Below are 57,671 nucleotides of genomic sequence, written 5' to 3' on the forward strand. Positions count from 1 at the left end.
ATTTGGTTGGAAAAAAGCCCATGATAGGTGCACTCGAAGCTTTGAAATCCTCTCTACAGCAGCCTCATCTGCCTGACCAAATGGCGGCTTTTGGTATCTCCGGGACTAAAAAGCAGGGGTTCAAAGCGCTCTTTGCAACCCATCCGAACCTCGATGACCGGATTAATACCCTTATGGAATCGAGGTATCCTGATTACAAGCCCTGATTGGACAGGGCAGATACTTTTTTGCCAACCGGGCGATATCAGATATATTGTCATTTAAGGACAGCCATAATGAGAATTTCCTGTTCAAAGCAACTCGTTGTGAAAAATATCCTAACTTTTGATTGATGAAGAACAGTGCTATGATTATTTCCCTTCGAAGGTAGCAGCAAACATCAGAACGCACATGCAGTTCCAAATTGATATTTCGCACCATGTATGTCAAGGAATATCTTTTTCCATGGATATTCTGGCTTCATGGCATCTTCCTTTTGAATGACAAGAGGATGTTATATTATAAACAATGATGCTTTCAGATGACCATATCCGGAATAAAATTCTCAATGACAAGTATAACTCTATCGTTTTTGATAGAGGAAGAGGCAGAGAATTGTATCTCGTCGGTGGATTTCTCAGGGATACCATATCAGGTGCATATTCAACAGACAGGGATTATGTTCTTTCAGGTGATGTATTTTCTTTTGCATATGATATACAGCAAATGACAGGAGGTACGATTGTAAAATTCAAAAAAGAAAAAATCGTAAGGCTTGTGGTTGAAAAAAACTTCACGCTTGATTTTTCTTCACTTAAAAATACGTTAAAAAAGGATCTTTTAAAAAGGGATTTTTCCATTAACGCCATTGCATGGTCACCTGTTCACGGACTTATTGATCTATGCGGGGGTATATCTGATATCAATACAAGAACTGTCAGATCCATATCCAGAGAGAACTTCATTGCAGATCCTCTGAGAATGCTGCGGGCATACAGATTTGCAGCAGAATTGCAGGGAACTATAGAATCCTCTACAAGAAAACAGATAAAAACTCTGAATAATAAAATAAATAAAGTATCAAATGAAAGAATTACTTTAGAATTGTTTTATTTATTAAACTCAGCGGCTGCAGGAAACTATGTAAAACATTGCCTTAAAGACGGCTTGTTGAATCGCATATTATCATTTTCTTACGATATGTTACAATTTAATGTAAAAGCTATCATTGAACTTGAAAAGCGTTTACTTCAGGTATTGCCGTATACCATTAAAGTTATACTTAATAAAATATTTTCGCAAAATATTACATATAAGGGATTGTTGTGCCTCGAAATGCTTTTTCTTGGTTGTTCAGGGAGAGAAATCAAAAAAGCGTTAAAGAAAATAGCTGTAAGTTCTGTAATATCTAAAAGATTGTATTTATTATCCAAAGAAGAAGCTGAAACACTTCATGATGTTCTTGCAGGAAGCAATGCGCTTTTTGATATTTTCATGTCGCATAAGGATGCATCTGTCGATCTTCTTATTATCATGGACCGTCTTGATTTGTTAAACGAATACTGGAGATTCCAGCGTATCTGGAAAAGAAAACTTATTGATCCGCATGAAATCATGCAGCGTATTCCATCGATTCATAAAGAAAGGTTAGGAAAAGCCATTAGTGAGTTAAAAAAGGCATGCTTTACCGGAAGAGTGAAGACAAAAAAGCAGGCGATTCTTTATCTTGAAAAAGCACAGCTTCATTAAGCATAAGATAAATAATATGAATATTGAACTATTCATAATTTAACATAATATATCTTATCAGTCGTATTAAATTAACAGACATTGTTGATAAGCTGTTATTAACCATGTTCAGAAACCCCTTCCTTCCCTTGTTGTTTATGGGATTAAACGCATTTGATTAGGTTTTAGGCAGTAATAATATATTGAAATAATAATAACTTATGTATTCCTGATGGGAATTCCAACGAGTGCATTTTCTTCGATACCGGCAACCCTTACATATATAAGGGATTGCCTTGAAAGGTTATTGCCGGATATCCTTATCTTTAGATAATTGCCGGTTGTCCCCGTGAAGCAGTCATCGTAGACCTTATCTTCGATAATCACATCAAGGGTTTTATGTAATTGCGTCCGCATGTATTCATTTTTTTTCCGGGTGTGTATGAGTTTCAGCGCATACGCCCTTTTTTTCTTTACCTTGAAAGGTATCTGTAAGGGCATTTTCGAAGCTTTTGTACCTGGACGGGATGAGAAGGGAAATATATGAAGATAGGAAAAAGGCATTTCCTCAAGAAAATTATTGGTATTTTCGAATTCCTTCTCCCCTTCACCAGGAAAACCCACAATCACATCAGTACCTATCGCAATATCTGGTGATCTTTTTTTAATCTTTTCAATAATATCACGGTATTCCTTTAGAGTATAATGCCTGTTCATTTTTTGTAAAATTGAATCATCCCCGCTCTGTAAAGGTATGTGAAGATGTTTGCATATCCTTGGGTCCTGGATTTGCTCAAGTATTGCATCGGTGAATTCATTTATTTCGAGAGAACTGAGCCTGATTCGTGCGATTTTAGTATTTTTCCGAATAGCATCAAGAAGATGGGAAAGATTTGTCTTAGGAGATATATCCAGACCGTATAACCCTAGATGTACCCCTGTCAGGACAATCTCATGATATCCCGCATCTTCACATTCAAGAATCTGCCTTATGACTTCATGCATCTGTATGCTTTTGGACCTTCCCCTTGCACGAGGCACGATACAATAGGTACAAGCATTGTTACATCCATCCTGCACTTTTATAAATGGTCTGGATCTGCCTGAAGAAACGAAACCTGTGCTTGCATAATATTTAGATAAGATATTGATAATATTGCTTTTCTCCGAATTATTCACAATTCTTGCAGAGCGATCGATCTTGAGAATTTCTTCAGGCCTTATATGTGCATAACATCCGGTAACGATTATCTTAGCACCAGCTTTAATAGCCCTTCTCGTGAGCTGTCTCGATTGATAATCGCTTTTCGCAGTGACGGTGCAGGTATTGATAATGCAGAAATCGGGATGTTCTGATAGACTAACAACCTCTATCCCCTGCTTCCTGAGATCTCCTTCTAAAATTGCGCTTTCCGCCTGATTGACTTTGCAGCCGAGGGTAAGTACTGAAATTTTCACTTTTACAAAGGTTTCCCTTCGAGAGAATGCTTTCTTCCCCTGATTATCCTGACGGAAACCATGGAGCCCTTGGTATAACCATTCCCTGCAACGTTTACTATTTTATTCGTCCTCGTCCTTCCGGACATTTTATTCCTGTCGGTTTCACTCCGTCCCTCTATCAGTATTTCCTGAATAGTGCCTTCAAGTAACTTATTTTTTCCGGATGTTATTTTGTCCTGTATCAGGAGAATTTCGTTAAGACGATTTGCCTTAATGCCTTCAGCAACCTGATCATCCATTTCCGCAGCTTTTGTCCATGGTCTTTCAGAATATTTGAAGGCAAAAATACCATCGAATTCGATTTCCCTGAGGGCGCTCATTGTTGCTTTATGGTCTCCCTCGGTCTCTCCGGGGAACCCCGCGATTATATCTGTAGTGATTGCGATCCCAGGAACTTTTCTGCGCAATTTCTCAATTCCTTCAAGATACTGATCATATGAATATCCCCTGTTCATACGATGTAAAATCCTGCTTGAACCGGATTGTATCGGGAGATGAATGTGTTCACATACCGAATGAAGGGAGGATATCGCTGAGATGAGTTCATCAGAAAGATCCCTCGGGTGGGAGGTAACGAACCGTATTCTCTCAATCCCCTGTATTGCATCAAGCATTTCGAGAAGCGCAGAAAAGCCGATATCACTTCTGTATGAATTCACATTCTGTCCGAGAAGAGTAACCTCTTTATACTCCATCCGTGCCAGTTCCTCTACCTCCGCACGAATATTTGCACTCGGTCTTGACCTTTCACGGCCTCTTGTGAAGGGCACAATACAATAGCTGCAGTAATTATTGCACCCGTACATGATAGTCACCCATGCCCTCGCACCGTCACCCCTTTTCACCGGAAGATCGTGCAGGGCAATCGCCGGATTGCCATGCACTGCAACTATAGGTGTTTTTTGTGCTGCCATTGTACCCAGGGCATGAATATTTTCTGGTCCGAAAACCATGTCAACATGGGGAGCATGTTTGAAAATCTTTTCCCCTTCCTGCTGAGCTATACAGCCTGCCACAATGATTCTGGTACCGGGCCTCTTCTTCTTGAGAGATTTAATCCGGCCAAGCTCGCTGTAGAACTTCTGTTCGGCCTTCTGCCGTATGCTGCATGTATTGAATATGACAATATCAGCGTTTCCTACATTGTCGGTTGCTGTATAACCCTGCTTCTCCATAATCCCGAGTATTTTCTCCGAATCATGGACATTCATCTGACATCCGAAAGTCTTGATATAGACGGTTCTTTCCATAAAAAAATGTAACATGTATTATCCTTCCGATACAAGGCCAATCATCAGATAAATACTTTTATCCTTGACAGAGGCAGCAGGATTTGATACCGTGGATTTCAAAATATATTTGCATTATCGGGAAAGGTGTTAGACTAAGAAATTCGTTTCCCGCACATCCCTAGATCCCTACGTAAACCGCACAGGGATTGTTGAAATATTGAACGTCATAATTCTATTATAGAACATGATTGGCACATTACTGAGTAAAGTATTCGGAACCAAGAATGAGCGCGAACTGAAACGATTGTGGCCGCTCGTCGAACGCGTTAATTCGTTAGAATCACCAATATCCGCCCTTTCTGAAGAGGAGTTAAGAAAAAAGTCAGGAGAATTCAGGGGGAGGCTTGGGAACGGAGAATCCCTGAGCGACCTTCTTCCCGAGGCCTTTGCCGTTGTTCGTGAAGTATCGAGAAGAAAACTGAATATGAGGCATTTTGATGTACAGATCCTCGGCGGCGTGGTTCTTCACGAAGGGAAAATAGCCGAAATGAAGACCGGTGAAGGAAAAACGCTTGTAGCCACCCTCCCCGTCTACCTCAATGCGCTTGAAGGAAAAGGGGTCCATGTGATCACTGTCAATGACTATCTTGCAAAAAGGGATACACAGTGGATGGGCCCAATCTATAACTTTCTTGGTCTTTCCGTGGGTGTTATTCAGCATGATGTCTCTTTCATTTTTGATCCTTCCTATCTCTCCACGGACAAGAGGCTTGATTATCTCAAACCCTGCTCCCGCCAAGAGGCATACTCTGCTGACATCACCTACGGAACAAACAATGAATTCGGGTTTGACTATCTTAGGGACAACATGAAATATGATATCTCTGACTACTGTCAGCGTGAGCTGTATTATGCCATTGTTGATGAGGTTGACAGTATCCTCATTGATGAAGCGAGAACCCCGCTCATTATTTCGGGACCTTCGGAGGAATCTACTGACAAATATTACAGGATCGACAAAATTATACCAGGCCTCAGGAAGGATACCGACTTTACGATTGATGAAAAGGCAAGAACAGCTGTTCTTACTGAAGAAGGAAATATTAAGGTTGAACGCTCCCTCGGTGCCGGAAATCTGTATGATCCCTCGAATATAGAACTCGTCCATCATGTCCTGCAGGCATTAAAGGCGCATGCCCTGTTCAAAAGGGATGTCGATTACGTTGTGAAGGACGGGGAGGTCATTATCGTGGATGAATTTACCGGCAGGCTTATGCCCGGTAGGCGCTGGTCCGACGGACTCCACCAGGCAGTTGAAGCAAAAGAAGGTGTCAGAATCGAAAGTGAAAATCAGACTTTGGCAACCATTACATTTCAGAACTATTTCAGGATGTACAAGAAGCTGGCGGGAATGACCGGTACGGCAGATACAGAAGCCGAGGAATTTGCAAAAATCTACAATCTTGAAGTTATGGTTATACCCACCAACAAGCCTATGATCAGGGAAGACCATCCTGATATGATCTATAAAACCGAGAAGGCAAAATACAATGCCGTGATACATGAAATTGAGGAGCTCCATGCAAAGGGCCAGCCTGTCCTTGTCGGAACAATTTCCATAGAAAAATCTGAGTACCTGAGTTACCTCCTGAAGAAGAAGGGCATTGCTCATGCGGTTCTGAATGCGAAATATCATGAGCGAGAGGCTGAAATTATTGCACAGGCAGGGAGATCCGCCGCAGTAACCATAGCCACAAATATGGCAGGAAGAGGAACTGATATCGTACTGGGGGGAAACCCTGAAGGACTTGCACGTGAAATGCTGAGAGATTCACAGGAATACTCTGAAGATGACTGGAAACACACTCTCTCAAAGGCCGATGCAATATGCAAACAGAACAGGGAAAACGTAGTATCTTCAGGGGGCCTTCATATCCTCGGAACTGAACGACATGAAGCGAGAAGGATTGACAACCAGTTGCGTGGCCGTTCAGGAAGGCAGGGAGACGCCGGTTCCTCCAGATTCTATCTCTCTCTTGAAGATGATCTGATGAGGATATTCGGGTCAGACAGAATCTCCGGACTCATGGGCAAACTCGGCATGGAAGAAGACATCCCGATTGAAAACAAGATGATCACTAAAGCGATAGAAAACGCCCAAAAACGTGTCGAAGCACACAATTTTGACATCAGAAAGCACCTTCTCGAATATGACGACGTAATGAACAAGCAGAGGTCAGAAATTTATTCTTTCAGAAAAGAGATACTCCAGGGTGAAAATCTCAAAGACCGCATAATGAGCATGACCGATGAGGTACTGGACGAATTGCTCTTTATTTACTGCCCTTCCGAAAAATATATTGAAGAATGGGACATGAAAGGTCTTAAGGATGCACTCTTCGGGGTGTTTTCTCTTTCGCCTGAGCTCTCACCCTCAAATCAGGAATCCCTCCGTGAAACCCTTCTTTCTGAAGTAAGACGTGCATACGAGAAAAAGGAGACTGAGGTTGACAGTGATGTCATGAGATATCTGGAAAGGGTAGTTCTTCTCCAGATAATCGATACTCAGTGGAAGGATCATCTTCTTGCCATGGATCATCTTAAGGAAGGAATAGGCCTAAGGGGATACGGACAAAAGGACCCTTTGGTTGAGTACAAAAAAGAGGCATTCGATATCTTTGCCGAAATGTCGTCAAGGATAAATACTGAAGTTGTCAGGAGGATCTTCAAAATACAGATTGAAAAAAAGGAGAGCATTCAGAGGGAACCTGCAAAACAGTCAAGGTTCAGTTATAACAGAGGTGAAGGGTCCGGGCCGGCTCAGGCGGTAAGACGCGGGAAAAAAGTAGGAAGAAACGACCCATGTCCATGCGGAAGCGGAAAAAAGTACAAAAAATGCTGCGGTGTGAATGCATAAAATAGCCCTGATAGGAAAAAGTGCGCAAAAGACCGAATATGAGGAAGCTCTTATTGCACTTGGACACCACGTCAGCAAGTATGATTCGATAGAAAAAGTCCTCCCTTTCTTGGTAGAAAAGGCAGATGTTATTATCATTGACAAAACAATGAACAGTTCACCCTCTTTCAGGGATTTCCTGAAGGCATCGAAAAACATCCCGAAAATAATCATCTCAGACAGCTACTCTTTCAGAGGTTTTACTCCATGGATCAGGGAACCCCTTTCTTATCCGCTGTATGTCCCCTCTCCCAGCGTGCTTCTGAATTATATCAAGAAATCATTGAAAGAAAGCTCACTTTTTCACGAGAACAACAGAATAAAGACTGACTTGCTGCTGGCAAAACGCGAGCTCAATTTTTATCAGGAAGTGAGCAAAGCCCTCACGTCATCTCTGGATCTGAACGATGTGCTCACGAGAATTATGAGGAAAATAAAGGCGATGACAAAAGCAGAAGCCTGGTCTGTCCTTCTTGTTGACCAGGAAACAGGGGAACTTGTTTTCGAAAAGACCGATGTGCCCAAGACAAAAGGAATGCAGAAATTCCGGATGAAAATGGGTGAGGGCATCGCCGGCTGGGTTGCCAAGGAAGGCATCCCTGTTGTCGTTCCTGACGTTTCAAAAGATGAGCGTTTTCTCGGTAAGATCGACAGGGCGATACATTTCAAGACCAAATCCCTTATCTGCGTGCCGATCAAGACAAATGAACAGGTACTCGGCGTCATCGAACTTGTCAACAAAACAACAGGAGGGCATTTTGTCAAAGAAGACCTTGACCTCTTAATGAGACTGGTCGATCAGACAGCGATTGTTATTGAAAAGACATCCCTATACCAAAAGATGACCGAACTTGCCATAACTGATGACCTTACAAAGCTTTTCAATACAAGGTATCTTAACAGGACCATAGAGATTGAGATACAGCGGTCCAGCAGATACGGCACATCACTCTCCCTGATATTCATGGACGTCGACCATTTCAAGCGTATCAATGACAGCTACGGTCATCTCATTGGCAGCAAGGTGCTTGTTGAGGTAGGCCAGCTTCTCCTGAAAAGCCTCCGTACGGTTGATATTGTTGCACGGTACGGGGGCGATGAATTTGTCATCGTACTTCCGCAGACTCCGCCTGAGGCAGCAACGCAGATTGCGGAAAGGATGAGAAAGGCCATCGAACAGAATTCATTTCTGAAAAAAGAAGGGTATGCCCTTAAAATGACCGCAAGTTTTGGAGTGGCTTCCTATCCCGAAAGTGCAAAATCCAAGGAAGAACTCGTAAAAATTGCTGATGATGCAATGTACCGGGTGAAGCACCATACAAGAAATGCGGTGTATGCTATAGTATAAGCCATGGCACTGTTTAATTACGCAACCAAGGAAATCACCATAAAAATTGTATACTATGGCCCCGGGCTAAGTGGCAAAACCACCAATCTTCAGTATTTGCATTCCATCTTTGACCCCTCCAAGAGGGGAAAATTGCTTTCACTGGCTACAGAGGCTGACAGGACATTGTTTTTTGACTTCCTGCCGGTTGAACTTGGAAAGATCCATGATTTTTCCATCAGGTTTCAGCTTTATACAGTTCCCGGTCAGGTCAGGTACAATGCAACAAGGAAACTCGTACTCAAAGGTGCAGATGCCATTGTATTTGTGGCAGACTCGCAGCGCGAGATGAGAGAACAGAATATCGAAAGTCTACAGAACATGAATGATAATCTTCTCGCAAACAACATTAATCCAGAGGACATCCCTGTGGTGCTTCAATACAACAAAAGGGATCTCTCGAACATTCTTTCAGTACAGGAAATGAACGGGTATCTTAATGAGAACAATAAATATGACTTCAGGGAAGCGATCGCTATCAGCGGTGACGGAGTCGAGGATACCTTTCAGCATATAACCCGTCTGGTTATCGAGGGCATATCAAGAAAACACAAGATCGTGGTGCAATCAGCAAAAGATGTATCGGAACCTGAACGGAAAGAAAAGAAACCCGAAGAACAGGTCACTGCAAAAGAGCCACGCAAAAAACCCGATGCTGCATCCCCGATTTTTCAGACAACACGATATGAAGACAGGGAAATAGAGGTTCAGGAGCGCCAATATGATTTATCGGAATCTGCACCTGAGACCATTCAACAGTTTGTCTATGAAGAAACTTCCCGCCCTGAAGAAGCATTGGCAAAAGAAGTCAAGGAAGACAAGGAGATACCTGCAATATCTGAAGCAAAACTTGATGCTTTGGTCAATGGGGTTGCCGAAATATCGCTCATGATAAAGGAGCTAAGCAGTGCCCTTTCGCAGATTCAGAATGAAATGAAGGATTTCAAAAAAGAACAGAGAGAGACCAATGGTCTGCTCAGGGAGCTTTTAGGAAGTCTCGAAAACATCAAAGTAAAAAAAAGATGGTTCCGTTTTTCCTGATCAGATCAGATCTTCTCCAGTGACTTGATCAGCGCTTCTGCCTTTTTCAGTGTCTCGTAATACTCTTTCTCAGGATCCGAATCTGCAACAATTCCCGCGCCTGCCTGCACATAGGCAATATCGTCTTTTATCACGAACGTTCTGATCACGATATTCAGATCCATGTCTCCTGAAAAACTGAAATATCCGATGGATCCTGTATAGAATCCGCGCCTGACCGGCTCCAGTTCATCAATAATCTGCATGCATCGGACTTTCGGCACACCTGTTATGGTACCACCAGGAAAGGCTGCCTTAACTGCATCATAACAGTCCTTTGATGTTGACAGGGTTCCGAGCACGTTTGAAACAATGTGAATTACATGAGAATAATCCTCTGTAATCATCAATTCGTCAACTGTCACGGAACCGTATGCAGAGACCCTTCCGAGATCATTCCTCTCAAGGTCTATCAGCATGATATGTTCTGCCCTCTCCTTCTCGTTCAGCAGCAGTTCTGTACGCATTCTTTCGTCCTCACTCCGGTTTCTGCCCCTTGGTCGTGTACCTGCAATAGGTCTTGTATCGACAGATCTTCCTCTGACTCTCAGCAGCCTTTCCGGTGATGAACTGACTATTGTGTATTCACCGAAATCACAATAAGCGGCAAATGGAGACGGATTGATCGACCTCAATATCCTGTAGAGTTCCCAGGAGTCTCTTCCGTTGAGATACGCCGAAACCCTCTGTGAAAGATTTGCCTGAAATATGTCGCCTGCGGCTATGTATTCCTTCGCCCTCCGTACAATGTCCATATATACGCGTTTTTTCATCTCATGGACGACATCGATCTTGCGTCCCCGCATAACATGTCTTTCGTAAGATTCATTAGGGTAAATATCCGGCTTATGTCTTTTGATCCTTTTGCGCGTGTGATCGATTTCCGCTTCAGCCTCAGCATATTTCTGATTCCAGTCTATTTCTCGATATGATACCGCCGGATCAATAGCCTCCGGCAGCCCAGGGCATATTATTATCCAGCTCTGCTGCCTGATGTGATCAATAACGATCAATTTGTTAATCATCAGGAAATGCGCATCGGGAAAACCGAGATCATCTACGGCCTTTCTCGGAAGATTTTCGAAATAATGTGCAAAATCATACCCCAGGATTCCAACGAATCCTCCCTGAAATGGCCCGAGATGTGCGTGGGGTATCTGACGATATTTCTTCATCAGCGTTTTTAATATATCCAATGGCTGACGGGATACTATTTCTATATCATGATTCGATTTGATCTCTATCAGCCCTTTTTTTATCATGATTTCCATGCATGGATCAAAACCGATGAAAGAATATCGTGCGATTTTTTCAGGACCTTTAATACTTTCCAGGAGAAAACTCTTTTTGTCTTTGAGCGGTTCATATAATAAATACGGCGGAGAATATGTTATTTCACCGCAAACAGGCACAATGCCCTCATTTCTTGCTTTATCTATGAAATCTTTTTGAGAGGGAATTATCATCTCTTACAGGATCTCCCGTAAAAAAATATTATATACCAAACAGCTTTGTCAGATATTACCCTAAAAAACAATTCTTTTGCAGAGATGTTATACTCGGAACCTTAATATGTAGTAATTGTACTACATGTAGTTTTCTTGATTATGACACGATACTGTCGTTTTTGACGATATTATTTCATAATGGTTTGTGATAATGTGATAGAGACGAGGATAATCATGATGCCGGAGAGAGGATATGATCAGGCTTGAATGTCCTGCATGCAGAAAAGATTCTTACAGTGCATCAGTAAGGGACTTCAGACAATGTCCTTACTGCAGAACATTTTTCAGCGGAAAATACGGCATAGAAAAACGACGTGATGCAAGAGTTAGCAAGGATATCCCGGTTGTGCTCTCCTACCATGAAAAAAACCTCAGCGCGAACCTAGTCGACATTTCTGTCAATGGTGTCAGCATCAGGATTCCAGGCAATGAATATCTTCCTGTAGGTGAAATAATACATCTCAATATACGTGATTCATCTGCAGAAGCCCAGGTCAAGTGGATAATAAACAACGACACCCCTTCTGTTACCATGGCAGGGTTCAGAATTGTGAACGGTCAATTGAATCCCTGAAAAACACACAAAAACAATGCGCGGTGTGTCCTTACAACAAGTGCTGCACAAAACGTGTAAACGCCTTATCTTTTTCAGTAAGTTCGATGCCGGTTCCAAATAGCCAGTTCGCTTCTGTTATCTTTGCATTTCTTTTCACAATTCCCTTGAGAGAGGCAATCCCTTCACCGGGAAGATAAAGGTCTATTGAAAGCACCTTTTCATTCGGCAGTAGCACACCCCGCACAAACAAGCCGTTGTAGGAAATATCCCCGGTTATACCCCCACAATAGAAATTTTCTGAATAGATTTTCACCAGCAGCTTCTTCGCAAACCTTCTGTTTTTTCTCAAATCCATGAATTATCTTCAATACCTTATAACATGCCGGATTGTGTTTCCTGGCCATGATCCTGTCCCGTACGAAATAGTCTTCTCATGTATTCAGGCATAAACACGTTAAATGTTGCGCAGAATATTGTCTCTGTTTTCAGGCTGTCAGCATTTCAAGCTCAATCAGTTCTATGGCTTTCCGGGGATCAGGTTGCTGAAAGACCGCACGGCCTAATACGAGGTAATCAGCCCCTTGCCTTATCGCATCTTTTGGGGTCACTGTTCTCATTTGGTCATCAGGAGGTGACCATGAGGGTCGTATGCCCGGTGTTATAATGAGAAAATCTTTCCCGCAACAGTCTCTTATCATCTCAGCCTCTCTGGCGGATGCCACCACCCCGTCAAGCCCGGCATTTAAGGCGAGTGTGGCCAAATGACGCACATGAGTTCTCAGGCCATGCTGAATTCCGAATTCCTCTCTTAGTGTTTCACGTGAAAGACTTGTTAACACTGTAACACCGAGCATGATTGGCCTCTGGATATTCTCCTTAAGGCAGAACTCAACAACCTTTCCCCTGCATCGTTGCATCATCTCAAATCCCCCGGATGCATGCACATTAAACATATGTATTCCAAGTGCTGTCACGGAAACCGATGCCTTAGAGACGGTATTCGGTATATCATGGAATTTTAGGTCGAGAAAAACTTTTTTCCCTTTGTTATTAATCTCTTCGACAATTTTTGGGCCGCAGGATGTAAATAATTCAAGTCCTACTTTAAATATATCTATGTAATCCATGAATTTATCTACTATTTCCAAAGCATATCCATGATCTGACAGATCAAGTGCAAGAATAAGCTTTTTTGTTTTTGACATACCGCATCCTTTCAGTGATATCACGCGTGAATCACATTTTCGCGAGAGTTATCCCCTTCTGTGACTGGTATTTCCCCGCCTTATCAGCATATGATTTTTCGCATACATCCGAAGCCTCCAGAAAGACAAGCTGCGCTATTCCCTCATTCGCATATAATTTTGCGGGAAGTGGTGAGGTATTGGATATTTCAATTGTCACATACCCTTCCCATTCCGGCTCAAGAGGTGTCACATTTACTATAATGCCACATCTGGCATAGGTAGATTTCCCAAGACATATTACAAGGACATTCCTTGGGATCCTGAAATATTCTGCAGAACGCCCGAGAACAAATGAATTCGGAGGAATAATGCAGGTCTCTCCCTTGAAATCAATAAAACTCTCTGTACCAAAATTCTTCGGATCAATGAGAGTTGCAGTAATACAGGAAAGCACCTTGAATTCATCGGAAATCCTCATATCGTAGCCGTATGAACTTACCCCGTAAGATATGACACCTTTTCTGATCTGTTCTTTGTCAAAAGGGGTAATCATACCCTTTTCTGCCATTTCCTTTATCCATCGGTCATTTTTTACCATTGAACGGAAACTCCTTCAGGAAATTATTATTTGCTCGGAGATTACCATAAAGACATACTGCATGACAAGCACCCCTGAAGATATGGCCGATATCCTGGGCTGAAGACTGAAAAAGACAGGGAATGAATAAAAACGCTACTGTTTCTTCTTTGTTGTTCTTTTTTTTGCTTTCTTAGGCAGCTTCTCTCGTTTTTCTTCTGCTGACAACGCTTCAAGATACTGATTGAAATATCCGAGAGTTTCCTTTGCGACATCCTCCTGCAGCTTCTGAATCGCAAAGCCGGCATGCACTATTACATAATCCCCAACATTTACCTCATTCTCAAGCAGCATAAGGCTTATATCGCGCCGAGCGCCATATACATCAATAACAGCCCTCGAATCCTCAATGCTGATAATTTTTGATGGTATTGCAAGGCACATTTCTTTACTCCTCCAGATAAATGGCTTTATTTAATTAAGTATATCATATTTATTAATAAATACGTTTTAGAAAATACAGCGCACTAATCTTTGTATATATCAGCAGGTTTAACTGCTATTCGTTGAGATAGCCTTTTATTTCCTCCTCTGCAGTCTGCAAAGCAAATTCATCAAAGTATTTTGCTATTGCATCTTCATGTAAAACAATACTTCCGTCATGTTCCCTGTAGTTTTGACTTAAAACGCATTCAAGCTGGTCTTCTCCTTCTTCCCAATTCCATCCGATGATCTCCTCGATCTCGTCGCCTCTCTGCACATGCCTGAGAGGGAGGAATAACTCCAGATCAAATTTTTTGAAAAGTTTGATAAATGCTTCAAGGGAGATGCCTATTTGGTTCACCTTTATCTTGCCGTCGTGGGATTCTCTTTCTCCGCCAATCACGAGTCTGCACCCCAATTTTCTTGCAAGAGGGATCCTCAGGGCGTGAAAATAGAGATGACAACCGACACAGCTTGAAAAAAAACCATATTTTTTGAACAGATGTGTTGCAGGTCTTCCGCAGAGCTTCCACCAGAATCCGGGCGAACCCAAAAGAACGGGATCATAGAATCTGACACTTCTCTTTTCCATAACCCTTTTGAGTTCCTCTGTTTTCAAAAAAGGGATTTCCCAGTTGCCGTGCTCTGTTCCGGAATATGCGATGGTTGGAAGAATTGCCTTGATAGGCCGCAAATCGCAGGCACGTATGATAGCCGCAATGCTGTCCCTGCCTGCTATTTCTGCTATGGCGCACTCTGCAGTTTCTTTTATTTCCTCTATTACAGATATCGGAAGCATCCATTCCGGAAGGTCTGTAACCAATTCCGGTTTGTTCGCCAGCAACTCCAGTATCTTTCTATCCATAAATTCTATAATGTCAGCGGTTTGTATTGTCCGGGATAATAAGGCTGGTCAACAGGCGTATCCATTAACCCGTGCATTTTCCCCCTGTCCAGAAAATTGAGGATAAGATACATCATTTCCTTCCCCTTCACAATGCCCAGGCCACCTCTCGGACAACTTATTTCATTAAATTCACCGACTTTGTCCTTTCTGACATATTTGCCTACCATCGTCAATGGCACAGTCTCCCCTGTATGTATCATAGTACCGGAGCTTGCGGTTGAATGATCGGCTGTTATTACGAGAAGGACCTCACTGTCCTTGATTATATCATCGACTGCTATTGACATTGCACGGTCTATAGCCTCTATCACGTCTTTCTTGTACCAGGGATTCTTCGTATGGCCAGCTTCATCCGGCATCTTTGTGTGAACGTGGATAAAGTCATATTCTAAAGCGTCTCTGGCCAATGAGAGACGGTACTTAAGGTCTTCTTCGACGTTTCCTGTATCATTGACCCTGACCGTATCGATCCCCAGTGCACTGCATATCCCCCAGTAAATTGCGCCAGAGGATATCGATAGCCCACGAAGTCCCCAGGCATCCCTCAATGACATCAATTTCTTCTTTTTCCCCGGTCTCTGCGTTACCAGCGCATTTACCGGAAGGAGATTGGCTTCCATACGTTCTTTGTTGATCGCATGCCCGGAAAGTGTCCTAAAAGACCAGATAAGGTATTCATTCAAAGACTCGGCTGTCTTTTTTGCAGCCAGAGATACTTTCCTTGTATTCAAAGGCAATACCTCCATGATATCTTTTCCCTCATATACGGGATCTGAATCCGTGATATTTTTCGATACATTGCCGCTCATGACGAGAAACCCGTGTATGCCTTTTGAATGCACGAGTTTAAACCTGACTCCCTGATCACTGAATGAATGAATCGATTCCATCAGGACCTTTGCTTCTTCATTGGGCATTTCAGGGCATCCGTACCGTAACATAAGTCTTTTTTCCTTTTCTTCGACAGAACACAGATGGCATAATGCCACGACATCGTTGGCAGACACATTTACTCCCTCCCCTATTGCCTCAATGATCCCCCTGCCAGGGAAGTCACTTATGTCATACCCAAAAATAACAAAGTGGGCGGTCTCGCTCGACATGGGAATTCCCTGTAAGGTGCTGTGGTATAGTCCGTTCATACCAAGGGAGGAAAGGTGGTCCAGATTGGGGGTATATGCAGCATGCAATGGTGTCTTTCCTTCAAAGCAATCCTGTCCGCGATCCCCTAACCCGTCCAATATAATCAAGATGCATCGCATTGATATATATACCTTATTATGTCACTTTTCTACTAATAGATATTTAAGATATATTATCTTATTTGTATTGATAATCTCTATTGGACAATTCCCTGCAGCAGGGAATAATATTGTATATATGTTAATCGATATGCATGTCCATACCAGCTTTTCTCCCTGCAGCCTGATGCGGATTCCTCAGGTGATAGCAAAGGCGCGCGAGTCGGGAATCGACGGCATTTGCATTACTGACCATGACACGACAGCCTCAGAATACGAAATGAGGAAAATAGCCTCCAATGAATCCCTCTGTATCATAATAGGCATTGAGTATACGACCTTTCAAGGAGACTTTCTTGTCTTCGGCCCGACAGGCAATATGCCATCAGACATGGATGCAGAAACCCTTTTAGGCTGGGCCAAGAGGTCGGGAGGTATCTGCATCCCGGCTCATCCTTTCCGCAGAAGCAGGCCGGCTGATATCAGCATACTCAAGTCCTGCCATGTTATTGAGAGCCTCAATGGCAGAAATCGCAGATCAGAAAACGACACATGCAGAAACTGGCTTAAGGAATATGGCAATGGCACCATGGAAATCGGAGGCAGTGATGCACATACGCCTAACGAAATAGGACATGTAGTCACGGTATTCAAGAAAAATATTTATAGCGTTGATGACCTGGTCAGAGAACTCGCTTCAGGCAGTTTTTCTCCTATGGAAAGGTTTTCCGGGTAAAATAATTTCCCCGTCTTCTTGGAGTTCAACATGGATAAGTTTACAAAAGAACCGTTATCCCGTCCGGCAGCGTATATCTGCAATTCATTTTTTTCATATAAGAATCCACCTGCCTATTCTGATGCAATGATATGAATTTGCATATTGCACTTTCCATACCTGATGGTATTAAATATTCTGTATGTCTGAACTGACCCCTTTGATGAAACAATACCTGAGTATCAAAGAAAAACATAAGGATGCCATTATATTCTTCCGTCTCGGTGATTTTTATGAAATGTTTGGAGAAGATGCAGAAAAGGCTTCTAAAATTCTCCAAATTGCCCTGACAACAAGGGACAGATCAAAAGAAAATCCCGTCCCCATGTGCGGTATACCTTATTTCGCTTCAGATTCCTATATATCCAAACTTGTGAAGGCGGGGCACAAGGTTGCGATTTGTGAGCAAATAGAAGACCCCAAGGAAGCGAAGGGCATCGTAGAGAGAGACATCGTCAGGGTAATTACACCCGGCACCCATCTGCCCGAAAACCCTAAAGAAAACTCGTATATTGTCAGCGTTTATCCCTTGGGCAATATGCACGGAGTTGCCGCTGCCGATGTGTCTACTGGAGAATTTGTCATCTTTGAAACTGATGAAAACATTCAGGATGAACTGTACCGTTTTGAGCCGAAAGAGATACTGATGCCACAGAGTATCAGCGATAACATTCATTACAGGGAGTCTCTTAATAATTTTTTTCTCTCATTCTATGAAGACTGGTATTTCGATTATTCAGAGGCTTACAAGACGCTGCTGAAACACCTCAGGGTTGCTTCCCTTGAAGGATTCGGATGCGACGGGATGAATTCCGGAATCTCCGCTGCAGGCGCACTCGTCAGTTACCTTGCAGAAACGCAAAAAGAATCCTTCATCCTGAAAAAAATATCTCCTGTAAGAAATGACTCCTATATGTTCATGGATGCAACAACCCAGCGAAACCTTGAACTCACCCATAATCTGAAAGACGGTTCATCCGATGCCACTCTCCTGAAGGTGCTTGATGAAACGCTGACACCCATGGGAGGAAGATTTTTAAGATCAGCTCTCCTTAAGCCCCTTGTTGATATTCTTGAAATACAAAAGAGACTTGATGCTGTCGAATATCTCACTGAAGATTTTGAACTTCTTGAGGAACTCAGAACCCTGCTACGGAATATTCAGGACATGGAAAGACTTTCGGCAAAGATCGATTCGAGGACTGCAAATGGCAGGGACCTGATAGCGATCAGGACATCTGTGACACATCTACCAAAGATCAGGAAATCACTGGTCTCATCGAAGAATTCATACTTGCAGTCACTGGCTTCCGACATTTCTGATTTTACGGAACTCAAGGCATTGATCTCACGCAGCATTGTTGACGCGCCACCGGCAAGCCTGAGAGACGGAGGGATAATCCGCGATGGGTACAACAAGGATATTGATGAACTGAGAAAAATCTCAAGAAGTGGCAAGGACTTTATTGCCGAAATGGAACACAAAGAAAAACAGAGGACAGGTATTTCAAGTCTCAAGGTCGGTTTCAATAAAATCTACGGTTACTATATTGAAGTCACGAAACCGAATCTTCACATGGTTCCCGACAACTACATCAGGAAACAGACCCTCGTGGGAGGTGAAAGATTTGCTACCCCTGAACTGAAAGACTTTGAGTCTAAAATTCTCGGTTCCGAGGAGCGGCTGAAAAATCTTGAATACCAGGTCTATCAGGACATACTCGAAAACATCCAGAACGAATCCTCTGCAATGACAAAAACTGCTTCTGTCATTGCAATTACCGATTTTCTTGCCTCCCTCGCTGTTGTTGCAAAGAGATACAACTATTGTAAGCCGAGTGTAAATGATTCCGGTATCATTGAAATAACCGACTGCCGTCATCCCGTACTCGAGAAGGTTCTTTCAGATGAAAGATTCATTCCCAATAGCGTTTCGATGGACACCGGGGATAACCGGCTTCTTATTATCACAGGACCGAACATGGCCGGAAAATCAACTTACATGAGGCAGGTGGCACAGATAATGATCATGGCTCAGATAGGATGTTTTGTTCCTGCATCCGGTGCAGTGATCGGAGCCGCAGACAGGATATTTACAAGAATCGGGGCTTCTGATTTCATCTCAAAAGGACAGAGCACATTCATGGTCGAAATGATCGAGGTTTCCAATATCACACATAATGCAACGGATAAGAGCCTGATTCTCCTCGATGAAGTGGGAAGAGGCACGAGCACGTTTGACGGCATCAGTATTGCGTGGGCAGTTGCGGAGCATATCCTCAACAGGATAAAAGCCCGTACACTCTTTGCCACACATTACAACGAACTGACTGAACTGGCGCTTACGAACGACGGAGTGAGAAATTACAATGTGTCCGTGAAAGAATGGGGTGACGAGATCATCTTTCTCAGAAAAATTGAAAAAGGTCCTGCTGACAAAAGCTATGGCATACAGGTTGCAAGGCTTGCCGGAATTCCCCCATCAATAATAACGCGTGCAAAAGAGGTTCTGGCAAATCTTGAAAACCAGGAACTCAATGAAGCAGGAAAGCCCCGTTTTGCGGAGAAAAAAGCCAAAAAAGGTACGGTCCAGCTCGATCTTTTTTCTTCAGTAAATGATTCCGTTATCACCATGCTCAGGAATCTTGAGATAGCACGCATTACACCGGAAGAAGCCTTAGCGAAGCTTATCGAGATCAGAAAAAAGATCGACCACTAATACAATTCTTACCAATCCCCGGCATTACTCCCTGCCTGCCAGGATTCTCAGAATATCCTTATAACGTTCAGCTGTTTTGTGTATGACCTCCTCGGGCAGAGAAGGTCCCGGATATGTCCTGTCCCAGTCGAGCGTAAGCAGATAGTCCCTGACGATCTGCTTGTCATAGCTTTCCTGACTTTTTCCTGGCTGATAGTCAATTGCAGACCAGAAACGTGAAGAATCAGGCGTCAGAATCTCATCTATCAGTATCATAGTATTTTGAAAAAGGCCGAACTCGAATTTTGTATCTGCGATGATTATTCCCTTTTTTTCAGCAATATCGCGAGCCTTCGAATATATCCCGAGGCTCGCATTCATGAGTTTTTCCGCCATCTCACTTCCGACAATCCTCCGGACATCATCATAGGTGATATTGATGTCGTGTCCCTCCTCTTCCTTCGTGCTCGGGGTAAATATGGGGACAGGGAGTCTTGAAGATTCGATCAGCCCGTCCGGCAGTCTGATCCCGCAGACGGCTCCATTCTTTTTATATTCCTTCCAGCCACTGCCTGAAAGATATCCTCTTACCACACATTCAACCGGCAATGGGTTTGTCTTCTTGACTATCATGCTTCTTCCCTCAAGTTCCCCGGCATACTTATGCAAAGATAAAGGAAAGTCCCTTACATCAACCGCTTCAACGTGATGCTGAATGATGGTTTCCATGTGCTGGAACCAGAAGACGGATATCTGCGTCAGAACCCTGCCCTTTCCCGGAATCCCGCTCGGCAGCACAACATCGAATGCCGATATCCTGTCGGTTGCGACAAGGAGAAGATGCTCACCAAGATCGTAGATATCCCTCACTTTTCCTCTTTTTAAAAGCTGAATATCCTGAAAGTCTGTAGTTAAGAGTATTTTTTCCATGCAATCCCCTCGTTGTAGATTCAATAAGTCGGAAATTGTATCTCCATTGTCAAGTAACTGTCAAGGGAATATTATCATAATTATATAAAAAGCTGAAAGGATGCATACATGTGGACAAAAATGATATTTTGGCATATTTATTGCTTAGAATTACTTCATGTGATTTCGTATAAATATGCATTAAATTTTATAAAATTGTATAAAATAAAAAAATATATTCATATTTTGGAGGTTAAACATGCCCGTCGTATTACTTGATGCGCAGGGGTTAAAGTGCCCCCAACCGACAATTCAGATGACAATAAAGGCGTTGAAACTAAAGAAGGGCGAGGTGCTTGAGGTTGTCGCAGACTGCTCGACATTCGAAAATGATGTCAAGAACTGGTGCCGACGCAATAACAAGACTCTCTTATGGATTAAAGACGAGGGAGAAGGTGTGAAAAGGTGCCAAGTACAGTTCTAAAAAGCGACGCTTCTATTCCAGAAAACCATGTGAACAGAAATACCCTCGCCGTATTGTTTTCCAAAGTGTTCCTTATCGTGCGCAGTCCCCTGAATATCCTGATTTTCCTCTGTTCGCTCATGTCGCTTTTCCCGGAGAATATTCGTGCAGAATCCATCCATGTCGGCATGTCTGCTGCATTCAAGGGCGCAACAGGCGGGCTTGGGAATGAATTATACAGAGGATCAATGGCTTATATTGAGCACATCAACAGATCAGGTGGCGTCAATGGGAAAAAAATAATAATAACTGCATATGATGACGGATATAATCCCATCCCGTGTATAGAAAATACAATTCGTCTGATAGAAAATGATAACGTCTTTCTCCTTTTTGATTATGTCGGCACACCTACAGTAACAAGAATACTGCCTATCCTGAAAAGCTATAGTGACAGACATATCTACCTCTTTTTTCCGTTTACAGGAGCGCAACCTCACAGACAATACCCTTATGATGCCTTTGTTTTTAATCTGCGCGCGTCGTACCATCAGGAAACTGAAGGCCTTGTCAACAATCTGGTAAAAGTAGGAATAAAAAAAATCGCTGTATTCTATCAGGCAGATGCATACGGAAGGAGCGGATGGAACGGTGTCCGAATGACCCTGGCAAAATATGGTCTAAAAATTGTCGGTGAAGCGACATATAAGCGCGGGACAAAGTACTCCGAAAGCCTCAAGCAACAGGTGGATATACTCAAAAAGTCAGGAGCTGATGTAGTGATATCGATCGGCGCTTACGCTGCCTGTGCTGCGTTCATTCGAGATTCAAGGAATGCCGGATGGGATGTGCCCATTGCCAATGTATCTTTCGTCGGCAGCGAGTTCATGATCAATCTCCTTCTCAGGGAAGGGAAAGCAAAAGGAAAGGATTACACCTTCAATCTTCTGAACTCACAGGTTGTGCCGAGTTACGAAGACCTGTCTCTCCCTGCAGCGAGAGAGTACAGGGAGTTAATGGATAAATACAATCCCCGTCTTCCTCTTGACATATCTGGAGAAGATTACGTGCCGCTGAAATACAGTTTTGTGGGTTTTGAAGGTTTTCTCAATGCGAAAGTCCTTGTTGAAATACTGAAGAGAATGGAAGACAAAATAGAGCAGTCGAGAATAAAAGAAGTTGTTGAGGGAATAAAAAACCTGGATATCGGAATTGATGAGAGAGTTTCTTTCGGTCCTGAAAAACATCAGGGACTCAACAAGGTCTTTTACACAATATATGAAAACGGGCGTTTTATCCCCATCAGGGACTGGAACAGGTGGCGCAAATGATAATGTCGAAGCTTTTCAAAAAGACCCTCATCATCATCATAGTCCTTTTTGCCATTATCAGCATTACCATCGCCTTATCATCGGGATGGAATCTTTATAATGACCTGATACAGGAATACAAAAGCAAGGGCACAGCGATAGCAAAAAGCATAGCAAATTCAAGCGTCGATACACTCCTGAACAGGGATGCCTCAACAGTGCAGGCAATGATTGACCAGTTTCTTGAGATAATGGGCGTGTCGTACGTCTTTGTTGTGGATTCGCAGGGAGAGATCATTTCTCATACCTTTGTTCCCAACATACCCGAAGAAATATTGGATATCAAAAATGAAAAAACTAAATCGGTGTCAAAGATCCAGGACTTGTATGTTGAAGGAAGAGGAAATTTTATCGACATTTCTTCTCCGATACTTGAGGGTGCCTTCGGATTCGTACATGTGGGCATGGACAAAGGCATCATTATGTCACAGATGAAATCTGCAATGATCAGGCAGCTGTACCTTCTTGCCATCATATTTGTCATAAGCATCTTCATCGCGTATATTCTTGTAAACAGAGTTTCGCAACCATTGAACAAACTGACTGAATACTCCAAGAAACTCGCGTCTCACGACTTTTCGTCCGCGGTTGATATCAAATCCGATGATGAGATAGGACTTTTGGCAGATACCATGAAATCAATGGCTACTGACCTCCATGAGGTATTTGACAGATATGAACAGGCCATTAACGACGCAATAGTTGAACTCCAGAATACCCTCGCATATCTTACCGCTGTCATTGACAATATGGCAGACGGGCTCCTTGTGACTGATACAGACGGCGTGATTACCCATGTCAATCCAGCCCTCTCTTACATGTTTGCACTCAAAGAGACCGACCTCATAGGAAAAAACTGCAGAGATATTTTCGGTTCAAATGTCAGTGACCTTGTGAAAAAAACAAGGGGGTTTTCAAACGATATTTATACCTCGGAACTTGTACTTGCCCGTAATAAGATAGGCAAGGCGGTTGCCACCGGCATACATAAAGATGCATTTGAAGGAGACGATAAGGGAATCGGGTCGGTAATTCTGATACGGGACATCACCTCTGAAAAAGAAGTCGACCGTATGAAAACGGATTTCATTTCAACGGTATCACATGAATTAAGAACACCTCTGACCTCTGTCCGTGGCTTTACCGAAATTATCAGAAAAAAACTCGATGAAGATATTTTCCCCCTGCTTATAGAGGTAAAGAATAAAAAAACGAAGAATTCGATATATCGGGTCAGAGAAAATCTTGAGATTATCCTCTCTGAAGGAGAAAGACTGACCGCACTGATCAATGATGTGCTTGACATATCAAAACTGGAAGCAGGGAAAGTCGAATGGAAAATAGACAGATTCAGGGTATCCGATGTCATTGACCGTGCACTGGTGGCCACTTCAGCCCTTTTTGAACAGAAACATCTCGAGTTCACAAAAGTCATCGAGCAGGATTTGCCAGAGGTTTACGGTGACAAGGACAAGCTTATACAGGTTATCATCAATCTCCTCTCCAATGCGGTCAAGTTCACCGACAAGGGATTTGTTCATTGCATTACGAAGAAAGTCGGGAATGAACTTATTGTAAGCATTATTGATACGGGTATCGGCATATCGGAGGCGGACAAGGATAAGGTCTTCGAAAAGTTCAGGCAGGCCGGGGATACTTTGACCGAAAAACCGACTGGGACCGGTCTTGGCCTCTCCATCTGCAAACAAATCATTGAATACCATAGCGGGCGCATATGGGTTGAAAGCGAGCTCGGAAAGGGAAGCAATTTTTCGTTTACTCTCCCTTTGAATTTGAAAGAAGGTGTGAAGATATATGACCACTCTTTGGTTGTCAAAGAATAATTTATATTGAGGTTTATGAAATGCCTAAAGTTCTGATAGTTGACGATGATCCCATAATAAGGAATCTTCTTACCCAGATTCTTGAACCATTTGAAGACAGAGGAGTCCGTTTGCTAACAGCAGAGAACGGTCTTTCCGCAATTGATATCGCGAGAAAGGAAAATCCCGAGATCATTTTTCTCGATGTCATGATGCCCAAGATGAACGGCTTTGAAGTCTGCAACTTAGTGAAAAACGACGCGGTAATGAGAAAATGCTGTGTCATTATGGTTACTGCAAAAGGACAGGAACTGGACAGACAGAAGGCAACGGGGGTCGGCGCAGATTTCTACATAACAAAGCCCTTCAATATCTATGAAATAATTACAAAAGTCGGGGAGATTCTGGGCATCGATTCTTTCTGACAGGAATTGGTTATCCCACTATACCCGAGAGGGTATCTTTAGAAACCGGTCCATACACAGTAAGGGAAAATAAATCCTTTTGCACTATTTCTTCTGCCAGATCCCTGATCTGCGCCAATGTAATCAAGTCAATCATATTCATGATCTCTTTCGGAGAACAGTGCTTTTCATAATAGATCTCCTGGCGCGCGATATTATTCATCCTGCTGCTGGAAGACTCAAGACCGAGTATTATATTTCCCTTCAGCTGGTTTTTTGCACGCTGCAGTTCCGCCTCAGTGACAGTCTCCCGCAGTGTATAGATTTCTTTCAGGACGAGTTCAATTACCTCCGTAACCTTTTTTCTGCTGACACCTGCGTAAACTCCCCATAATCCTGTATCAACATAGGATGCGACAAAGGAGTATATCGCGTAAGCCAGTCCTCTCTTTTCTCTTATCTCCTGGAACAGCCGGGAACTCACTCCTGCACCCAAAATAGTGTTCAGCGTGAAGAGGCAATATCGTTCCTTACTCGCATGGGGCACCCCTTTCATTCCCAGGCACAGGTGGGCTTCTGAGAGGTCCTTGTGGATTACTTCCACCTTGCTCCGGAAAACAGGAGGCTCTCCGGCTTCAGGCTGTGAACCGCGTTTGAGACTGCCAAGATTCTTTTTCAGCAGAGTGAGAAGATGTTCAGCCTCGAAATTGCCAGCACATGATATGACTGTGTCCTTCGTCCCGTAATATTTTCTGATGTGAGATATCAGGTCATTACGTGTAAAGCCTTTTATTGTCTCTCTTCTGCCAAGAACAGACTGTCCAAGACTGTTCTGTCCCCATATGTTCTGATTGGCAAGATCATGGATATAGTCATCCGGAGTGTCCTCGACCATTTTTATCTCTTCTTTGATAATCTTTTTTTCCTTTTCTATGTCTTCATCAGGGAAAGTCGAATTGAGGAAGATATCTGTCAGGAGATCGAGACCCTGGTCAAGGTATTCGTCGAGAACCTTCACATAAAAAGTCGTTGTCTCCCTGGATGTGAAGGCATTGAGTTCCCCGCCGAGTGAATCTATCTCAAAAGCGATGTCCTTTGCTGAACGCTTCTTTGTTCCCTTAAAAAACATATGTTCAAGGAAGTGAGATATGCCGTTCATTGCATGGGTTTCGTGCCTTGAACCGACCTTAACCCATATCCCCAGCACAACAGACCTCATATTCTTGAGAGGCTCCATAACTACCGGAAGGTTGTTGGAAAGAATTTCTTTTTTAAACATATCTATTTCCCTAATCTCGTTTTTTTACTCTGTGAACATACCCAGATCCATTGAATGCCGGAATCCTTTCCAACCTGAAAAAAGAAAGAGGGGATATACCGCATCTATCCCCCTCTCATTCTGCATCGTATGGTCCGGCTGCTATTTTCTGGACGTTTCCTGTTCTCTCAGTGCTTCTTTTCTTGACAGGCGTATTCTGCCCATCTTGTCTATCTCGATAACCTTCACGAGCACTTCGTCTCCTTCGTGAATCTCATCGGTAACCTTTGCTATCCTCTTATCAGATATCTGAGATATATGAAGGAGCCCTTCTGTCCCCGGCATGATTTCTACAAATGCACCGAAATCCATAATTCTTTTCGCCTTGCCGAGATAGATTTTGCCCAGTTCGGCCTCTGCGGTAATGCTGTTAATTATGTCGATCGCTTTTTGCGCAGATTCTCCGTCAGGTGAGGCAATATTGATAATGCCGCTGTCTTCTATATCTATCTTGACACCAGTCTGCTCCACTATTCCGCGGATAACTTTTCCTCCGGTACCGATGACATCCCTTATCTTTTCCTGCTTGATCTGTAAGGTATAAATACGCGGAGCGTACTGTGCAAGATTCTCTCTCGGAACACTCACCGTTTCCTTCATCTTTTCAAGGATGAAAAGCCTTCCCTGCCTTGCCTGTTCGATCGCTTTTTCCATTATTTCCTTTGAAATACCGCCTATTTTCGTATCAAGCTGAAAGGCGGTGATTCCCTTTTCCGTTCCTGTAACTTTGAAATCCATATCTCCGAGGTGGTCCTCGAGTCCAAGGATATCATTAAGAATCACAACAGTATCGTCTTCTTTAATAAGTCCCATTGCGATTCCTGCGACATGGGTTCTGATTGGTACCCCCGCGTCCATCAATGCAAGTGAACCTCCGCATACTGATGCCATGGAAGAGGAACCGTTCGACTCCAGAATGTCCGAGACTATCCTTATCGTATAAGGAAATTCTGCCTTGGGCGGTATGACTGCCTTTATTGCCCGTTCGGCGAGGTTCCCGTGCCCTATTTCCCTTCTCCCGGGAGACCTCAGGGGCTTTACTTCCCCAACACTGAACGGGGGAAAATTATAATGCAGCATGAAAGTCTTGTAAGACTCTCCGTCAAGAGAATCTATCTTCTGTTCGTCATCCGATGTTCCAAGGGTCACGACCGCAAGGCATTGGGTCTCACCCCTTATAAAGAGCGCAGATCCGTGTGTTCTTGGCAAAACACTTATTTCAGAACTGATATTCCTGATTTCTTCAGGGCGCCTGCCGTCCGCTCTCTTATTTTCATTGATTATCATACCCCTCACGAGGTTTTTCTCAATATCATTGAATACAGAGATTATGTTCATGGTAATGTCTTTCTCCTCTGTATTCAGCTTTTCTACCGCATTTTTCAGAACGGCATCAAGTGCATTCTGACGTCTCATTTTATCAGGGATTGTGATAGCAGATTTTATCTTTTCAAGACAAAAATCCCTGACAGCACTGATTAGCAAATCATCAGGAACAGGCTCAATCACCGTTCTTTTTTCCTTGCCCGCAATTGAACGCAGTTCGTTCTGCACTGAGCAGATACGCTTTATTTCCTGGTGAGCTACATTTAGCGCATCAAGAAGGTCGCGCTCTGATATCTCCTGAGCCTCACCTTCCACCATCACTACAGCCTCTGCTGTACCTGCCACAACCAGGTTCATGTCACATTCCTCAACCTCCCTGAGGTCGGGGTTTATCACAAATGACCCGGCAATCCTTCCGATCCTTACTGCGCTGACGGGTGCGTTAAAGGGAATATCTGAAATATTCAGTGCAGCAGACATACAGATGATTCCGAGTATATCCGCGATGTTTTCGCTTCCATACGACAAGACATTGATAATGCCCTGTGTTTCATAGTAAAACCCCTTCGGGAAAAGAGGCCTGATTGGCCTGTCTATGAGGCGGGAAGTGAGTATCTCTTTTTCTGAGGGTCTGCCTTCTCTCTTGAAAAATCCCCCCGGGATTTTTCCAGCAGCGTATGCCTTTTCCTGATAGTCTATCGTAAGGGGGAAAAAGTCAAGACCTTCCTTCGGTGTCTTGTCTGCAACCGCGGTTGCCAGAACTACTGTATCGCCGTACTGAACGACAACCGCTCCGTCAGCCTGTCTTGCCATTTTTCCTGTCTGAAAAGAAAGTGTTCTTCCTCTAAGTTCAATATCAACTGTTTTCATTATTTTCTGATTTCCAGACGCTGGATAACCTTTTCGTACCTGTCCTTGTCGGACGTCTTCAGGTAATCAAGTAATTTGCGTCTCTGGCTTACGAGCTTCAAAAGACCCCTTCTTGAGTGATGGTCTTTCTTATGTGTTTTGAAATGCTCGGTAAGATAATTTATACGTGAACTTAACAGCGCTATCTGGACTTCAGGCGAGCCTGTATCGCCATCGTGAAGTTTGTAGTCGTTGATGATAGTCTGTTTTTGTGATTTATCAATGGACATCTATTCACCACCTTTCAAAAATTTGTAACATTTACATTACCATATATTCTTTTCTTCTGTAAAGATAACCTCCCCTCCGGGAATAAAAAAACAACGGCTGGGAATTCATAATTCCTCAACCGTTGCCTGAGATGTCTGATCAGATGCTCGTCAACAGGATATCATACAGTACTCTTGCTTAAATCAATCTTTGTTTTTTCCTTCAGCGTTGCCTGCGCTGCCGCGAGCTTTGCGATAGGCACCCTGTATGGCGAACAGCTCACATAATCAAGTCCTATTTTATGGCAGAATTCAACAGATTTCGGATCTCCTCCGTGCTCCCCGCATATGCCCATCTTCAGGTTTTTCTTCACCTTTCTGCCTTTTTGGACAGCTATTTCCATCAGAAGACCGATTCCGTTCATATCTATGGTGATAAAGGGATCATTTTCAAGAATGCCTTTTTCCACATAGTAGGGAAGAAATCTTCCCGCATCATCCCTTGAAAGGCCGAATGTTGTTTGAGTAAGGTCATTTGTGCCAAATGAATAAAAATCTGCCTGCGCTGCGATCTCATCAGCGGTAATGCAGGCTCTCGGAAGTTCTATCATTGTGCCCACAGTATAGGCAACCTTAGCCTTGTATTCCTTTTTCACTTCCTCCGCGACGCTCACTGTAAGTTCCCTCATCATGGAAAGTTCCTTAACATGTCCGACCAGCGGTATCATAATTTCTGGGATAACCTTTACTCTCTGTTTTGCGAGTTCGCATGCAGCCTCCATGATAGCCCTCACCTGCATTTCATAGATTTCGGGATAGGTGATTCCAAGACGACATCCCCTGTGTCCGAGCATCGGATTGAACTCCTGAAGAACCCTGTTTCTCGCCCTCAGCTTTTCCGCAGGCACATCCATTGAGACAGAAAGCGCGCGTATTTCTTCATCGGTATGAGGCAGGAACTCGTGAAGCGGAGGATCTAGAAGACGAATTGTAACAGGAAGTCCCTTCATGACTTTGAATATGCCGATAAAATCGCTCTTTTGCATGGGAAGAATCTTTGCAAGGGCCTTCTTCCTTCCCTCAGTATCGTCCGAAAGGATCATCTCCCTTACCGCGCTGATTCTTTCAGGGTCGAAAAACATATGTTCCGTTCTGCACAGACCGATCCCCTGCGCTCCAAATTTCCTTGCAACTACCGAATCATGAGGGGTATCGGCGTTTGTTCTCACACCTATTTTTCTGTATTCGTCAATCCATTTCATGAATATGCCGAAATCACCCGTCAGCTCGGGTGTTACAAGCGGTGCCTTTCCCATCATCACTTCACCGGTCGTTCCGTTAAGTGTAATGTAGTCGCCCTCTTTTATCGTAAGATCATTTACGGTAAAATATTTCTGTACTTCATTGACATTTATTGTGCCGCATCCGGCGACACAGCATTTTCCCATGCCCCTTGCAACAACAGCAGCATGAGATGTCATGCCACCCCGTGCAGTAAGAATACCCTGTGCGGCATTCATACCGCCGATATCTTCAGGTGAGGTTTCAGTTCTGACTAAAATAACCTTTTCACCCTTGTCTGCTGCACGCTCGGCATCCTCTGCAGTAAAAACTGCCTTTCCTACGGCAGCACCAGGTGAAGCTGGGAGTCCTTTTGCTATCACCTTGACCTCGGCCTTCGGATCGATCATGGGATGCAGCAACTGATCCAGCTGCTGGGGATCAATCCTCAATATCGCAGTCTTTTTGTCAATAAGTCTTTCCCTGACCATGTCGATGGCAATCTTGAGCGCAGCTGCAGCAGTCCTCTTCCCTACCCTTGTCTGCAGCATGTAAAGTTTCCCTTCCTGCACAGTGAACTCGATATCCAGCATGTCCCTGTAATGTTTTTCCAGTTTTTTATATATCGCGTTTAGTTCCTTGTACGCTTTCGGAAGACGTTTTTTCAGCTCTTCTATTTTCAGTGGAGTCCTGATACCGGCAACCACATCTTCGCCCTGGGCGTTGATAAGACATTCCGCAAAAAATTTATTCTTTCCTGTTGACGGGTCTCTTGTGAAACCAACCCCTGTACCAGAATTTTTACCAAGATTGCCGAATACCATAGACTGAATATTGCATGCTGTTCCGAGATCATCAGGAATCTCATTAAGTTTTCTGTATTTCATCGCCCGTTCTCCAAACCAGGAACCGAAGACTGCATTGATCGCCTTTCTGAGCTGCTCAAGGGGGTCATTTGGAAAATCTTCTCCAGTGCTTCTTTTGTAGATAATCTTGAATTCCTCGACAATTTCCCTAAGGTCATCCGCCGAAAGTTCGGTATCCAGGCGCACTCCCCTTTTTTCTTTCATCTCTTCCAGAGCTTTTTCGAACCGCTGCCTGTCGATACCCATTACTATGCTCCCGAACATTGTGATAAGCCGTCTGAATGCATCGTATACAAAACGTTCATTTCCGGTCTTCTGTATCATTGCAGTTATCGTTTTTTCGTTAAGGCCGAGATTGAGAACCGTGTCCATCATTCCCGGCATAGAAAATTTTGCTCCGGATCTTACAGAAAGCAGCAGGGGATTTCCAGGATCTCCGAATTTCAGGCCCATAGCCTTTTCAACCTTTTTCAGATTCTCGAGAACCTGCTGCCACATCCCTGAAGGGTGTTTTTTTCCGTTCCTGAAATATTCATTGCAGGCCGCTGTTGTAATAGTAAAGCCAGCAGGAACAGGGATCTTCAGATTCGTCATCTCTGCAAGTCCGGCGCCTTTTCCGCCGAGGAGGTCTTTCATATCTCCCCTTCCGTCAGCCTTGCCACCGCCGAAAAAGTAAACATATCTTTTCACAGCCTTTTTAGCCATTAATGTAGCCTCCCGATAGCGATTTTAGCTAATAGAATACCTCATAGCAACAATAAATTCAATCAGATGATCCGCCCTGTAAAGGCAGAATAGTCGCAGGAAGAAGGGTGAGATTGAAGCGTGAAAAACTTGCATTTTCATTTTGCCCTGTCACCATTGATCTGGCAGCTTGACAAATGTTTTTCCCTGTTAGAGAATGGTGATATAGGGAAATCCGCACTCTCATATCATGCATCTAAAGGGGGATTCATGAAAAGAAAACTGATTGCTTTTCTTGCCGTTACAGCCTGTGTGTTTTTTTCTGTTCAGATGTTATTTGCCGCAGGAAATGTGCCTGAAAAAGGTGAGATATTTCCTGAAATAACACTTCCTGTTCCGGAAAGAACTCATGAAACAGAATATCTTGGAATCAAAGAAAAAACCCATTTCATGATATCCCAGATCAATGCCGACTTGATTATAGTCGAGATATTCAGCATGTACTGCCCCTATTGCCAGAAAGAGGCTCCCAATGTCAATGAGCTTTTTGCACTCATCGAACAAAGTGAAAAATATAGTTGCAGGGTTAAAATCATAGGTATCGGCGCGGGAAATACACCGTTTGAAGTAGATGTCTTCAGAAGCCAGTACAATATCCGGTTCCCTCTTTTTTCCGATGAGACGTTTTCTATTCACAAAAAAATCGGAGAGGTCAGGACCCCGCACTTCTTCGTTATCCGAAATACTCCCGACGGGAAAGGAAAAATGGTATATTCAGAGGTGGGAAGCATACAGGACCCCGCAAAATTCCTTGAGCGTATAATAAGAGAATCAGCAATAAGGCAGGAGGAATAACCATGTTACGTACACGCAAGATTTCCCTTCTTTTCGTAATCGTATTTTTCGTTCTGCTTTTGTCTTCAGGCGCTTCTTATGGCATATCGGAACAGTTCAAGGGAAAGATATATGCTCCCGGATCGCTCAAGCCTGTAGACAGCAGCACGGAACTTAAACCGGGCATGAAGGCCCCTGTTTTTACTCTTCCATCCACAGGGGGAGAAAAGATATCGCTCGCCAAGTTTCGTGACAAGAAAAATGTCGTTATTTCCTTTGTCCCTGCAGCATGGACACCAGTCTGTTCGGACCAGTGGCCGGGATACAATATCGCAAAGCATATTTTTGAAAAAAATAATGCAATTCTGATTGGTATCACCGTCGACAATATCCCTACCCTGTTTGCCTGGACACGGGAAATGGGCGAACTCTGGTTTCCTGTTCTCTCGGATTTCTGGCCTCATGGTGCTGTCTCGAAGGAATACGGAGTTCTCCGTTCCGATGGTACTGCTGAACGAGCGTTGTTTATCGTAGACAAAAAGGGTATTATCCGCTATATCGATGTTCACGATATCAACACGAGACCATCACTCGATGTTCTGGTCAAAGAACTTGAAAAACTTGAGAAATAGAAAAAAATATCCTGTCCTGATTATGATACTTTTTGTAATGCTTTTTTCTTCTGCATTCCTGTCTGCTGATGTCATGAAAATATCAAAAAAACCCCGATTCCCGGAGCTTTCATTCACAAATACTCTTACAGCCGATGAACAGAAATATCTTGGGATATCTCGGAAGAGGACTTTTCCGTTCCATGACGTGAAAGGATCACTGATCATCATCGAGATATTCAATACCTACTGTACCAGTTGTCCGCGCAATGTTCCTGTCCTGAACAATGCATTATTTTCTGTCGAACGTGATCAAGGACTGAGAGACAGGGTAAAAATCGTTGCAATAGCCGTCGGTAATACTGCAAATGAAGTAAGAGAATACAAAAAAATCCACAAAACGCGCTATCCAATTGTTACAGACTACAGTTTCTCAGCCCATAAGGCGCTTGGAAACCCCCGGGTACCTTTTACCCTCTTTGTAAAAAGGGATTCTTCTGGCAGATTATTCATCCACCAGACACATAGCGGATTATTCGAACCGCCTGATTCACTCTTCAGGACTATTCGCAGTCTTGCCGTGTAGCTATGAAATCCCGTGACTCCATACCCTCCGGCAAGGTAGAATAGTAAAGATAAAGACTATGTATGGTCTTGCTCTTTATTTCTATACAGATGATACTTGCAGACACATGATACGGAGGGACATATGAAAAAGTACATTGTAATAGTCCTTTTTTTATGCGTGAGTTGCGCGACAGTCAATATAACTTATGACTTCGATCAGGAGGCGAATTTTGCCGTCATTAGAACATATGACTGGCTCCCATTACCGGAAAAACCATACGATAATGAGCTGACGATAAAACGCATAAAATACGCGGTGAACAGAGAACTGCAGGCAAAAGGACTTAGTGCAACCCAGGAAAAGCCCGACATTCTGTTAGCAATACGCGGTGGAAAAGAGAAGAGAGTGGAAACCCAGGAATGGGGTTATGGGTTTGATGACCGTGACTCTTACTATTACAACTGGGGCCCCCATCATCCATGGGGGTACAGGGAACCCGCCGGTCGCGACCGCTTCGAATACCGACGTGGAACAGACACATATGAATATGAAGTCGGGACACTGATTCTCGATTTCATTGATTCCGAAAAGAAGGAACTGATATGGAGAGGAACAGCTTCCGGAGTGATTGATCCCGGAAACACCGCCGAACAGATTAATGAAGTGGTAAGAAAAATCCTTGTCAATTTCCCCCCTCCGCAGAAGAAATAGCCACTCAACGCTCAATGATCCGGAGAGTGTTCTTGCTGTCTGCATTTCCGCTTTTTCTCCGATACTTTTTGCTCTGCAAGGCTCAGCATATGCATGATGAGTGTGTGCGAAGATTATCTCTTCGGTTGTTAGAACAACAAAAAAATCTTGATACGATTTTTTATCTTTATTTATACTTGTACTGTGAAGATCATGGAACTTAGTATCATAGAGAATCTTATCAACGAACTCTCAAAGCTTCCCGGCATCGGAAGAAAGACTGCGCAGAGACTTGCCTTTTTCATCCTTTCAATGCCTGATGAAGAAGCAAAGGGTATTGCAAAGGCAATCAGCGAGGTAAAAGAAAAGGCGCGCTTTTGCAGGGAATGCTTCAGCATTACTGATAAAGACCTCTGTGGTATCTGCAGCGATGCCGCAAGGGACAGAGCCAAGATATGTGTCGTAGAAGAACCGAGCAATATTCTCGTCATCGAACGTACAAAGAGTTTCAACGGAATTTACCATGTGCTCCTTGGCGCCCTTTCCCCTATAGATGGCATGACTCCTGACAGGCTCAAAATCGAAGAGCTTATTGAACGTATCAGGAAGAATTCTGCAGAAGAAATTATCATTGCTACGAATCCCAATACCAGGGGCGAAATCACTGCACAGTATATCAGGGAGTTGCTGAAACCTTTTCATGTGAAGGTAACAAGAATCGCATACGGACTTCCGATAGGTGGTGATATCGAATTTGCAGATGAGGTAACCCTCGGAAAGTCACTCGAGGGAAGAAGAGAGATATAGCGTCTTTAACGGGCTGCATTTTCCCCCTGTCATGCATGCAAATTCCCTATTGCGCTCTTACACGAAAATAATTACAATATCGCCATGGAAAAAAGGCGTGCCAAAAGATACAGGGTAAATTTAAATGCAGAACGCATTTCAGGAGACAGCAGACACGGCATATTTATCGAAAATATTTCTGAAAACGGCATTCATATTGTCACTTCCCATTCAGGGGAGCATCGCAAATATACCGCAGGAACCGGAATAGATGTCCATTTCAGGCTAAATTCCGGAGAAACCCTGAAACTCCACTGCAAAGTGAAATGGTCATATGCAAAGGTGCCTCCGAATGGTATGACAGACTGCATAGGTCTGGAGATCATAGATCCTCCAATGCAATATATCAGGTTTGTCAAAGCCCTTCACTAAACAGATTAACTGATTATGTTCATATCTTTTAAGAAAATACCTGTTATTCAGGCAATCATAACGCCCAGACGAACTTCTGAAGCAACACTTTCCCTTATGGGAACTTCACTAAGAAATATGTTGATGGACAAACCGATTTCTGAAATATTAGACTAAAACACTATTCGGGAGAACAAAATGATAAGGAAAATTGTGATGATACTGTTTCTGTCTGTCCTTGTTTCTTCTGCAGGTGCCGCACCTGATTCACCATATGATATTATCGAAAAGCATTGCACGGGATGTCATACCGCATCTTTTGTCCTCGGTCATCAGAAAAACAGAGGCGAATGGGAAAAAACCATAGATCGCATGATCAGTTATGGTACACATTTGGGCAAGGAAGAAAGAAAAATCATAACCGATTATCTGCAACAAAGCAAACGCTAAAACCATTTCCGCCTATCATAAGAAATGCAATACCTATAATTATGATTATAATATAAAATTATATTGATAATTTTATATGATTGAGGTATCTTACTCTGTAAATAAATCGGGCATTGTGCAGCACACTGTTTCCTGCGGGAGGACCATTCTATCGAAACCGTTATTGTCCATTGAGTATATTAGCCTTATTTCACATTACAGGAGGTATGATGTATGGCAGAGGAGCTTGAAAAGAGAGATCTGAACAGGATTGAAGATTTCATATCCATCGCAAAGGAAGGGAAGGAAGTGCAGTTGTCTGTTTCGCTAAGAAAACAGACAGTCACACAGAAACTCCGGCCGGAAGAAAAAAACGTACTGAAAAATGAAGCTGATATTTACCTTCTTGTTGCGGACTTTTCTTTCACGGTAGGAACATTGACGGGGAAAATATCCAAGATTTATGTATCCGGAACTGTCGATGAGCCTCTGAACGCTACACGTCAGCAGACAAGCATCGCAAATTCCCGTCTGAAAATGGATTACCTCCGTTTGCGGAGCGCCAATATAATCTTTGAGGAGGTGTTTTTCTGATTATCTCTATCAGGAAGCAACATCCGTCATAATGTATTTTTTACGAAATCAATGAAAGGATCATATCCCGTCTTTCTCAGGCAAAGAAATACCATATTTCTTCGCCACATGAATTCCCAGCCGGAATTCTCCCCTCTTCATCGCAGCTTCCATGAGAATGCCGGCGCATTCCTTCCTGAACTTCATGCAAATATCCTTGCTCACAGTATACTTTTCCGTCATTGCTTCAATTATTTCCCCATACTTTTCCAGCATCTTCTCAAGATTGTCCATAGAGCACACATAGTTAAATTCGCATGATATAAAATCGTAATCCATCGACAAAGCCCTGCTCCGGATTTTTTTCTTGTAGAAATCCATTTTGCGGAGGATATCATTCGGAACCTGGAACTCCATATCTTCCATATATTATTCCGTATATTATTCCGTCATTATAATTTTTTGTGTCTTCTTCATCACAATGCATAGAACGCATGAAAGATTATCAACCTGCTTTTTTTATTGCTTCACCCCATTGTCTTGCCTTATTGAGAATTGCGGATTCATCGGTGGACAGAAGAACCCTCTCATCTATAATGATTTTTCCGTTTATCATAACGCTTTCTACATCTGATGACATTGCTGCATAAACGATATGCGAATACACATCATACAGCGGCGTCAGATGTGGCTTGTTAAAATTCACCACAATAATGTCTGCCTTCCTGCCTTCCTCTATGCTGCCCACCTTTTCTCCGAGACCGAGGACTTCAGCACCCCAGCGAGTTGCCATGAGGAGTGCGGTCCTCGCATTGATCACTGTAGGGTCACTGGCAAGCGCCTTATGTACTTTGGCAGTAGTGGACATTTCACTAAAAACATTCAGGTCGTTGTTACTCGCAGCTCCGTCGGTGCCAAATGACACCTTTATTCCCTCCATCAGCATTGTAGCAACAGGAGCAAATCCCGAAGCAAGCTTCAGATTGCTCTCCATACAATGAGAGACTCCGACCTTTCTTTCGGCAAGCAGCTCTATTTCTTTGTCATCAAGCCAAATGCAATGTGCCGCAACTACCCTTTGGTCAAGAATGCCGAGGTTCTCAAGATATTCCACCGGTCTTTTTTTGTAACGCTTCATGACCTCCCCAACTTCCCATTCTGTCTCTGACAGATGCAGGTGAAGGGGTACGTTATATTTCTCTGCCAAGGTTTTGGCCTTTTTCAGGGTATCCGTTCCGCAGGTATACAGGGCATGCGGTGCAACACAGGGGGTAATCAGTTCATCGCCTTTCCATTCCCTTATAAATTCCTCAGCATTGGTGAGGTATTCTGCCGGTGTGTTCGCAGACATTGTCGGAAAATCCAGAATACCAGCGCCCAGCACTGCCCTCATGCCTATTTTTTTTACTGTTTTGCCGGCCGCATCCTCATAGAAATACATATCATTGTACGTTGTCACACCTCCCTTGAGCATCTCGAGACAGGCGAGCTCTATCGCATCTGAAACAAACTGGGGACTCAACCACTTGTTCTCCGCCGGCCATATATGATTTTCTAGCCATCGGTTCAATGGCATATCGTCTGCCAAGCCCCTGAAATATACCATTGCCGCATGGGTATGGGTATTGATGAGCCCCGGCAATATGATACTGTTCTCTTTTCTGATAAAGCGGTGTGGCACATATTTTCTGCATATTTCGGATGTGTGTCCTACATCGAGAATTCTCTCTCCCTGAACAGCTACACCCCCGTCATGGATAACTGTAAGCGCCTGATCCATTGTAAGGACAAAATCTGCACTCAGAATATAATCAACTCTAATCACTTGATGACAGGTTTCCTTTGCATGGTCGAGTTTCTCTTCTCCGGGTATATCTGGAACCGCACGGCCAAAACAGGACTTCAGGGTATGATTACGCCATCTCTGTGAGTTTTTCGGCTATCTGCACCGCGTTCAATGCTGCGCCTTTTCTCAGGTTATCGGCGACAATCCACATATTGATACCGTTTTCGATGGTTTCATCAACCCTTATGCGGCCGACATATGTCTCGTCTTTTCCTGCAACATGAATAGGGATTGGGTAGATATTTTTTTCAGGCGCATCGTACACGATAACGCCTGATGCCTCTGCAAGAATCGCGCGCACCTCGTTTGGCAGGAGTTTCCTCTCGGTTTCGATATTGAGGCTTTCAGAGTGCCCCCTGAAAACCGGTACCCGCACGGTTGTTGCGGTAAGCCGGATAGAATCATCTCCAAGAATCTTTTTCGTCTCGTTTACCATTTTCATTTCTTCTTTTGTATATCCGTTTTCGAGAAATTTGTCGATGTGAGGCAGAACATTGAACGCTATTTGATGCGGGTATACCGTGCATGTCACACCCCTGAAATTCATAAGGTCAATCGTCTGCTGCATAAGTTCATCGATTGCTTTTTGTCCTGTTCCTGAAACTGATTGAAATGTTGTAACCACAACCCTTTTAATACGTGCGGCATCATGTATCGGTTTCAGCACAACTACCATCTGGATGGTAGAGCAGTTTGGATTTGCGATAATACCCTTATGCCATTTCAGATCATTCGGGTTTACCTCAGGCACTACCAGAGGCACCGCGGAGTCCATGCGCCACTGACTTGAATTATCCACAACAACACATCCCGATTCGGCAGCTATCGGTGCCCATTCCCTTGACCTTTCAGCACCTGCCGAAAACAAAGCAATATCGACTCCCTTAAATGATTCTTTTTTCAGTATTTCCACAGGGATATCCTGCCCCTTGTACTCCAGTTTCCTGCCTTCAGACCTCTCAGAAGCAAACAGTCTGATCTTTTCAACAGGAAAGTCCCTGGTTTGAAGCGTATCGATCATTTCGTTTCCTACCGCACCTGTCGCTCCTACGACTGCTACAATATATCTGTCTTTCTTCCTGAGCATTGAAATACACCCTCCGTTTGAGTAATTTTCGCTTTTTTATATCTAATCTATTATAATGACAGATTTGAAAAAAACAATACTCAGAAGAATGTTCCCGAGATTGATAATTCTTCACAAAAAAAATTAATATTACGTAGCATCTCAGTAAAGGAGGAGCAATGGGGTTTTTTGATCGCATGAAAGAAAGCTTTTCGAAAAAAGGGTTCGAACGCCTGAAAGACAGCATCTCAAAGACACGGGAAAGTTTTATTGAAAAAGTCGAGACCATATTTACCGGCCGCAAGATAGATGAAGAATCTCTTGAAGAACTTGAAGAGATACTGATTATGTCTGATGTGGGTGCTCACGCATCTTCTCAGATAATGCTGACTCTCAGAGAAAGTGCAAAAAAAGGAGAGGCAAAGGATCTGGAGTCAGTAAAAGCACTCCTGAAGCGTGAAATGACCGCTGTCCTCGGCGACCCCCAGCCGCTTGTCATTCATGACAGCAAACCTTATGTCATCCTTACAATCGGGGTAAATGGAGTAGGAAAAACTACAACAATTGGGAAACTTGCAAGCAGGTTCAGATCCCAGGGGCTTTCGGTATTGCTCGCTGCCGGGGATACTTTCAGGGCTGCCGGGATAGAACAGCTCGAAATCTGGGCGAAAAGGGCTGATACACAGTTCGTGAAGCACCAGAAGGGTTCAGACCCCGCGGCAGTAGCCTATGATGCAGTAGTTGCAGCGCAGAGCAGAGGAATTGATGTCGTCATTATTGATACCGCAGGGAGACTCCATACAAAAAGCAATCTCATGGAAGAACTGAAGAAAGTCAAAAGAACGATAGAAAAAGCCCTTCCGGGAACTCCGCAGGAAATACTGCTGGTAGTTGATGCAACAACCGGACAGAACGCACTAAGACAGGCAGAATTATTCAACGAAGCAATCGGCGTTACCGGTATAGTACTGACAAAGCTTGATGGAACGGCAAAAGGCGGAATCATATTTGCAATAAAAAAGGGATTGGGTATCCCGGTCAGGCTCATAGGGGTCGGTGAAGGGATAGAAGATCTCAGGGACTTTGCGCCAGAAGAGTTTGTAGAGGCACTCTTTTCATGAATTCAATCCATATCGGAAGCGCTGCCTTACCGCCCGTCTCCCTCGGCCCTATCGGGGTGTGGTTGTCCCTTCCCACCCATACTCCTACGACGAGTCTTTCATCAAATCCGATGAACCATGCATCCGTATAGTTATTTGTCGTTCCGGTTTTTCCGTACAAAGGCCTCTTCAGCTCTTTTGCTTTCACCGCAGTTCCTTCCTCAACAACTGCATGCAGAAGTGTTCTGATCTGCTCAACTTCCTCGTCTGTCAACGCTTCTTCCAGAACAGAGCCTGTTTCCTCAACAATAATCCAGTCCCTGTTGTATATTTTTTCATACAGAATGGGTTTTGGTTTATATCCTGTCGCAAAAACCGAGTAAGCAATAACCATATCGTAAAGGGTAACGTCAGACGCCCCTATTGCCAGGGGAAGATACGGCTGAAGTGTGCTGGTAATTCCGAGTCTTCTTGCGGTTTCCATGACAGTATCAACCCCAAGATATGCTGCAAGCCGAATCGCTGCACAATTGAGAGACTTGGCAAGCGCTGTTTTCAGTGTTACGTTTCCGTAATATTTTCCATCGTAGTTACGCGGGACCCATCTCTGTCCCGGCCTCGCACCCCCAAAAGAAACCGGCGAGTCATTGATTATTGATACAGATGTCATCCCGCTCTCTATGGCAGCAACATACACGAACGGCTTGAATGCGGAACCCGGCTGCCTTAAGGCCTGCGTAGAGCGATTATACTGGTTTTTCCAAAAATTAGAGCCTCCGACCATCGCCTTAATGTGCCCAGTTCTCATATCCACTGCCAGCAGCGCTGCCTCAACTCCCGGTCTTACCCTCCTCTCAATCGCTGATATACCGTTCCTTACCGCATCCTCCGCTATGCTCTGCATTCTCGAATCGAGTGTTGAGTATATCTTGTAACCCGAGGTATATAATGCATTTCCATAGCTTGGCTCAAGGTTCTGTCTTAGTAATTCTATGAAATACGGGGCATCATATTTCCTGAAGTTGGGTTTTTCGGGCAAAGACGCCTTGTTTGCCGCCTGATACTCATTCTCGGTAATGAATTTGTTCTCCCTCATCTGCTTGAGTACTATTGCCCTTCTTTCCCTTGATTTTTCAGGATTCTTAAAAGGTGAATAGACAGACGGTGCCTTTGGCATAGACGCAAGAAGAGCCGCTTCAGGGATATTGATATCTTTCACAGATTTGCCGAAATATGTCTGAGCCGCTGCCTCTATACCGTACGCCCTTGTCCCGAAATATGCCTGATTCAGGTACATTCCGAGGATTTCGTCTTTTGTATATGTTCTCTCAATCTTAAAAGACAAAACTGCTTCCTTGATTTTTCTGGAAATGGCCCGCTCCGGTTTCAAAAAAAGCATTCTTGCAAGCTGCTGTGTGATTGTGCTTCCGCCTTCTACGATTCCACCTGCCTTTATATCATGCCAGAGCGCTCTCATGATTCCGATAAAATCTACCCCCGGATGTGCATAAAACCTAATATCTTCCACGGAGATAAAAGCCTTTTTTACATGCTCAGGGATATGGTAATGCGGAACGAATGTCCTTCTCTCAAGATAGAGCTCTGCGATGACCTTCCCGTCGGTTGAATATACGTTTGATGATTCCAGGGGCGCATATTCTTCAAGGAGTTTGATATTCGGCAAGTCGGACAATGTCCTGTATAACACTCCCCCGATTATGCCCGTCAGGAGAGAAAGAATAAGGAACCCTGTAATAACTTTCATCATTCTGGTCATTGTTCAATTATAATCGATATTCTTTTGAAAATTATGCGGGTTCTGATTAACGCAGCATGGCGGAGGGAAAAGGCTGTATTATTTCATGTTTTTTTGTTGTTCAGGGTCTTCTCAGACAGGACGGTGTATTTCTTCAATAACCAGTTCGATAATTTTGGGAACTTTATCTCTGATCTCCGGAGACAATTCCATGCTCATCTCAAGAGATTTGGGTTCAATTCCAATTACCGTCGTACTGGGTCTTTTCCCGATCAATACGGATAAATCGATAACTTCCAGAATACCGATCTGGTGGACAGATGTCTTGAACCCTGACGGAACATTTCTCACTTCATCTATGTCAAAACGGTAGATTGACCCCGGTGAGGCATGTCCCCTGACTGCGTCAATGACAATCAGACGGTCTGCCTCTGTAATTATGTTCAAAAGCCTGAAACCGTCCGTACCACCCTCTACAACAGTCACTTCGGGGGGAAATTTCATTTGTATGAGCTCGTTTGCGACGTGAACACCGATGCCTTCATCGGACAGAAGGATATTTCCTACACCAAGTACAACGATTTTCTTGGGGGAGACATTGTCTCCCCCCTCTGTTGTTGTGTAAACCTTTTCAGTTTTTTTCATTCGATAATGAACTTCCGTATCTGATTGTCTTGCGGGTCAATGACGTGTATTGCGCACGCCAGACATGGATCAAATGACCGTATGATTCGGACGACATTGACAGGATTTTTGGGATCCGGAACAGGAGCTCCTATCAATGATTCCTCATACTGTCCGCGAACTCCGTTGTCACATCGTGGTGATGCGTTCCAGGTTGAAGGGACAACAGCCTGATAATTCTCGATCTTTTTGTCCCTGATTCTGATCCAGTGACCAAGGGCTCCCCTCGGCGGCTCGGAAAAACCGGCTCCCATGCCGCTTGACGGAGGATCCCAGTGTTCAGTGTCATGAATTTTGAATCCGGGTTTTGTCATCTCCGTCTGAAGCTGGTCCAGCCAATGATAGCAGGCGTCGACAACCATTTTGGTTTCTATGGCCCGTGCTGCATGTCGTGCTACAGCGCCGGGTTTTGCGCCTTTTTCTACCAGTGCAAGTATGTCGCTGTTTTTTGCTATGATCATTCTTGCAAGCGGACCGACTTCCATCGCGGTGCCTTCATAACGCGGTGCCTTCACAAAAGAGTATGCATTCTTTTTATCAAGGTTGAATATCTGTTCACCGTTATATGGATGAACGGGTTTGTTCTCCTTGTACCACGCATATTTCACGGATTCGGTGATCCTTTCCGGAATGACCGTGTCAATCTTTATGTCTGCCGGATTCAGTCCTTTCATGACACCAGCAGGGAAGAGGAGCTTCTTGCCATCCTTGTCAAGCTGGAAGTCACCATACGACATATAATTATGGTGTCCCCCCCCGATACCCATTTGGGCAAGCGGCCAGAGTGGTCCTGTGCCGAATGCAAGCACATCCGGTATATAGATTTCACTGATGAATTTCGCCTGCTCATCCAGCATCGAACGGAACCGTGCAACCTGGTTGATGTCCGGAAAAGACGTCACTCCGCCGACAACGATGTTCTGATAGTGCGGGGTTCTTCCACCCCATATGGCTCCCATATTCCGCGCTTTAGCGTGCATCTTCAGGGCCTTCAGGTAATGGCTCACTGCAGATATCACGATATCAGGATCTTTCACGGTAAACTCATCAGGTTCATATCTCGGGGTGAGGGGATAGGTATCCTTTGCCTTCACCAGGGATACTATTTTGTCCTTAACCGCAAGAAGATCCTTGTCATTTCCCTTGTAGTCGGCGATCGCCATGATATCAATGTAATCAAGGGCACTTAACTGGTAAAAATGGAGAGGATGATCATATATGTATTCTGCGCCCATCACAAGATTTCTTATGAGATTTCCTCCCCAGGGAACCTTGGCCCCGAATGCAGCATCAAGGGCGCGTGAAGAGGCGAGCTGGTGCACACTGTAGCATACCCCGCAGAAGCGGCTGGTAACATACGATGCATCCCTGGGATCCTTCCCCGTGAGAAGAGCCTCAAATCCCCTTGCCATCGTGCCGCTGCTCCATGCATTCTTGACCTTGCCATTCTCGATCTCGACTTCAATCTTCAGATGTCCTTCGATCCTGGTTACCGGATCAATCGTAATTTTCTTAGCCATATATTTTCACCTCCTTTAACTTTCTTCTTTTGTAAACATTCCGGCCTTTTTCATGGCCATGATCTTTTTGGAAGATTCGCTTTCCACAGTATAGAGAGGTGTGACATGTTCATAAAAACTCGGTTCGCCACATGCCTGACATACGCCTCCGCAATCGATGCAGAAGTTGATTCCGTCATTCCATCGTCTTATCGAACAATCACTGTGCGACATAGGGCCCTTACATCCCTTCTGCAGCAGGCACCAGTCTTTCTGTCTCGGGTCATTCCAGTCATTCAGAAATTCTCCTGCATCAAAATGCGCCCTGCGCCTGCAATTGTCATGGATAAGCCTGCTGTCTCCGAAATACATCGCGGGACGTCCATTCGAGTCCAGCTCTGGTATGTTTCCCGTAACAAGTACATACAGGATGGTCCCCACAAGATGATCCGTATGGACAGGACATGTAGAAATATTTATGACCGGCTTGTCAATCTTGGCCTTTTTTAGGGATTCAGTTACAGATATTCCCTTACTTGGAGTTGCCCTCGGGATACCCCCGAAAGCACCGCATGCACCTACCGCAAGCACTGCCTTTGATTTCCTTGCAGCTTCTTCAACAATTTTTCTGAAAGGACGGCCGCCTATTTCGCAGAATCTGTCATCCGCTGATGGTATTGCACCCTCCACAATCAGGATATATCCTCCTTCTTTGACTGTCTGATCATGGATCTCCTCCACCATATGTCCGGCAGCGGCCATAATCGTGTCGTGCTGTCTCAGGGATATCTTGTCAAGAATTATCGAAGAAACCGGAGGATGCAGGCTTTGTGTCAGCGATATGGTACATCCGGCGCATGCAAGCCCTTCCAGCCACATCACAGAAGGTTTTTTTGAACCCGATTCCAGCGCATATGCGAGTTTCGAGGAAAATTCGAACTCTGAAAGACCAAAAAGGGCTGCTGTTGCAGCACAATACTTCAGGAAGTCTCTTCTGTTTATACCGTGAGCTTCAAAAATGTTCATAAGCCCATCGTTGAGAATTTTTTCTCCTTTCATGTAGTCACCTCCTTTTTATACTCTAAAACCCATCAATAACTTATTGGAGTTGCTTCTATGTGTGCAATATATCACCTCCTTTTGCTCCCTTCAGCTTATCACATTTTATAAAAAAATCAAATGCTTTAAATATATTTAAATTATTATATTATTTATAATTAAATTTTACAATGTTCTTTGGTGTTCTTCAATCAATTTGTTCGATAAGGATGACGGGTTGCAGCTGACTGCAATTACATATTTTCAATATGGGGTGACTGGGTCGAAGAGGTTTTACTGTACTATTATGGAGAAAGTATTGTTAGTTATCCCTTTGCGTTCAGAAGCGCATCGCGCATGACAGATATATCGGGGGTTCTCCCTGTCCAGAGTTTGAACGCAAAGTATCCCTGCCATAAAAGCATTCCGAGACCATCAAGCGTATCATAGCCGTATCGGGATGCCTCATTGACAAGGCGTGTTTTCTTGTAGATCAGATCGCAGACTACAACACTTTTCTTGAGGTTCTCCAGAGCAAACGGTAACGGGTCGTCTTTTTTTAAACCGAGAGGTGTTGCATTTATGACCATGTCATAACGTTTGAGTGACGAAAGTTCATAACATGGTGATACATTATTCCGTATTTTTTTCAGATCACTCATCAGACTGTCAAGCTTTTCTCTTGTTCGTCCGTATATGCTTACCGTTTTTGCCTTCTGGCTGAGAGAGAAGCTTACTGCCCTTGCTGCCCCGCCGGCTCCGACTATCAGAATATCCTTTCCCTTTACTGTGATTCCGGCCTCTGACATTGCCTTCATGAAACCCGCACCATCAGTGTTATGCCCGGTCAATCTTCCCTTTTTGTTCACTATGGTATTGACCGCGCCGATGAACGCCGCTTCTTCGGCAACATTGTCGAGATATTTGATGACTTTTTCCTTATGCGGTACCGTAATATTAATCCCCTGGATATTCAGCGCCCTGATCGCAGCAACCGCTTCACGAAGATTATCAGGGTGCACCAGAAAAGGAATATAGCAGTAGTCAAGACTGAGCGATTCAAACGCTGCATTGTGCATTGCAGGTGACAGAGTATGCTCAACAGGATAGCCGATAATTCCGGTAATACCAGTTTTTCCGCTAATTTTCACGGGCCTCCCCTCACATTATCCACTATGATCAGAGTATCTCTCGGATGATATTCTCCAGTTCCGGATACTCATAGAAACATCCGTCCGGATGTACCCCATTGTAATCGCTGCATGGGGACCTGTAAAGTATGCATTTCATTCCCGCTTTCTTTGCCCCCACAAGATCCTTGTGGGGATTGTCTCCGACATATACGGAATCAGCGGCATGAACACCGGAATCATTCATTGCCTGCTGGAATAGACGTATATCCGGTTTTTTGTATCCTGTTCTTGAGGACAGAATCCTGTGTTTTATGAACTGGTCGAGGCCGAGCATTGCCATTTCAGGTTCAGCGAAAATCCACTGTGCATCAGAGATGATTGCGAGTTTGTATCTCCTGCCGAGGGAAACGAGAACGTCATACACACAATCAAAGACGCAGAATGTCCTTATGGTGAGAGACCGGAAAAGCATAATGGTGTCAATCACTGTTCCCTTTGAATACTTTCTTTTTCCGTATTTATTGATAATGCCGAAAAAGATATCATACACATCAACCTCGGGATACTCTTCTTTGCTGTGGCTCAGACACTGTTGTATGCTCTCCTGGTATGTCTTTTTCAATTCTTCCGGAGATATGTTCACTGAGTGGTATGCAAGGTACCGAGAGAGTGTTTCATATACCCATGGATCATTTTCATCTGTCCTTATATTGATCAATGTTCCATAGAGATCAAAAAAAACTGCCTTTTTCACGCGAGCTTAAACCCCCATTTCATACACTCCAGCGCTTCATGGGCGAGGCGTTTCCTGTAATCCCATGAAAGGTAATTGTTCCGCGCGATCCTCAGCTCAGTCAGCGCCATATAGAATGGCATTCTCAAGGTAATCTCTTTGAATGCCCTTTTGCTGGCTGCATCATGGCCTGTATAGGACTTGAGAAAATGCCTTATGTACGGTTCAGCGGCAAAAGCATTACCGGTCCGCCACATGAATGCATGTTTCAGTTCGCCGCATATCATGCCGATATCATAGACAAGATCACAGTTTTTCATCCTCTCGAGGTCTATCGCAACAACATCTCCTTTCTCTGTGAAGATAAAATTTGTCGGGGTTGCATCTCCGTGTACTATGACATTTCTGGCCCCGTAATATGTAATCCTTTTCAGCCATTTGTCCATCATCTTCAGAAAGGATTTGCCCTGATCATCTGACAGAACTCTCTGACTGAGGAGTCTCTGCAGAATCTTCCTGAAATAGGAACCCAATGCATTGAGGTTCACATCATTTCCGTCTTCTGTCCTTGAGTGCAGTGCAAAAAGAAAAGACGATAACCTGGAAAGATTGTCGATCAGGGGGACTACCCTGAACCTGAACATTGCCTGCTTCAGGTAATAATCGAGGTCTTTTCCCTGAATAAACTCCTCTGTGAGGGCAAGTCCGATTCTTTCTTCCCTGCTGATAGGACGGACCACATAATTCGGATATGTATCAAACCCATAATTTCTCAACCTTGCAAGATTGTCAAACTCACCCTTTTTTCTCAGAAGTCTTTCCTGTTTCGTGTCATGCAGCCGGTAAAATTTCCCTATAATGGCAACTCTGGTATTTTCTTCCGTGTATTTATATACCATCCCTGAAGACATTCTGTTGACGTGAAACTGGGGATATTTTGTATCAGCAATTACCTGAGACGTGAGTATTTCGTACAGCGGATCTGCATAATCAAGCTTTCCAAGATATGTTTCGCCCATGAAGTAATTCTACCACAGATAGATTCTTTCATCATATCCTGTTATCAGGACTTCATACCCTTCATCCGCAAGATCCCGCGCGGTTTTTCTGACTGCATCCTCTGACGCAAATTTGCCCACTCTCACCCTGTAGTAAACATTGCCCCTCATCTCTGCCTCCGTGGTATATACATTACGGTATTTTATCTCGAGTGCTTTTCTGAGACGATACGCATTGCTTGGTTCGCTGAAAGACCCTACTTGAATAGTGAACGGCCCTGCACTTGATGCATATCTTACCTGTCTCACATACGAACTATCCCTTCCCAAAGGCCGAATCCTGACCATTCCTACTCCTTCGCGTATAAGATCAATCTCCTTTGCTGCGGCATATGAAAGGTCGATGTCTCTTCCCTCAACAAAAGGACCCCTGTCGTTTACCATGCAATCTACAGACTTTCTGCTGGATACGCTGGTAATCTTCAGCCTTGTACCAAAAGGATACTCCTTATGTGCGCAGGTAAATGCGTACATATTGAAGATTTCACCGGATGAGGTTGGCCTCCCGTGAAATTCAGTACCGTACCAGGATGCTACTGCATAGTCCATGCCCGGGTATGTCGCATATCGTGAAGAGGCACAGGATGAAGATATTAATACTGTTATGAACAGCAACAGGCAAGCTTTATTCAATGTTCTCTTCTCTATTTTTTTGCTTTCAGGGGGGAAACTAATGATACAGAAGGTTTTGCTTACCGGGCTGTTCCCTGTGTCATCTTTCCTGCCGATGTTTTCATGCACACAGATATGATATCATAATATATATCTGCTGAGGTCTTCATCCTTCACTATTTCACTCAGTTTTTCCCGGACATACGCTTTATCGATCATGAGTTGGCCGTTTTTTCTTTCCGGAGCCTCAAAGGAGATATCCTCAAGAAGTTTTTCAAGAACAGTATGAAGCCTCCGCGCACCGATATTTTCTGTTCTCTCGTTCACATGTGCAGCAATGTCTGCAATCTCATTGATTGATTCATCATCAAATTTTAGTATCACCTCTTCCGTAAAAAGAAGCGCGGTATACTGTTTGATAAGGGCATTGTATGGCTCTGTCAGTATCCTCACGAAATCTTCCTTGCCGAGGGCATTGAGTTCAACCCTTATCGGAAACCTCCCCTGAAGTTCAGGGATCAGGTCAGAGGGTTTTGACATATGAAAAGCCCCGGCTGCAATGAAAAGAATATGTTCCGTCTTGACAATGCCATGCTTGGTCGTTACGGTAGTTCCTTCAACGATAGGAAGGAGGTCCCGCTGAACGCCCTCCCGTGATACATCAGGACCATGCGCGTGTCCCCTGCTGGCAATCTTGTCGATTTCATCAATAAAAATGATTCCAGATTGCTCGACCCTATCTATCGCTTCCCTGGTGACTTTTTCAATATCAATAAGCTTGTTCGCCTCTTCCTGCTGAATGATGCTCAGTGCTTCGGGAATCTTGACTTTTCTTCTTTTTGATTTCTCGGGAAGAAAACTGCCCAGCATTTCCTTAAGGTTTATCTCGAGATCCTCCAACCCGACATTGGAAACAACTCCGAAGGGAATAACCTTTTCCTTAACCTCGATATCCACATACCTGTTGTCAAGCTTCCCCTCCCTCAGCTGTAATCTCAGGCGCTCACGTGTTTCCTTGTGTTGTTCCTTATCTTCGTCTTCCGGTCCTGTTGTCCTTGATATTCTCGGCTGCGGGAGTAGCAGATCAAGCACGCGTTCTTCAGAGAGCTGCTTTGCCTTTTCCTGAACCTTTTCAATGTGCTCTGACTTAACCATTCCTATTGATATTTCGGTAAGGTCACGGATCATCGATTCAACGTCACGTCCCACGTACCCGACCTCTGTAAACTTTGATGCCTCAATTTTCACAAAAGGGGCATTCGCGAGCCTTGACAGTCTTCTTGCGATTTCAGTCTTTCCGACACCGGTTGGGCCTATCATGATGATGTTTTTCGGCAGCACCTCATCCCGCAGTTCAGGCGAGAGTTTCTGTCTTCTCCAACGGTTTCGCATGGCAATTGCAACCGCCTTTTTTGCCTTGTTCTGTCCGATTATATATTTATCGAGTTCTTCTACAATCTTCCTTGGTGTGAGATTATCCATGTATTTCCTCTATAGTGATATTTTCATTCGTATATATGCAGATATCTGAAGCGATCTTCATGGCTTTGGCTACAGTGTCCCTTGCTGACAGGTCAGTGTTTTCCGTCAATGCCCTTGCTGCTGCCTGTGCATATGTGCCTCCTGATCCAATGGCTGCGATTCCGTCTTCAGGCTCAATGACATCCCCAGTGCCCGATATGATGAACGTATGTTCCTTATCCGCAACGATCAGAAGGGCTTCAAGCCTTCTCAGTATCTTATCTGTCCTCCAGTCCTTCGCAAGTTCAACAGCAGCCCTCGTGATATTCCCCCGGTAAGATTCAAGTTTCGCCTCGAACTTTTCGAACAGGGTCAGTGCGTCTGCTGTTGCCCCGGAAAATCCGGTCAGAATATTCTCATTGGACATCTTTCTTATCTTTTTCGCGTTGTGCTTCAATACCGTATTGCCCATGGTTACCTGCCCGTCTCCTGCGATTGCCACGTGCCCGTTACGTCTTACACAGAGAATTGTTGTGCCCCTGAACATATAAACTCCTTCGGTTTATTCGTGTCATTCCTTGTTCTCCCTGGAAAAGGGGTGTGCCCTGTCATATATATCCATTAAATGCGTGATATCAAGATGAGTATATTTCTGGGTTGTAGAAAGCGACGCATGCCCCAGAAGTTCCTGTATCACCCTGAGGTCAGCACCGCCCTGGAGCAGATGACTTGCAAAAGAATGTCTCAGGGTATGAGGACCTATCCTTCCGTTTATCAGCGCTGCCCGTGCATATTTTACTACTATACGTCTAACTCCCCTGTCTGTCAATCGTGTTCCCATCCGGTTCAGGAACAGAGCCTTGTCCTTTTCTTTTAACAGAATCCTTTCGACCATATATGATTTCACCGCATCGAGTGCTTTTGATCCGACAGGAAGTATTCTCTCCTTCTTCCCTTTGCCTTTGACCTTTATCATGGCCTCCTTGATATTGACGTCATCCGTACTCAATCTCGCCAATTCGCTTACCCGCAATCCGCTTGAATACAAGAGTTCAAGTATCGCCCTGTCACGTGCAGGCATGAAACCTATCCCTTCAGGCTTTTCGATCAGGGCAAACACGTCATCAACAGAAAGAAATCTGGGAAGCATTCTGGGAATCCTGGGATTTGAGACCATCTTTGCAGGATTTGCGAATATGTATCCCTCCCGGTACAGAAATTTATAAAAAGACCTAATGCTCGAAAGCCTCCTGCTGACCGTAGTTCTGCTGAGACCTTTTCTGATCTGATCAGCGACAAACCCCCGCACATCAATCATATCCACCTTGTCAGGGTCAGCATGCATATATTCTGCAAATTCTTTGAGGTCTTTTCTGTATGCTCTTACTGTATGGCCTGACACTGCCTTTTCCACCGCAAGATACCTCAGGAATTTATCAATATGTTCTTTCATTGTGTAGTTATATTTTACCCCAACCGTAAACGGAATATGCTATTCCCTTGTGCAATTGTGGCAAATCATGAAATGCGTGCTGCTTTCAGGAAGTTACCTGTTACGAACAGATGAGAGCATGTAATCGAGGCTTTTCAAATCACCTGTATGATAGACATTCACATCAGGGGCTATCCTCTTTATCAGACCTGAAAGAATCTTTCCCGGTCCGACCTCAATAAAGGTATCTATGCCGCAATCATTAATAGTTTTTACAGAATCCTCCCATAAGAGAGGACTGCTGAGCTGCCTGACGAGTGAAGATTTTATTGCATTCACTTCATCTGGCAGGAAAAGGGCATCGGCATTATTTACCACAGGGATGCTCATGGGATGGAAATCCGTTGTATCAAACAATTCTGCAAGTCTTTGTGATGCATTCTCCATTAGTCTGCAATGAGACGGCACACTCACCGAAAGAGGCATCGCTCTCTTTGCTCCTGCTGCCTTGCACAGTTCGATTGCTTCCTCAACAGCGTTTTTTTCTCCTGCGATAACAATCTGTCCCGGACAATTATAGTTCGCCGAAGAGGCATATCCTGATTTCAGCACACTGCAGATTTCATCTACCTTTTCCCTTTCCAGGCCGATAATTGCTGCCATAAGGCCTTTTCCTTCAGGAACTGCTTCCTGCATGAACTGACCCCTTTTTTCCGTAATTCTCACCATGTCTTCAAACAAAACAACCCCTGATGCTGCAAGGGCGGAATATTCTCCAAGGCTGTGTCCAGCCATAACTGATGGTTCAATCCCCATATGAAGCAAAACTTTATAAATTGCGATGCTCGTTGTGAGAATGCATGGTTGGGTACGAAATGTCCTGTTCAGTTCATCTTCCGGACCATTGAAAATGAGGTTGGGAACGTCATATCCCAAAACATCGGATGCCATGCTGAACACTTCTCGCGCAGTTCTGAATCTGTCGAATATTTCTTTTCCCATTCCGACATGCTGGGAACCCTGTCCGGGAAATACAAATGCAATTTTCATCTCCCCTCCTGAAAAAACTACATCCCCTTCGCTTCCCTGATTCTTTTAATCAGGAGCGGGATAATCTCGTAAAGATCACCGACTATGCCATAGGTTGCTACATTAAATATAGGCGCATCAGGATTCTTGTTGATTGCGATAATGACGTCTGATGACTGCATGCCGACAAGATGCTGCACCGCGCCCGATATTCCGCATGCCAGATATATTTTCGGACACACTGTTTTTCCTGTCTGGCCTACCTGATGCCTGTAAGGAATCCATCCCGCATCTACCGCAGCCCTTGAGGACCCAACAGCGCCGCCCAGTATTTCAGCGCATTCCTCAATAAGCTTGAAGCCTTTCGGGTCACCGAGACCCCTTCCGCCGGATACAATAATCTCTGCTTCCTGAAGATTTATCGTAATATCTGATATTTCCCTTACGGTTTCTACCACGTTTGTGCGTGTAGACAACCCTTCTGCCTTCACCTCGAAAATATCGCCCTTTTTCCCCCCATCATAATGTCCCCGTTTCATAACCCTTGGACGCACTGTTGCCATCTGCGGACGGTTGTTGGGGCAGAGAATGGTTGCCATGATATTGCCGCCAAATGCTGGCCTGACCTGAAGAAGATTTCCTGTTTCCTTATCAATTGACAGCGAGGTGCAATCAGCAGTCAATCCTGTTCTCAGACGCGCTGCGACCCTCGGGAAGAAAGATCTGCCGATAGGGGTTGCCCCTGCAAGAACGATTTCAGGTCTATGATCCTTAATAAGATTCGTCAGCAATTGTGCATAAGGCTCATCATTGAAACTCTCCAGAATTTCGTGTTTACCAAGATATATCTTATCAGCTCCCCATCTGATCAGTTCCCGGGCTTCGTTCTCAGATGCTCCAAAAAGCACGGCCGAGAGATCAGCGTTTCTTTCTTCAGCAAGGGTTCTTCCGATACCCAGGAGTTCGTATGCAACGGAAGCCACTTTCCCGCCCCTCTGTTCGGCAAATACCCATACCCCTTTGTAAGCCCCTGCTAGCATATCTGCATCTGCGCCTCCTATTTTTTCGCTCTCGACATCCATGATCGCGCCCTCCGGGCATACGCTAATACAGGCCATACATGACTGGCAGTATTCATTGATATATGCCTTTCCTTCTCTCATCTCAATCGCTTCAAAAGGGCATGATGAGAGGCATTCTTCACAGCCATGGCATTTTTCGATATTCACGATTACAGGCATTTCAATCCCCGCAATTCCTGAATCAGGGCTTCCACCTGTTCATCCGGAGTACCTTCGAGCATCTTTCTGTCAGTTCGCATTTCGGGCGTGAATATATTCTTCACCTTTGTCGGTGAACCCTTCAGCCCCACATCATTCTCATCTGCAGGGATATCGGCCATTCCCCATGTTGAAATGACCGCCTTCTTTGCAGCCATCTTTCCTTTCAACGAAGGCATCCTCGGTTCATTCAGTTCCTTCACTACGGTTAGGAGGACGGGGAGAGAGGATTCTACCAGGTCATATCCCTCATCCATCATCCTCTGAACCTTTATTGATTTCTGTGTTATCGATTCGATTTTCCTCACATACGAGATATGTGGGATATCAAGAAATTCAGCGGTCTCAGGCCCGACTTGTGCAGTATCGCCGTCTATTGCCTGCTTTCCGCATATGATTATGTCAGCACCTATCTTTTGAATAGCCATAGAAAGAGTATACGAAGTCGCCCATGTATCTGAACCGGCGAATGCCCTGTCCGAGAGAAGGACGGCCTCGTCTGCTCCCATCGCGATTGCATCCCTTAAGGCGGATTCTGCCTGAGGGGGGCCCATGGTGATTACCGTAACTTTTCCCCCTGCCCTTTCTCTGATCTGCAAGCCTGCTTCTATTGCATGCATGTCAAAAGGATTTATGATGCTTGGAACTCCTTCACGCACCATAGTTCCCGTTTCGGGATTGATCTTCACTTCGGCACTGTCAGGGACCTGTTTAATACAAATAATGATGTTCATTCCGGATGCACCTCATGTCTTTATATTTATCTGTTACTCATCTCCAAGAAGAGCAGTTTCATCTTTCTTTTCCTGTTTTCCTTCATCGTCGATACGGACATACCAGCAGACTTGTTTCCAGATTATTTGAATTCTTTTCAAGATTGAAAACTGGATTGATATTATACGATGACATTTTTAATGATGTAAACCCCGTTGACCATGTTTGGAAGCCTAACGAAATCCTGTAACATGCTGAAACATCTTAACAGATGTTTGCATTATTCCGTATTGATTGCGCGGAGAACTGTGAGAACAAAGATAATTTACTTCAGTTCCACAAGGAAACGAAAGCTCTGATAACTGAAAAGAGCGCCGTTGGGAATGATTTGCTCTACTTTCGGACCCGATTCCATATACTGTCCTTCCTTCAGTGTTTGGCTGTTGATTCTTATCATGCGTGCAGTCGGGTCATCGGAATAGAGAAATACCGTAATATTGAAATCAGATAGCTTCTGCCTGATGGAATGGGGAAGTTCGTTCAGTGCATATATTTTGCTTTTGTCCGGATTTACAATATTGTCGTTTTTTAATTCTTTCATACTGTTTTCGTGTCCCGGATTCTGTGCGTGCTCTTTTCCGGCAAATGCATCTGCTTTACTGAGATTCCCGGGTGCCGGATATCCCTTATTTCCTTTTTTGTCTGGTGGCGTCACACTCTCCCTTTCACCATTTGCCATGATGCGTTCGTTCCTGCCGTAATCCGGCTTTGCAGCTGATGGTTTACTGCCGGCTGCCACAACGTGATCTTCCTTTTGATATAATGATCCAGGATCATTCAATATCTCTCTCTTAGACGCAGCTATTTCCTGCCCCGTTTGCCCAGTCATCACTTTTATTTTTTTCTCAGACGATACAAACCAGTAAAATATCGCTCCCATATTGATGAGCAATACAAAAGAAAGTATATACGGCCACGGTGAGCGTTTTTTCTTCTCCTGATACACCGTTTCCTGCGTTGCGAGAAGGTCTGGTGGTGCTCCCCGTTTTCGCTCTTTTTCCGATTTTCTGAGTGCATCAAGAATATATGACACTATGCCCCCGCTTCTTCTTTCCTTGTCAGCAATGGTTCTCTGCTGCCTGTTGCATTGTTCAGATGGATAATGGTTTGAGAACCTACTACACCATCAGGAACAAGCCCCTTCGAATTCTGAAATTTTTTGATCTGTTTTACTAGATTTTCGTCATACACGGGATTCTTCAACGGCTGAGGCGTTACCCCCTGAGCAGCAGCCAGTTTTTGATGGACCCATGCTGTGACAGGCCCCCGATACCCCTGATGCAGGCTTCCCTGATAATGATCAGGGGCTTTCCATAGTATCAGCAGTTCGCCCGACCATTTCTTTTCAATCTCTTTTATGTCGACTTTCATTTCCTTCGCTCCTGCAACCAGCGTAGCGTGACCATTCATGATATTCGTCACTGTAACAAAAAATGTTTTTCCTGCATCATTAACAAGACGCAATACCGCCGGACGGTTCAGGCGGAGGAGATCATTGACGCCTCCCCGTATCTTCAGGCACTGAAGTCCGTGTGATGCAACCTGAACACACGCCTCTTCGTTTTCGAGATACGGGATGCTCCATTGAGCAAACAGTGCCCGCAATGCCAAAGTTCTGCTTTTCTCGATAGGGTAACCGTCCGGCCAGTGCAATGCAACAGACGCTAATGCTTCAGGATGCTGTAATGCAGATAGAGATTTTTCTTGCGTATTCGTGCCTGTATGACGGGGTGCATATATCATATAAGCTATGGTAATCACAGAAAGACTCCCGATGAGGAAAAGACCCGCAGCAATCCACTGCAATAACTGATTTTTCTTTTTGTATTGAACGGTTGTACCCATAACTTCACGTGCCGCTTTCACAAGGGTTTTTCTTTCAACATGGGGGCTTCCCTCAACATATGCGCCCAGTAACGCTCTATCGCATATGATATTGATCATCCGTGGTATCCCGCGACTGAAAGAATAAAGGCTGTCCATGACAGAATCCGGGAACAATATTCCCGGAGCTCCCGCAAGAGACAGGCGGTGGGCCACATATGCCTTCATCTCACTTTTTGAGAGCTGTTCTATATGGTATCGCGCGGTAATACGTTGTGAAAGCTGGAGCATTTCCTTACGTGCCAACATGTCTTTCAGTTCGGGCTGTCCAACCATTATGACCTGAAGAAGCTTCTGCTGATTCGTTTCAAGATTTGTCAGAAGTCGTATCTGCTCCAACACATCCGTTGAAAGATTCTGTGCCTCTTCAATTATCAGCACTGTTTTGCGCCCTCTTGCGTATGCATCCAGAAGATATGCGTTAATCAGATCAACAAAAACCTTAATGCTTTCGTTGCCTGATGGATAATTGATTCCCAGCTCATCACAGAAAGACGCCAGAAGCTCCTTTGTGCTCACTTTCGGATTCAGGATAAAGGCAATATCTGAATATTCAGGTATTTGCTCCAGTAAACAGCGACATACCGTTGTTTTTCCGGTTCCTATTTCTCCTGTAAGCAGGACAAATCCGCCATCACTGTTGATTCCATATACGAGATGTGCCAGAGCTTCCCTGTGCTGTTCACTCAGGTAAAGAAAACGCGGGTCCGGTGAGATGGAAAAAGGTAATTCCTTCAGTCCGAAGTGTTCTTTATACATAAGACTTTTTTAACTCCATACTGATACAGGTATGAGAAAAATTACAATGCATTCAAACGTCCTCTATCTGTGCAATGCGGAGTTCAGCCCCTGTTGCCGAGATATCGCTGCTGAATCTGTCGATCAACCTGTTCACTTCCAATTGCTGTTCATCCCGGTAAAACAGGAACAATCCCATCATTTTATTTTTCTTCTCCATCTGAGGCTGACAGACAAGTCCCACTTTTTCTGCCAATGGCTGCAGCATTGAGGAAATCTCAGATATATTT

Annotated in this window: 55 protein-coding genes (1 of these 55 running past the window's edge); 21 read left to right on the top strand and 34 right to left on the bottom strand. The window is 44.1% G+C overall.

The annotated features are described in order from the left end of the window. Nucleotides 1–206, top strand: a 206-nt coding sequence (locus AB1552_02900) for a zinc metalloprotease HtpX (protein ID MEW6052724.1), incomplete at its 5' end; no start/stop codon positions are given. A gap of 301 nt (nt 207–507) precedes the next feature. Continuing rightward, on the top strand, nt 508–1,728 hold the full coding sequence (locus AB1552_02905) for a hypothetical protein (protein MEW6052725.1): 1,221 nt from the start codon (nt 508–510) through the stop codon (nt 1,726–1,728). Nucleotides 1,729–1,926: 198 nt separating this feature from the next. Here AB1552_02905 and mtaB read toward each other — a convergent pair whose 3' ends face one another. Beyond that, nucleotides 1,927–3,165 (bottom strand): tRNA (N(6)-L-threonylcarbamoyladenosine(37)-C(2))-methylthiotransferase MtaB, encoded by a 1,239-nt coding sequence (gene mtaB, locus AB1552_02910; GenBank protein ID MEW6052726.1) that lies wholly within the window; start codon nt 3,163–3,165, stop codon nt 1,927–1,929. A gap of 2 nt (nt 3,166–3,167) precedes the next feature. Further along, nucleotides 3,168–4,472, bottom strand: a complete 1,305-nt coding sequence (gene miaB, locus AB1552_02915; GenBank protein MEW6052727.1) for a tRNA (N6-isopentenyl adenosine(37)-C2)-methylthiotransferase MiaB — start codon at nt 4,470–4,472, stop codon at nt 3,168–3,170. 211 nt (nt 4,473–4,683) lie between these two features. Between miaB and secA the strand changes: the two genes are divergently transcribed. Genes secA through AB1552_02930 form a run of 3 tightly spaced genes read left to right on the top strand, consistent with a single transcriptional unit; the run spans nt 4,684 to nt 9,823 of the window. Beyond that, nucleotides 4,684–7,356 (top strand): preprotein translocase subunit SecA, encoded by a 2,673-nt coding sequence (gene secA, locus AB1552_02920; protein MEW6052728.1) that lies wholly within the window; start codon nt 4,684–4,686, stop codon nt 7,354–7,356. Next, the gene (locus AB1552_02925) at nt 7,349–8,743 is read left to right on the top strand and encodes a sensor domain-containing diguanylate cyclase (GenBank protein MEW6052729.1); all 1,395 of its coding nucleotides are present in this window, start codon (nt 7,349–7,351) and stop codon (nt 8,741–8,743) included. The genes secA and AB1552_02925 overlap by 8 nt, the downstream gene beginning before the upstream one ends. Nucleotides 8,744–8,746: 3 nt before the next feature. Continuing rightward, nucleotides 8,747–9,823 carry a GTPase domain-containing protein gene (locus AB1552_02930; protein MEW6052730.1) on the top strand — a complete coding sequence of 359 codons (1,077 nt, stop codon included), beginning with the start codon at nt 8,747–8,749 and terminating at the stop codon, nt 9,821–9,823. 5 nt (nt 9,824–9,828) lie between these two features. On the opposite strand, the gene AB1552_02935 is transcribed toward AB1552_02930, so the two are convergent. Beyond that, nucleotides 9,829–11,274 (bottom strand): anthranilate synthase component I family protein, encoded by a 1,446-nt coding sequence (locus tag AB1552_02935; protein MEW6052731.1) that lies wholly within the window; start codon nt 11,272–11,274, stop codon nt 9,829–9,831. Between the two features lie 289 nt (nt 11,275–11,563). Here AB1552_02935 and AB1552_02940 point away from each other — a divergent pair, with 289 nt between their 5' ends. Then, on the top strand, nt 11,564–11,944 hold the full coding sequence (locus AB1552_02940; protein ID MEW6052732.1) for a PilZ domain-containing protein: 381 nt from the start codon (nt 11,564–11,566) through the stop codon (nt 11,942–11,944). A gap of 31 nt (nt 11,945–11,975) precedes the next feature. Here the strand turns inward: AB1552_02940 and AB1552_02945 are convergent, their stop codons facing one another. The 6 genes from AB1552_02945 to AB1552_02970 form a co-directional block, all read right to left on the bottom strand. Continuing rightward, entirely contained in the window at nt 11,976–12,281 is a 306-nt protein-coding gene (locus tag AB1552_02945) for a PilZ domain-containing protein (protein ID MEW6052733.1), read from the bottom strand. Nucleotides 12,282–12,411: 130 nt separating this feature from the next. Then, nucleotides 12,412–13,131 (bottom strand): orotidine-5'-phosphate decarboxylase, encoded by a 720-nt coding sequence (pyrF, locus tag AB1552_02950; GenBank protein ID MEW6052734.1) that lies wholly within the window; start codon nt 13,129–13,131, stop codon nt 12,412–12,414. A gap of 31 nt (nt 13,132–13,162) precedes the next feature. Further along, complete coding sequence (dcd, locus tag AB1552_02955; GenBank protein MEW6052735.1) at nt 13,163–13,711, bottom strand: dCTP deaminase; 549 nt, start codon at nt 13,709–13,711, stop codon at nt 13,163–13,165. 135 nt (nt 13,712–13,846) lie between these two features. Beyond that, nucleotides 13,847–14,134 carry a HypC/HybG/HupF family hydrogenase formation chaperone gene (locus tag AB1552_02960; GenBank protein MEW6052736.1) on the bottom strand — a complete coding sequence of 96 codons (288 nt, stop codon included), beginning with the start codon at nt 14,132–14,134 and terminating at the stop codon, nt 13,847–13,849. A gap of 115 nt (nt 14,135–14,249) precedes the next feature. Then, a complete protein-coding gene (locus tag AB1552_02965; GenBank protein MEW6052737.1) occupies nt 14,250–15,038 on the bottom strand; it encodes a hypothetical protein in 789 nt (262 codons plus the stop codon). 5 nt (nt 15,039–15,043) lie between these two features. Beyond that, the gene (locus tag AB1552_02970; protein MEW6052738.1) at nt 15,044–16,342 is read right to left on the bottom strand and encodes an alkaline phosphatase family protein; all 1,299 of its coding nucleotides are present in this window, start codon (nt 16,340–16,342) and stop codon (nt 15,044–15,046) included. 118 nt (nt 16,343–16,460) lie between these two features. Here AB1552_02970 and AB1552_02975 point away from each other — a divergent pair, with 118 nt between their 5' ends. Together AB1552_02975 and mutS are read left to right on the top strand one after the other, a co-directional pair. Continuing rightward, nucleotides 16,461–17,057 carry a CehA/McbA family metallohydrolase gene (locus AB1552_02975; GenBank protein ID MEW6052739.1) on the top strand — a complete coding sequence of 199 codons (597 nt, stop codon included), beginning with the start codon at nt 16,461–16,463 and terminating at the stop codon, nt 17,055–17,057. A gap of 181 nt (nt 17,058–17,238) precedes the next feature. Then, a complete protein-coding gene (gene mutS / locus AB1552_02980; GenBank protein ID MEW6052740.1) occupies nt 17,239–19,815 on the top strand; it encodes a DNA mismatch repair protein MutS in 2,577 nt (858 codons plus the stop codon). Nucleotides 19,816–19,839: 24 nt separating this feature from the next. On the opposite strand, the gene AB1552_02985 is transcribed toward mutS, so the two are convergent. Next, a complete protein-coding gene (locus tag AB1552_02985) occupies nt 19,840–20,724 on the bottom strand; it encodes a phosphoribosylaminoimidazolesuccinocarboxamide synthase (protein MEW6052741.1) in 885 nt (294 codons plus the stop codon). Nucleotides 20,725–20,962: 238 nt separating this feature from the next. Between AB1552_02985 and AB1552_02990 the strand changes: the two genes are divergently transcribed. Genes AB1552_02990 through AB1552_03005 form a run of 4 tightly spaced genes read left to right on the top strand, consistent with a single transcriptional unit; the run spans nt 20,963 to nt 24,784 of the window. Continuing rightward, nucleotides 20,963–21,187 carry a sulfurtransferase TusA family protein gene (locus AB1552_02990; protein MEW6052742.1) on the top strand — a complete coding sequence of 75 codons (225 nt, stop codon included), beginning with the start codon at nt 20,963–20,965 and terminating at the stop codon, nt 21,185–21,187. Between the two features lie 29 nt (nt 21,188–21,216). Next, nucleotides 21,217–22,497 carry an ABC transporter substrate-binding protein gene (locus AB1552_02995; GenBank protein MEW6052743.1) on the top strand — a complete coding sequence of 427 codons (1,281 nt, stop codon included), beginning with the start codon at nt 21,217–21,219 and terminating at the stop codon, nt 22,495–22,497. Between the two features lie 2 nt (nt 22,498–22,499). Then, nucleotides 22,500–24,380 (top strand): ATP-binding protein, encoded by a 1,881-nt coding sequence (locus tag AB1552_03000; protein MEW6052744.1) that lies wholly within the window; start codon nt 22,500–22,502, stop codon nt 24,378–24,380. Between the two features lie 20 nt (nt 24,381–24,400). After that, entirely contained in the window at nt 24,401–24,784 is a 384-nt protein-coding gene (locus tag AB1552_03005; protein MEW6052745.1) for a response regulator, read from the top strand. Nucleotides 24,785–24,794: 10 nt separating this feature from the next. On the opposite strand, the gene AB1552_03010 is transcribed toward AB1552_03005, so the two are convergent. The 4 genes from AB1552_03010 to ppdK form a co-directional block, all read right to left on the bottom strand. Continuing rightward, nucleotides 24,795–26,042 (bottom strand): pitrilysin family protein, encoded by a 1,248-nt coding sequence (locus tag AB1552_03010; GenBank protein MEW6052746.1) that lies wholly within the window; start codon nt 26,040–26,042, stop codon nt 24,795–24,797. A gap of 141 nt (nt 26,043–26,183) precedes the next feature. Continuing rightward, nucleotides 26,184–28,277, bottom strand: a complete 2,094-nt coding sequence (gene pnp, locus AB1552_03015) for a polyribonucleotide nucleotidyltransferase (protein MEW6052747.1) — start codon at nt 28,275–28,277, stop codon at nt 26,184–26,186. Continuing rightward, nucleotides 28,277–28,546, bottom strand: a complete 270-nt coding sequence (gene rpsO, locus AB1552_03020) for a 30S ribosomal protein S15 (GenBank protein ID MEW6052748.1) — start codon at nt 28,544–28,546, stop codon at nt 28,277–28,279. The genes pnp and rpsO overlap by 1 nt, the downstream gene beginning before the upstream one ends. A 161-nt stretch (nt 28,547–28,707) precedes the next feature. Further along, on the bottom strand, nt 28,708–31,377 hold the full coding sequence (gene ppdK, locus AB1552_03025) for a pyruvate, phosphate dikinase (protein MEW6052749.1): 2,670 nt from the start codon (nt 31,375–31,377) through the stop codon (nt 28,708–28,710). A 249-nt stretch (nt 31,378–31,626) separates the two neighbouring features. Between ppdK and AB1552_03030 the strand changes: the two genes are divergently transcribed. The 8 genes from AB1552_03030 (at nt 31,627) to AB1552_03065 (ending at nt 36,279) form a co-directional block, all read left to right on the top strand. Next, nucleotides 31,627–32,211, top strand: a complete 585-nt coding sequence (locus AB1552_03030; GenBank protein ID MEW6052750.1) for a TlpA disulfide reductase family protein — start codon at nt 31,627–31,629, stop codon at nt 32,209–32,211. 2 nt (nt 32,212–32,213) lie between these two features. Then, nucleotides 32,214–32,822, top strand: a complete 609-nt coding sequence (locus AB1552_03035; protein MEW6052751.1) for a peroxiredoxin — start codon at nt 32,214–32,216, stop codon at nt 32,820–32,822. 73 nt (nt 32,823–32,895) lie between these two features. After that, a complete protein-coding gene (locus AB1552_03040; protein MEW6052752.1) occupies nt 32,896–33,387 on the top strand; it encodes a TlpA disulfide reductase family protein in 492 nt (163 codons plus the stop codon). A 123-nt stretch (nt 33,388–33,510) separates the two neighbouring features. After that, nucleotides 33,511–34,080: a DUF4136 domain-containing protein gene (locus tag AB1552_03045; protein ID MEW6052753.1), complete on the top strand. Its 570-nt coding sequence runs from the start codon at nt 33,511–33,513 to the stop codon at nt 34,078–34,080. Between the two features lie 192 nt (nt 34,081–34,272). Beyond that, entirely contained in the window at nt 34,273–34,866 is a 594-nt protein-coding gene (recR, locus tag AB1552_03050; protein ID MEW6052754.1) for a recombination mediator RecR, read from the top strand. Nucleotides 34,867–34,950: 84 nt separating this feature from the next. Continuing rightward, entirely contained in the window at nt 34,951–35,277 is a 327-nt protein-coding gene (locus AB1552_03055; GenBank protein ID MEW6052755.1) for a PilZ domain-containing protein, read from the top strand. Nucleotides 35,278–35,454: 177 nt separating this feature from the next. After that, nucleotides 35,455–35,706, top strand: a complete 252-nt coding sequence (locus tag AB1552_03060; GenBank protein ID MEW6052756.1) for a cytochrome c — start codon at nt 35,455–35,457, stop codon at nt 35,704–35,706. A 213-nt stretch (nt 35,707–35,919) separates the two neighbouring features. Then, a complete protein-coding gene (locus AB1552_03065; protein ID MEW6052757.1) occupies nt 35,920–36,279 on the top strand; it encodes a hypothetical protein in 360 nt (119 codons plus the stop codon). 60 nt (nt 36,280–36,339) lie between these two features. Here AB1552_03065 and AB1552_03070 read toward each other — a convergent pair whose 3' ends face one another. From AB1552_03070 to AB1552_03080, 3 genes are all read right to left on the bottom strand, one after another. Continuing rightward, entirely contained in the window at nt 36,340–36,684 is a 345-nt protein-coding gene (locus tag AB1552_03070) for a hypothetical protein (GenBank protein ID MEW6052758.1), read from the bottom strand. Nucleotides 36,685–36,763: 79 nt separating this feature from the next. Continuing rightward, on the bottom strand, nt 36,764–38,083 hold the full coding sequence (locus AB1552_03075; GenBank protein MEW6052759.1) for an amidohydrolase family protein: 1,320 nt from the start codon (nt 38,081–38,083) through the stop codon (nt 36,764–36,766). Between the two features lie 88 nt (nt 38,084–38,171). After that, complete coding sequence (locus AB1552_03080) at nt 38,172–39,191, bottom strand: aspartate-semialdehyde dehydrogenase (protein ID MEW6052760.1); 1,020 nt, start codon at nt 39,189–39,191, stop codon at nt 38,172–38,174. Between the two features lie 158 nt (nt 39,192–39,349). On the opposite strand from AB1552_03080, the gene ftsY reads away from it, so the two are divergent. Further along, nucleotides 39,350–40,291, top strand: a complete 942-nt coding sequence (ftsY, locus tag AB1552_03085) for a signal recognition particle-docking protein FtsY (protein MEW6052761.1) — start codon at nt 39,350–39,352, stop codon at nt 40,289–40,291. Here ftsY and AB1552_03090 read toward each other — a convergent pair. The 17 genes from AB1552_03090 to AB1552_03170 form a co-directional block, all read right to left on the bottom strand. After that, complete coding sequence (locus AB1552_03090; GenBank protein MEW6052762.1) at nt 40,245–42,038, bottom strand: PBP1A family penicillin-binding protein; 1,794 nt, start codon at nt 42,036–42,038, stop codon at nt 40,245–40,247. The genes ftsY and AB1552_03090 overlap by 47 nt on opposite strands. 120 nt (nt 42,039–42,158) lie before the next feature. Next, nucleotides 42,159–42,671, bottom strand: coding sequence for a HyaD/HybD family hydrogenase maturation endopeptidase (locus AB1552_03095; protein MEW6052763.1), 513 nt, complete (start codon nt 42,669–42,671; stop codon nt 42,159–42,161). After that, nucleotides 42,668–44,230: a nickel-dependent hydrogenase large subunit gene (locus AB1552_03100; protein MEW6052764.1), complete on the bottom strand. Its 1,563-nt coding sequence runs from the start codon at nt 44,228–44,230 to the stop codon at nt 42,668–42,670. Before AB1552_03100 ends, AB1552_03095 begins: the two co-directional genes overlap by 4 nt. A gap of 15 nt (nt 44,231–44,245) precedes the next feature. Continuing rightward, nucleotides 44,246–45,268: a hydrogenase small subunit gene (locus AB1552_03105; protein ID MEW6052765.1), complete on the bottom strand. Its 1,023-nt coding sequence runs from the start codon at nt 45,266–45,268 to the stop codon at nt 44,246–44,248. A gap of 305 nt (nt 45,269–45,573) precedes the next feature. Next, nucleotides 45,574–46,398: a shikimate dehydrogenase gene (locus AB1552_03110; GenBank protein ID MEW6052766.1), complete on the bottom strand. Its 825-nt coding sequence runs from the start codon at nt 46,396–46,398 to the stop codon at nt 45,574–45,576. Between the two features lie 28 nt (nt 46,399–46,426). Next, entirely contained in the window at nt 46,427–47,134 is a 708-nt protein-coding gene (locus tag AB1552_03115) for an HAD family hydrolase (protein MEW6052767.1), read from the bottom strand. Beyond that, entirely contained in the window at nt 47,131–48,132 is a 1,002-nt protein-coding gene (locus tag AB1552_03120; protein ID MEW6052768.1) for a phosphotransferase, read from the bottom strand. Before AB1552_03120 ends, AB1552_03115 begins: the two co-directional genes overlap by 4 nt. Before the next feature lie 9 nt (nt 48,133–48,141). Further along, on the bottom strand, nt 48,142–48,804 hold the full coding sequence (locus tag AB1552_03125; GenBank protein ID MEW6052769.1) for a septal ring lytic transglycosylase RlpA family protein: 663 nt from the start codon (nt 48,802–48,804) through the stop codon (nt 48,142–48,144). A gap of 120 nt (nt 48,805–48,924) precedes the next feature. Continuing rightward, a complete protein-coding gene (gene hslU, locus AB1552_03130) occupies nt 48,925–50,265 on the bottom strand; it encodes an ATP-dependent protease ATPase subunit HslU (GenBank protein MEW6052770.1) in 1,341 nt (446 codons plus the stop codon). Next, nucleotides 50,258–50,791, bottom strand: coding sequence for an ATP-dependent protease subunit HslV (gene hslV, locus AB1552_03135; protein ID MEW6052771.1), 534 nt, complete (start codon nt 50,789–50,791; stop codon nt 50,258–50,260). The genes hslU and hslV overlap by 8 nt, the downstream gene beginning before the upstream one ends. A gap of 24 nt (nt 50,792–50,815) precedes the next feature. Continuing rightward, nucleotides 50,816–51,697 (bottom strand): tyrosine recombinase XerC, encoded by an 882-nt coding sequence (gene xerC / locus AB1552_03140; GenBank protein ID MEW6052772.1) that lies wholly within the window; start codon nt 51,695–51,697, stop codon nt 50,816–50,818. A gap of 93 nt (nt 51,698–51,790) precedes the next feature. Next, on the bottom strand, nt 51,791–52,726 hold the full coding sequence (gene fabD / locus AB1552_03145; protein ID MEW6052773.1) for an ACP S-malonyltransferase: 936 nt from the start codon (nt 52,724–52,726) through the stop codon (nt 51,791–51,793). Between the two features lie 17 nt (nt 52,727–52,743). Beyond that, on the bottom strand, nt 52,744–53,946 hold the full coding sequence (locus tag AB1552_03150; GenBank protein MEW6052774.1) for an FAD-binding protein: 1,203 nt from the start codon (nt 53,944–53,946) through the stop codon (nt 52,744–52,746). Continuing rightward, nucleotides 53,937–54,719, bottom strand: a complete 783-nt coding sequence (locus AB1552_03155) for an electron transfer flavoprotein subunit beta/FixA family protein (protein ID MEW6052775.1) — start codon at nt 54,717–54,719, stop codon at nt 53,937–53,939. The genes AB1552_03150 and AB1552_03155 overlap by 10 nt, the downstream gene beginning before the upstream one ends. A gap of 305 nt (nt 54,720–55,024) precedes the next feature. Continuing rightward, nucleotides 55,025–55,792, bottom strand: a complete 768-nt coding sequence (locus tag AB1552_03160; protein ID MEW6052776.1) for a general secretion pathway protein GspB — start codon at nt 55,790–55,792, stop codon at nt 55,025–55,027. Beyond that, nucleotides 55,792–57,402 carry an AAA family ATPase gene (locus AB1552_03165; GenBank protein ID MEW6052777.1) on the bottom strand — a complete coding sequence of 537 codons (1,611 nt, stop codon included), beginning with the start codon at nt 57,400–57,402 and terminating at the stop codon, nt 55,792–55,794. Before AB1552_03165 ends, AB1552_03160 begins: the two co-directional genes overlap by 1 nt. Before the next feature lie 52 nt (nt 57,403–57,454). Next, nucleotides 57,455–57,671: the 3' end of a protein kinase gene (locus AB1552_03170; GenBank protein ID MEW6052778.1), read on the bottom strand. It continues 1,550 nt past the right edge of the window; only the last 217 of its 1,767 coding nucleotides appear in the window; the start codon falls outside the window, past its right edge — the gene reads right to left on this strand; it ends in the stop codon at nt 57,455–57,457.

The sequence above is a fragment of the Nitrospirota bacterium genome (genome assembly GCA_040754395.1).
Taxonomy (GTDB): domain Bacteria; phylum Nitrospirota; class Thermodesulfovibrionia; order Thermodesulfovibrionales; family SM23-35; genus JBFMCL01.

What these genes read in the sequence shown, in the direction of transcription:
- AB1552_03120 (MEW6052768.1), bottom strand. Translation starts at nt 48,132, where the DNA reads ATGGGCGAAACATATCTTGGAAAGCTTGATTATGCAGATCCGCTGTAC.
- rpsO (MEW6052748.1), bottom strand. Translation starts at nt 28,546, where the DNA reads ATGTCCATTGATAAATCACAAAAACAGACTATCATCAACGACTACAAA.
- hslU (MEW6052770.1), bottom strand. Translation starts at nt 50,265, where the DNA reads ATGGATAATCTCACACCAAGGAAGATTGTAGAAGAACTCGATAAATAT.
- AB1552_03105 (MEW6052765.1), bottom strand. Translation starts at nt 45,268, where the DNA reads ATGAAAGGAGAAAAAATTCTCAACGATGGGCTTATGAACATTTTTGAA.
- pyrF (MEW6052734.1), bottom strand. Translation starts at nt 13,131, where the DNA reads ATGTCAAAAACAAAAAAGCTTATTCTTGCACTTGATCTGTCAGATCAT.
- AB1552_03065 (MEW6052757.1), top strand. Translation starts at nt 35,920, where the DNA reads ATGGCAGAGGAGCTTGAAAAGAGAGATCTGAACAGGATTGAAGATTTC.
- AB1552_03060 (MEW6052756.1), top strand. Translation starts at nt 35,455, where the DNA reads ATGATAAGGAAAATTGTGATGATACTGTTTCTGTCTGTCCTTGTTTCT.
- AB1552_03165 (MEW6052777.1), bottom strand. Translation starts at nt 57,402, where the DNA reads ATGTATAAAGAACACTTCGGACTGAAGGAATTACCTTTTTCCATCTCA.
- AB1552_02970 (MEW6052738.1), bottom strand. Translation starts at nt 16,342, where the DNA reads ATGCGATGCATCTTGATTATATTGGACGGGTTAGGGGATCGCGGACAG.
- ppdK (MEW6052749.1), bottom strand. Translation starts at nt 31,377, where the DNA reads ATGGCTAAAAAGGCTGTGAAAAGATATGTTTACTTTTTCGGCGGTGGC.
- miaB (MEW6052727.1), bottom strand. Translation starts at nt 4,472, where the DNA reads ATGTTACATTTTTTTATGGAAAGAACCGTCTATATCAAGACTTTCGGA.
- AB1552_02905 (MEW6052725.1), top strand. Translation starts at nt 508, where the DNA reads ATGATGCTTTCAGATGACCATATCCGGAATAAAATTCTCAATGACAAG.
- AB1552_03150 (MEW6052774.1), bottom strand. Translation starts at nt 53,946, where the DNA reads ATGCCTGTAATCGTGAATATCGAAAAATGCCATGGCTGTGAAGAATGC.
- AB1552_03010 (MEW6052746.1), bottom strand. Translation starts at nt 26,042, where the DNA reads ATGTTTAAAAAAGAAATTCTTTCCAACAACCTTCCGGTAGTTATGGAG.
- recR (MEW6052754.1), top strand. Translation starts at nt 34,273, where the DNA reads ATGGAACTTAGTATCATAGAGAATCTTATCAACGAACTCTCAAAGCTT.
- AB1552_02990 (MEW6052742.1), top strand. Translation starts at nt 20,963, where the DNA reads ATGCCCGTCGTATTACTTGATGCGCAGGGGTTAAAGTGCCCCCAACCG.
- AB1552_03035 (MEW6052751.1), top strand. Translation starts at nt 32,214, where the DNA reads ATGTTACGTACACGCAAGATTTCCCTTCTTTTCGTAATCGTATTTTTC.
- AB1552_02960 (MEW6052736.1), bottom strand. Translation starts at nt 14,134, where the DNA reads ATGTGCCTTGCAATACCATCAAAAATTATCAGCATTGAGGATTCGAGG.
- AB1552_02925 (MEW6052729.1), top strand. Translation starts at nt 7,349, where the DNA reads ATGCATAAAATAGCCCTGATAGGAAAAAGTGCGCAAAAGACCGAATAT.
- AB1552_03000 (MEW6052744.1), top strand. Translation starts at nt 22,500, where the DNA reads ATGTCGAAGCTTTTCAAAAAGACCCTCATCATCATCATAGTCCTTTTT.
- AB1552_02930 (MEW6052730.1), top strand. Translation starts at nt 8,747, where the DNA reads ATGGCACTGTTTAATTACGCAACCAAGGAAATCACCATAAAAATTGTA.
- AB1552_03080 (MEW6052760.1), bottom strand. Translation starts at nt 39,191, where the DNA reads ATGCTCAGGAAGAAAGACAGATATATTGTAGCAGTCGTAGGAGCGACA.
- AB1552_03070 (MEW6052758.1), bottom strand. Translation starts at nt 36,684, where the DNA reads ATGGAAGATATGGAGTTCCAGGTTCCGAATGATATCCTCCGCAAAATG.
- fabD (MEW6052773.1), bottom strand. Translation starts at nt 52,726, where the DNA reads ATGAAAATTGCATTTGTATTTCCCGGACAGGGTTCCCAGCATGTCGGA.
- AB1552_03100 (MEW6052764.1), bottom strand. Translation starts at nt 44,230, where the DNA reads ATGGCTAAGAAAATTACGATTGATCCGGTAACCAGGATCGAAGGACAT.
- secA (MEW6052728.1), top strand. Translation starts at nt 4,684, where the DNA reads ATGATTGGCACATTACTGAGTAAAGTATTCGGAACCAAGAATGAGCGC.
- pnp (MEW6052747.1), bottom strand. Translation starts at nt 28,277, where the DNA reads ATGAAAACAGTTGATATTGAACTTAGAGGAAGAACACTTTCTTTTCAG.
- xerC (MEW6052772.1), bottom strand. Translation starts at nt 51,697, where the DNA reads ATGAAAGAACATATTGATAAATTCCTGAGGTATCTTGCGGTGGAAAAG.
- AB1552_02965 (MEW6052737.1), bottom strand. Translation starts at nt 15,038, where the DNA reads ATGGATAGAAAGATACTGGAGTTGCTGGCGAACAAACCGGAATTGGTT.
- AB1552_03090 (MEW6052762.1), bottom strand. Translation starts at nt 42,038, where the DNA reads ATGATGAAAGTTATTACAGGGTTCCTTATTCTTTCTCTCCTGACGGGC.
- AB1552_03030 (MEW6052750.1), top strand. Translation starts at nt 31,627, where the DNA reads ATGAAAAGAAAACTGATTGCTTTTCTTGCCGTTACAGCCTGTGTGTTT.
- hslV (MEW6052771.1), bottom strand. Translation starts at nt 50,791, where the DNA reads ATGTTCAGGGGCACAACAATTCTCTGTGTAAGACGTAACGGGCACGTG.
- mutS (MEW6052740.1), top strand. Translation starts at nt 17,239, where the DNA reads ATGTCTGAACTGACCCCTTTGATGAAACAATACCTGAGTATCAAAGAA.
- ftsY (MEW6052761.1), top strand. Translation starts at nt 39,350, where the DNA reads ATGGGGTTTTTTGATCGCATGAAAGAAAGCTTTTCGAAAAAAGGGTTC.
- AB1552_03095 (MEW6052763.1), bottom strand. Translation starts at nt 42,671, where the DNA reads ATGAAAAAAACTGAAAAGGTTTACACAACAACAGAGGGGGGAGACAAT.
- AB1552_02975 (MEW6052739.1), top strand. Translation starts at nt 16,461, where the DNA reads ATGTTAATCGATATGCATGTCCATACCAGCTTTTCTCCCTGCAGCCTG.
- AB1552_03040 (MEW6052752.1), top strand. Translation starts at nt 32,896, where the DNA reads ATGAAAATATCAAAAAAACCCCGATTCCCGGAGCTTTCATTCACAAAT.
- AB1552_02945 (MEW6052733.1), bottom strand. Translation starts at nt 12,281, where the DNA reads ATGGATTTGAGAAAAAACAGAAGGTTTGCGAAGAAGCTGCTGGTGAAA.
- AB1552_03005 (MEW6052745.1), top strand. Translation starts at nt 24,401, where the DNA reads ATGCCTAAAGTTCTGATAGTTGACGATGATCCCATAATAAGGAATCTT.
- dcd (MEW6052735.1), bottom strand. Translation starts at nt 13,711, where the DNA reads ATGGTAAAAAATGACCGATGGATAAAGGAAATGGCAGAAAAGGGTATG.
- AB1552_02940 (MEW6052732.1), top strand. Translation starts at nt 11,564, where the DNA reads ATGATCAGGCTTGAATGTCCTGCATGCAGAAAAGATTCTTACAGTGCA.
- AB1552_03155 (MEW6052775.1), bottom strand. Translation starts at nt 54,719, where the DNA reads ATGAACATCATTATTTGTATTAAACAGGTCCCTGACAGTGCCGAAGTG.
- AB1552_03055 (MEW6052755.1), top strand. Translation starts at nt 34,951, where the DNA reads ATGGAAAAAAGGCGTGCCAAAAGATACAGGGTAAATTTAAATGCAGAA.
- AB1552_03045 (MEW6052753.1), top strand. Translation starts at nt 33,511, where the DNA reads ATGAAAAAGTACATTGTAATAGTCCTTTTTTTATGCGTGAGTTGCGCG.
- AB1552_02985 (MEW6052741.1), bottom strand. Translation starts at nt 20,724, where the DNA reads ATGGAAAAAATACTCTTAACTACAGACTTTCAGGATATTCAGCTTTTA.